The organism is Streptomyces amritsarensis (assembly GCF_001953875.1).
Lineage (GTDB): Bacteria > Actinomycetota > Actinomycetes > Streptomycetales > Streptomycetaceae > Streptomyces > Streptomyces amritsarensis.
Genome location: NZ_MQUR01000037.1, coordinates 1 through 57671 on the forward strand (window position 1 = coordinate 1; position 57671 = coordinate 57671).

The window sequence follows — 57671 nt, forward strand, 5'->3', positions numbered from 1 at the left end:
GGGCGCGCCGGCCGGCGCGAGGGGCGGGCCCGCCGGCCGGCGCGAGGGCGGGGGCGGGCCGCGGAGCAGAGGGCGGCCGGGGGCGGCACCCGGAAGGCCGACTCACGGCACGCACACGGCATTGGGGTCGATTGTGAGAACGGACACGTCCCGCCCTCGGAACCCGGGCCGCGCTCTCCCCATCGAACCGAGAGTCGGACGCGTACGCGGGGCGGGAGGGCCACATGTCCAGCAGGGCCGAAGGGCAGGAGCGGGGCCGGACCGCGGCGCGGGGCGGCGTGGCCGTCGGCCTCGTGTGCACCCTGGTCCTGGCCGGCGCCGGGTACGTCGCCTGGGAGCTGCGCGGCATCGCCGCCAACCGGGCGGACGGCGATCCGGCGCGGGGCGTCTACCAGCAGGACCCCGAACGTGCCGACCGGACGGCGTCGGCCGTGCTCGACGGGATCGTCCGCGAGGATCCGGAACCCGCCACGGACGGCAAGGACTTCGCCGGGGGCGGTGCGGTGAACTGGCGTTCCGCCGGCTGGGAGCCCTCCGATCCGCTGCAGGCCCGGCCCGCCCCGGCCGAACCCGCGATCGGCGCGCTCTTCTCCCCCGGCAACGACGGCGACCCCGACCACCACTGCTCCGGCGTCGTGGTCCACTCCCCCGGCGGCGACCTCGTCGCCACCGCCGCCCACTGCGTCCACGGCGGCGGCTTCCGCACCAACCTCGCCTTCGTCCCCGGCTACCGGGACGGCATCGCACCGTACGGCGTCTGGGTGCCCACCCGCATCGACGTGGACCCGCGCTGGACCGCGGACCAGGACCCCGACCACGACATCGCCTTCCTCCGGCTGCGCCGGCCCGGATATCCCGGCCAGCGGCTGGAGGACGTCACCGGCGCCGAGACGATCGCCTTCGGGTCCGAACTGCCCGTGCCCGCACGGCTCGTGGGCTATCCGAACTTCTCCGAACAGCCGCTGGACTGCCGGACCACCGCCCGCCCCGCCGGTGCGACACAGCTGCGGCTGGACTGCGCGGACGTACCCAACGGGACCAGCGGCGGCCCGGTGCTGACCGACGGGCACACCCTCATCGGGGTGATCGGCGGACGCGACGGGGGCGGCGACGACGAGACCTCGTACAGCATCCGGTTCGGCGACGGCATACGCGCCCTCTACGAGCGCTCCACCCGCCCCTGACCCGCCGACTCGCCAGGGTGGGCGCGGGCGGCGCGGCCGCAGGCCAGTAGGCTGCGGGTCCGTCCCCTTTCCCCCTCCCGCCCCGAGGTACAGCGCAGTGAGCCCCGCACCGCCCCCCATACCCGTGACGGTCGTCGGCCTCGGCGCCGACGGGTGGGCCGGGCTCACCGCCGCCGCGCGGTCGTCGCTGTCCTCGGCCGAGGTCCTGATCGGCGGCCCGCGCCAGCTGGACCTGCTGCCCGCCGCCGAGTGCCCCGGCCGCCGGGTGGCGTGGCCGAGCCCGCTGCGGCCGGCCGTGCCGAAGCTGACGGCCGAGCACGCGGGTCGCCGGATCGCGGTTCTGGCCAGCGGCGATCCCATGTTCTACGGGATCGGCCGCGCCCTCGCCGAGGAGCTCGGGCCGCACGCCCTGCTCGTCCACCCGCACCCCTCGTCCGTCTCCTACGCCTGCGCCCGCCTGGGCTGGCCGGTGGAGGACACCGAGGTCGTCACCGTGGTGGGCCGCCCGGTGGCCCGGCTCGCGGCCGCGCTGTACGAGGGGCGCCGGGTGCTCGTGCTCAGCGCCGGGGCCGCCTCCCCGGGCGAGATCGCCGCCCTGCTGCGCGAGCGGGGCTTCGGCCCGAGCCGGATGCGGGTGCTGGAGCAGCTCGGCTCCGAGCGCGAGGACGCGTACGAGGGCACGGCCGACGGCTGGGACCACGCGCCCGGCGACCCCTTGAACGTGGTGGCCGTCGACTGCCGCCGGGACCCGGCCCACGACGGCCCGCGCCTCGGCGCGACCCCCGGCCTGCCGGACGCCGCCTACGAGCACGACGGGCAGCTCACCAAGCGCCACGTGCGCGCCGCGACCCTGTGCGCGCTCGCCCCGGCCCCCGGTGAGCTGCTGTGGGACATCGGCGGCGGCTCCGGCTCCATCGGCATCGAGTGGATGCGTACCCACCCCTCCTGCCGGGCGGTGGCCGTGGAGCGCGTCCCGGAGCGGGCCGCGCGGATCACCCGCAACGCGGCGGCGCTCGGCGTGCCCGGCCTGCGGGTGGTCGTCGGGGCCGCGCCGCAGGCGCTGACCGGGCTGCCGGCCCCCGACGCGGTGTTCATCGGCGGCGGGCTGACCGCTGCGGGCCTGCTCGACGCGGTCTGGGCGGCGCTGGCGCCGGGCGGCCGGCTGGTGGTCAACACCGTCACCCTGGAGTCGGAGGCGGTCCTCGCCGAACGCCACCGGCGCCACGGCGGCGACCTGGTGAAGCTGGCCGTCGCGCACGCCGTGCCGGTGGGCGGCTTCACCGGCTGGCGGCAGGCCATGGCGGTCACCCAGTGGTCGGTGACGAAGCCGGCGACGGAAACCCGGACGGACCCGGAACCGGGCACGGCCAGGGGCACGGGCACGGCCCCGGACACGGACACCAAGGAGAAGGATCAGACATGACCGTGTACTTCATCGGTGCGGGCCCCGGCGCCGCCGACCTGATCACGGTGCGCGGTGCCCGGACCCTCGCCGCCGCCCCGGTCTGCCTGTACGCGGGCAGCCTCGTCCCGCGCGAGCTGCTCGCCGAGTGCCCGGCGGACGCGCGACTCGTCGACACCTCGCAGCTGAACCTGGACGAGATCGTCGCCGAGTGCGTACGGGCCCACGAGGCCGGCCAGGACGTGGCGCGGCTGCACTCCGGCGACCCGTCGATCTTCAGCGCGGTCGCCGAGCAGATGCGCCGCCTGGACGCCGCCGGCATTCCGTACGAGGTCGTCCCAGGCGTCCCGGCCTTCGCCGCCGCGGCGGCCGCCCTCAAGCGGGAGCTGACGGTGCCCACCGTCGGCCAGACCGTGATCCTCACCCGGATCGCCCAGCAGGCGACTCCCATGCCGCCCGGCGAGGACCTGGCCACCCTGGGCCGCAGCGGCGCTCTGCTCGTCCTGCACCTGGCCACCCGCTACGTGGACCGGGTGGTCGACGAGCTGCTGCCGCACTACGGGGCCGCGTGCCCGGTCGCGGTGGTGGCGATGGCCAGCCGCCCCGACGAGCTGATCCTGCGCGGCACCCTCGCCGACATCGCCGGCCAGGTGAAGGGGGCCGGGCTGGTCCGCACCGCCGTCATCGTGGTGGGCCGCACGCTCGGCGCGGAGCAGTTCCGCGACAGCCACCTGTACTCCCCCGAGCGCGACCGGCATGTCTGCTGACGGGGCTGCGCGGCACGTCCTGATCCTGGGCGGCACCACGGAGGCCCGCCGCCTCGCGCAGGCGCTGGCACAGGACCCGTCGTACCGGGTGACGACCTCGCTGGCGGGGCGGGTCGCCTCGCCCGTGCTCCCGCCCGGCGAGACGCGGATCGGCGGCTTCGGCGGGCCCGGCGGGCTGGCGGCCTGGATCGGCGCGCACGGCGTCACCCGGGTCGTCGACGCCACCCATCCCTTCGCGGAGCGCATGAGCTTCAACGCGGCCGCGGCGGCGGCGCTTTCGCGCGTACCGCTGCTGGCGCTGCGCCGCCCCGGCTGGCGGCCCGGCCCCGGGGATGCGTGGACGTTCGCGGACTCCCTGGCCGGGGCGGCGGGCCTGCTGCCGGGCCTGGGCAGCCGGGTGTTCCTGACCACCGGCCGGATGGGCCTGCACACCTTCGCGGATCTCGACGGCTGCTGGTTCCTGGTGCGTTCGGTGGACCCGCCGGCCGGGCCGGTCCCCAAGCAACTCGAAGTCCTGCTGGCGCGGGGCCCGTTCACCCTGGACGACGAACGGGAGCTGCTGGCCCGCCACCACATCGACGTCCTGGTGACGAAGGACAGCGGCGGCTCGGCCACCTCCCCCAAGCTGGCGGCCGCCCGCGAGGCCGGCATCCCGGTCCTCGTGGTACGCCGCCCCCCGGTCCCGGAAGGCGTGGCGCAGACCGACTCGGTCGACGCCGTCCTGGACTGGCTGGGCACGATCGGCTAGGCCCCCGCCCGGGCCGGCCCGTCCCGGGGCCTACGGCGTCCGGACGGCCCGTTCCCGCGGACGGGCGAAGGCCCGGTGCGCGTGGCGCTCCGGGCCTTCCCCGCGTGCCGCTCCGCCTCGGCCCGTCACGGGTAGCGGCGCGGCGTCCACGTGATCCGCGACCCGTCGGGCCGCTCGGTGACCTGCGTCTGCGAGGAGCCGATCAGCAGGATCGTGCGCATGTCGACCTCGGACGGCTGCAGTTCGGCGAGCGTGACGATCCGCACCGACTCCTCGGGGCCGCCCACGTCGCGGGCGACGACCACCGGGGTCTGCGGCGGACGCAGTTCCAGCAGCAGCTCGCGGGCCTGGGCCACCTGCCAGGTCCGGCTGCGCGAGCCGGGGTTGTAGAGGGCGAGCACCAGGTCGGCCGCGGCGGCGGCGCGCAGCCGCTCCGCGATGACCTCCCACGGCTTGAGCCGGTCGGACAGCGAGATCGTCGCGTAGTCGTGGCCGAGCGGGGCGCCGGCCGCGGCGGCCGCCGCGTTGGCCGCGGTCACGCCCGGCAGGACGCGTACGGGCACGTCCTTGTACTCCGGCTGCCCGGCGACCTCCAGGACTGCCGTCGCCATGGCGAAGACGCCCGGGTCGCCGCCGGAGACCACGGCCACCCGCTTGCCGCGGCGCGCGAGGTCGAGGGCGAACTCGGCGCGCTCCGACTCCACCTTGTTGTCGGAGCCGTGCCGGACCTGGCCCGGCTTGACGGGCACCCGGTCCAGATACGTCGTGTACCCGACCAGCACCTCGGCGTCCGCGAGGGCCCGCCGGGTCTGCGGGGTGAGCCACAGCGGGCCGGCCGGGCCGGTGCCGACGACGACGACCCCGCCGGGGCCGGACGGCACGCTCCCCGGGTTGCCGATCCGGCTGGGCACGACGGCGACGGCGAAGTACGGCACGCTGTCGGCGTCGGTGTCGGCGAGGACACCGGTGCGCTCGCCCTCCATCGTGGCGCGTTCGACGTAGCGGGCCTCGGCGAGCCGGCCGCTGTTCTCCATCGCGCCGCGCACGGCGGGGAAGGTCCGGCCGAGCTTCATCACGACCGCCGAGTCGGTGGCGGCGAGGCGGGCGGTCAGCTCCTCCTCGGGCAGCGTGCCGGGCAGGATCGTCAGGACCTCCTCGCCCTCCACGAGCGGGGTGCCGAGCCGGGCTGCGGCGGCGCTGACCGAGGTGACACCGGGAACGACCTCGGTGTCGTACCGGTCGGCGAGCCGCTTGTGCATGTGCATGTACGAGCTGTAGAAGAGCGGGTCGCCCTCCGCGAGCACGGCGACGGTGCGGCCGGCGTCCAGGTGGGCTGCCAGCCGTGCGGCGGCGGCCTCGTAGAACTCCTCCATCGCGCCCTGGTAGCCGCCGGGGTGGTCGGTGGTCTCGGTGGTGACGGGGTAGACCAGGGGCTCCTCGATGTGGCCGGCACGCAGGTGCTTCGCGGCGATCGAGCGGGCGATGGACCGGCCGTGGCGGGCGCTGTGGTAGGCGACGACGTCCGCCTCGCCGATCACCTCGACGGCCCGCAGGGTCATCAGGTTCGGGTCGCCGGGGCCGAGCCCGACCCCGTAGAGGCGGCCCTTGGGCTGCGCGCCGCTCATTCGGCCACGCTCGCAATGGCGTTGAGGGCGGCCGCGGCGATGGCGCTGCCGCCCCGGCGGCCGCGCACGACGAGGTGGTCGAGGCCGGACGGGTGGGCGGCGAGGGCGTCCTTGGACTCGGCCGCGCCGATGAAGCCGACGGGCACGCCGATGACGGCGGCCGGGCGGGGGGCGCCCTCCTCGATCATCTCCAGCAGCCGGAACAGCGCGGTCGGCGCGTTGCCGACGGCGACCACCGAGCCCTCCAACAGGCCCCGGTCACGCCACACTTCGAGGGCGGCGGCGCTGCGCGTGGTGCCCATCTTCGCGGCGAGCTCCGGGACCGCCGGGTCGGAGAGGGTGCAGACCACGTCGTTGTCGGCGGGCAGCCGCTTGCGGGTGACCCCGCTGGCGACCATCTGGACGTCGCACAGGATCGGTGCGCCCGCCTCCAGCGCGGCGCGGGCGCGCAGCACCACCTCGGGGGTGTACCCCAGGTCCTGCGGGAGGTCGGTCATCCCGCAGGCGTGAATCATGCGCACCGCGACCTGGGCGACCGAGGCGGGCAGCCCGGAGAGATCCGCCTCGGCGCGGATCGTGGCAAAGGACTGGCGGTAGATCGCGGCGCCGTCCTTCTCGTACTCAAACACGGTGTACTCGCTCATTTCTTCACTGCGTCTTCGGACTCTGGGGTGATGAGGTGGTCTCTCGTGCGGCCGTGAGGGCGGCCGCGAGGTCCGGCCGGGGCGGCAGGGTGTGTCCGCCCACGGAGAGTCGGTATCCGTCCTGCGTGGCGAGCGCGTCCACCCACTGCGTGCCCCGCGGGTGGCCGCACCGGCGCTCGCAGCCGGACCAGTGCACGGGCAGCGGCCCCCGCGCCCGTTCCACGAGGGCGCGCGCGTCGGCGCGTACGTCCGCGAGGGACTTGGCGCAGCCGGGTCGCCCGGTACAGGCGGTGACGGACCGCCAGGGGCTGTCCGCGGAGACGACCAGCCCCGCGGCCTCCAGGGGGGCCGGGTCCGCAGCGCCCGGGAGGACGACGGTGCGCCACGGGGTGATCCGCATGCCGCCACCGCTCCCGGCCGCCTGCACCAGGACCCTCCACTGGTCGGTGCTCAGTCGGCCGAACGGGGGCAGGACGCACAGGGGATCGTGCGGGCCGGGCGGCGGTGGGGCGCAGTACGGCCAGTCCACGGCGGGTACTTGCACGGCGTCGATGCCGGCGGCGGTCAGCCGGGCCGCGAACTCCCCGTCGTCCAGGACGTGTCCGGTGGGGAGCTCCGCCACGCGCCAGGCGCGGGTGCCGGCCGCGTCCGCGGCGTCGAGGAAGTACTCGGCGGCGAGCAGCGCGGCACGCGGGGCGTCCCGCGCGGCGACGGCCACGGCGCCGGCGGCGGCGCCGAGGCGTACCAGCGCCCGGCCGCCGGGCCGCCCGAGCACGGTGACGTCGGGTTCCAGGGCGGCCACGTCCCCGCGGCCGTCGTCGAGGGCGAACAGGAACCGGCCGGACAGGGCGGTGACGCGGGCGTTCGCGCACAGCAGCCGGTCCAGCTCGTACACCAGGGGCAGGACGTCCTGCGAGGCCGGGGTGGCCACGATGTTGCGTACGCGTTCGTGGCCGGGCGCGGGCAGCAGTCCGGCGGCGTCCAGCAGTGCGGCGAGTCCGGCGCCGCAGCCGTCGGCGAGGCCGCGCAGCTGCACGTTGCCGCGGGAGGTGAGTTCCAGGTGCCCGTCGCCGAACCGGTCGGCGGCGGACGCGAGGAGCGCGGCCTGGTGCGCGGTCAGCGCCCCGCCGGGGATCCGGACGCGCGCGAGGTGCCCGTCGTCCGCCGCGTGGAGCCTGAGCGCGCCGGGGCAGGCGTCACCGCGGTCCCGTATGACGGGTTCGTCCCGCGATACGGCGGAGGGGGGCTGGGGCATGGCGGCGAGCATACCCACGTTTCCCCTCACGGGAACTGTGTCCACCGCCACCCTCCGTCACCCGCCCCCTCCCGACACCACCCCAGCCCCGCCGCGGGGACCCGGGGGCAGAGCCCCACACAATCCAGCCCCGCCGGCGTTTGAGGCGCGGGGGCCTGGGGGCAGAGCCCCCGCAACGGCGCCGCACCGGCACGACCACCCCGCCCCAGCCGGCGGAGCCCACCGCACCCGACACGACCACCCCGCCCCAGCCGGCGGAGCCACCGGCGGAGCCACCGGCCACCCCCACTCCCGACCACCGCAAACGCCACCTAGGATGACCTTCCGGCGGCCCATACGGTCCGCCGTCGCCGAGGACGGCGACATGGGAGGAAGCCCGGTGCGAATCCGGCGCGGTCCCGCCACTGTGAACCCGGCAGCGCCACACGGCCGGGTGAGTCAGGAACTCCCGCTGTCCTCACTGCCCGGGGCGCGGAAACCCCGAGGAAGGCCTGCCGCCGCATGATCCTGCTGCTGTCGACGTCCGACACCGATCTGCTCAGCGCTCGCGCAGCGAACACGGCGGACGCCCCCGTCCCGTACCGGTTCGCGAACCCCTCCCGCCTCCCCCTCGACGACCTTCCCGGCCTCCTGGAGGGCGCCGACCTGGTCGTCGTACGCCTCCTCGGCGGCCTGCGGGCCTGGCAGGACGGCCTGGACCTGCTGCTGGCCCCGGGCCAGACCCGCCCGGTCGTGGTCCTGACCGGCGAACAGGCGCCGGACGCCCAGCTGATGGAGGCCTCCACGGTTCCGATCGGCATCGCGGCCGAGGCGCACGCCTACCTCGCGCACGGCGGACCCGCCAACCTCGGGCAGCTGGCCCGGTTCCTCTCCGACACCGTCCTGCTCACCGGCCACGGCTTCGAGCCGCCGGCCGCCGCCCCCACCTGGGGCCCCCTGGAGCGCACGGCGCAGCGGACGGACGGCCCCGAGGTCGCCGTGCTCTACTACCGCGCCCATCAGATGAGCGGCAACACCGGCTTCGTGCACACGCTCTGCGAGGCCATCGAGGCCCACGGCGCCCGGCCGGTCCCGCTGTACGTCTCCTCCCTGCGCAGCCCGGAGCCGGAGCTCGTGGCCGCCCTGGGCTCCGCGGACGCGGTCGTCACCACCGTCCTCGCGGCGGGCGGCACCAAGCCCGCCACCGCCTCGGCGGGCGGCGACGACGAGTCCTGGGACGCGGGCGCGCTCGCCGCGCTCGGCGTGCCGATCCTCCAGGCGCTGTGCCTGACCGGCTCACGCGCCGCGTGGGAGGAGAACGACGAGGGCCTGTCCCCGCTGGACGCGGCGACGCAGGTCGCCGTGCCCGAGTTCGACGGCCGTCTGATCACCGTCCCGTTCTCCTTCAAGGAGTTCGACGAGGACGGCCTGCCCGCCTATGTGGCCGACCCCGAGCGGGCCGCCCGGGTCGCCGGCATCGCCGTGCGCCACGCCCGGCTGCGCCACATCGAGCGCCGCGACAAGAAGATCGCCCTCGTCCTCTCGGCGTACCCGACCAAGCACTCCCGCATCGGCAACGCGGTGGGCCTGGACACCCCGGCCAGCGCGGTGGAACTGCTGCGCACCCTGATCGCCGAGGGCTACGACTTCGGCCCGGTCACCGAGATCCCCGGTCTGGTGTCGGGCGACGGCGACGAGCTGATCCGCGCCCTGATCGAGGCGGGCGGCCACGACCAGGACTGGCTGACCGAGGAGCAGCTGGCCCGCAACCCGGTCCGTATCCCGGCCGCCGACTACAGGCGCTGGTTCGCCGAGCTCCCCGCCGAGCTGCGCGAGAGCGTCGAGGAGCACTGGGGCGAGGCCCCCGGCACCATGTTCGTGGACCGCTCGGCGAACCCCGAGGGCGACATCGTCCTGGCCGCCCTGCGCCGCGGGAACCTCCTGATCCTCATCCAGCCGCCGCGCGGCTTCGGCGAGAACCCGATCGCGATCTACCACGACCCCGATCTGCCGCCCTCGCACCACTACCTGGCCGCGTACCGCTGGATCCAGGCGCGCGCGGAGGACGGCGGCTTCGGCGCCGACGCGATGATCCACCTGGGCAAGCACGGCAACCTGGAGTGGCTGCCCGGCAAGAACGCGGGCCTGTCCGCGGCGTGCGCGCCGGACGCCGCGCTCGGCGACCTCCCCCTCATCTACCCGTTCCTGGTCAACGACCCGGGCGAGGGCACCCAGGCCAAGCGCCGTGTGCACGCCACCCTGGTCGACCACCTGGTGCCGCCGATGGCGCGCGCGGAGTCGTACGGCGACATCGCGCGCCTGGAGCAGCACCTGGACGAGTACGCCCAGATCTCCGCGATGGACCCGGCGAAGCTGCCGGCCATCCGCGCGCAGATCTGGACGCTGATCCAGGCGGCGAAGCTCGACCACGACCTGGGTCTGCAGGAGAGGCCGGACGACGACGGCTTCGACGACTTCCTGCTGCACGTCGACGGCTGGCTGTGCGAGGTCAAGGACGCCCAGATCCGCGACGGCCTGCACGTCCTGGGCGGCGCCCCGACGGGCGAGGCCCGGGTCAACCTGGTCCTCGCGATCCTGCGCGCCCGCCAGATCTGGGGCGGTACGACGGCCCTTCCGGGCCTGCGCGAGGCGCTCGGCCTCGACGAGTCCAAGGCCACCCGTACGTCCGCCGACGCCATCGAGGAGCAGGCCCGCGCTCTGGTCCAGGCGATGGAGGACGCCGGCTGGTCCGCGGACGCAGTGGCCTCGGTCGCGGCCGACCACCCGGCGGACGTCGCGGAGGTGCTGTCCTTCGCCGCCCGCGAGGTGGTCCCGCGGCTGGCCGGCACGACGGACGAGATCGCGCACGTGGTCGCGGCCCTGGACGGCCGGTTCGTACCGGCGGGGCCGTCGGGCTCGCCGCTGCGCGGCCTGGTCAACGTCCTGCCGACGGGCCGCAACTTCTACTCGGTCGACCCGAAGGCCGTCCCGTCCCGCCTCGCGTGGGAGACGGGCCAGGCCCTGGCCGACTCCCTGCTCACGCGCTACCGCACCGACAACGGCGAGTGGCCGGCGTCGGTCGGCCTGTCCCTGTGGGGCACGAGCGCGATGCGCACGGCCGGCGACGACGTCGCCGAGGCCCTGGCGCTGCTCGGCATCCGGCCGGTCTGGGACGAGGCCTCGCGCCGCGTGACCGGGCTGGAGCCGATCCCGCTCGCGGAGCTGGGCCGGCCCCGCATCGACGTGACGCTGCGCATTTCGGGCTTCTTCCGTGACGCGTTCCCGCACGTGATCGGCCTGCTGGACGACGCGGTCCGGCTCGCCGCCTCGCTGGAGGAGCCGGAGTCGGAGAACTACGTGCGCGCGCACGCCCAGGCGGACCTGGCCCTGCACGGTGACGAGCGCCGCGCGACGACCCGTATCTTCGGCTCGCGGCCCGGCACGTACGGGGCGGGCATCCTCCAGCTGATCGACTCCCGCGACTGGCGTACGGACGCCGACCTGGCGGAGGTCTACACGGTGTGGGGCGGCTACGCCTACGGCCGCGGCCTCGAAGGACGGCCCGCCCGGGACGAGATGGAGACGGCCTACAAGCGGATCACGGTCGCGGCGAAGAACACGGACACCCGCGAGCACGACATCGCGGACTCGGACGACTACTTCCAGTACCACGGCGGCATGGTGGCCACGGTCCGCGCCCTGCGCGGCACGGCCCCGGAGGCGTACATCGGCGACTCCACCCGCCCGGAGACGGTCAAGACCCGCACCCTGGTCGAGGAGACCTCGCGCGTCTTCCGGGCCCGCGTCGTGAACCCGAAGTGGATCGAGGCGATGCGCCGCCACGGCTACAAGGGCGCGTTCGAGCTCGCGGCCACGGTGGACTACCTCTTCGGCTACGACGCCACGACGGGCGTGGTGGCGGACTGGATGTACGACAAGCTCACCGAGACGTACGTCCTGGACCCGGTCAACCGCGCCTTCCTGGAGGAGGCCAACCCGTGGGCCCTGCACGGCATCGCGGAGCGCCTCCTCGAAGCGGAGTCCCGCGGCATGTGGGAGAAGCCGGACCCGCAGGTACTGGAGTCCCTGCGCCAGGTGTACCTGGACACGGAGGGCAACCTGGAGGGTGAGGCGGAGTAGCCCGCCGGGCCGCCCCCTCGACGACGAAGGCCGTCCTCCCCGCCCGGCAGCGGGCGGGGGAAGGACGGCCTTCGCACGGCCGGATCGCGATCCGCGTACCCCGAGTGCGCGGACCGCCGGCCGGCTACACCTTGACGGTCTGGTTCAGTGCGACGAGCGCCTGCGCCCACCGTACGTACTTCAGCTGCCCGAAGTCGGCGACGGTCCTGACGCCGAACGCCTCGTGCAGCAGCTCGCCGTCCTTCTCGCTGACGCCCTTCAGCGCGGCCACGGGAGCGGCGAGCACGTCGGCCAGCGGCTTGTCGGCCCATGCCTTGTCGAGCACCTTGTCCAGATCGATCGCCATGAGTGTCCCTCCGGGAACATCGGCACCACATACGCGTGCAAACCTAACCCAATCGGACAATCAGCTCGCGTTGCGGCACGCCTCGGCGTGTCAGGAGATGTCCTCGACGCGCTTGCCGTCGACGAGGTACCTCGGCAGGTGCGGCAGCCCATCCGGGTCGATGGGGAAGCCCTGGTCGTGGGCGAGGCAGGCCATGGCGAGCGGGCCGAGCGCCACCCGGGCGCGCGGGGCCGCCGACTGCGCCCAGTAGCCGCCGTGTTCGGCGAGGGCTTCGGTGAGCGCCCCGCGGAAGGCCTCGTGGTCCCCGGTGAAGAGGCGGTGGAAGAGCGCGACCGGCTGGTAGTCGACGCGGTTGACGAACTCGTCCGGGGAATGCGTCAGCGTCTCGGGCAGGGACGCCTGCATGGTGGCGAGCAGCTTCTCCACGACCGCGTCGCCGGTGCCGCCCGAGAGGTACGTCCGCAGGGTGTCGACCCAGTGCAGGACGTAGGCGTCGACGGTGTCGTCCTGCCGCAGCGTCTCCAACGGGACCCGGCACAGCCGGTCGACCCGGTCGTGCGCGCGGCAGGCGAGCGCGAGGTAGAGGGCGTCGAGCCAGGCCCGGGCGTCCGCGGGCGGGGCGGCGGCCGCGGCGGGCAGCCGGAAGGTGTTCTCCTCGCCGAGGTACCACTGCTCCGACTCGGATCCGGCGAACAGCGCGGAGCCGAGCCGTACGGCCGTCGCCCACGCGTCCCATGTGACGAGCTCGGACGCCTCGGGATCGGCGGTGCAGCGGACGTGGGCCAGCGCCAGGGCCGACGCGAAGGCGTCGCCGAGCCCCGCCGGATCCTCCGCGAGCCGCGCCACGGACCCGATGGTCGTACGGGTCAGCTCGGCCGGATCCGGTGCGGGCCGGCCCGCGGCGGGGGTGGCGATCCGGCCGGCGCGGTCGAGGCGTACCAGCCCCTTCATCAGGGCGAGCAGCTCCTGCGGCGGCCTGAGCGACAGCGTGCGCGTCTCCTCGTCGACGACCGTGAGCGAGGTCAGACCGCCCCGGCGCCACCAGTACACCCGCGGCGACAGGCGCCCGGGCCCGTCCTCATAGGCACCCAGGGCGTACATGGCCAGGTCGTTGAGGGCTTCCACCACCGAGCCGTCGGCTATCGGATGGAAGGCGCACAGATGCCGGGTGGGGACGACGACGAGGGCGCCGGCGGACGGCAGCGACTCGCCGGTGACCTGCCGCGCGAGTTCCCCGAGGTACAGCGCCTTGGAGGCCACGAAGTGCGAGTCCCCGAAGACGGACTGCAGCGTCGCATGCCCTTCGAGGGATATCTCCTCGTGCTGGACGGGCACCCGCATCAGGTTGGCGCGCCCCGCCCGCCCCACCTCCTCGGCCCCGGCGCGCTCCACGTCCGCGTCGGTGAGCGAACGCACCCTGGTGGGCTCGTCGAGGGCGTAGGCGAAGACCAGCTCGTCGGCCACGACCCGGGCGTACCGCATGCCGCCGGCGACCTCCGGCGTGACCAACCCGACGGGCAGCAGCCGCGCGTGCACCCCGCGCAGCAGCTCCTCGACGCTCTCTCCGCCACGACCGCCACTGGATTCAGCTGAGTTGTCTCGATTCACCCCCCGAACCCTACGAGAAACCGCCGACATCGCCGCGCCCAGGCCTCAGGAGGCCCCGTTCCCGTCCCGGATCCCCCGTCAGGCTCGGAGCGGTAGGCGCTGACGGGTAACCCAGTAGGGGGCCCGCCAGCCCTTTGTCGGCGGCAGCCGTTGTCGCCGAGCTACCGAGCCAGGAACCCCTCGATATCGTGTTTCAGAGCAGGCGGCACCTCAGCCAACTCCGAGACGATCAACCGGACATCCCGCCCGAGTTCGGGGATCTCCCTCCAGACCTCCGCACTCCTGGTGAGTACGGCGGCCAGCAGGTCACCCTCGTACATGTCGCCTTCCGCCAGCGGGTCGTTCTGGAGGACCTCCACCGCCAAGGGCGGGAGATAGGCAAGGCCCACGTCCTGCCTGATCAGCAACCGCATGTCCTCGACCGTCAGGCCGCCGATCGGCTTGCGCCGAAGCTCGCGCACAGCCGCCATCAGCCGAGTTTCGCCGCCCGACGGCGCCGACCAGCGGTCACGCTCAAGCTCCTCCAGGGAGCGGTCACGGTTCACGAGTCGAGTCACCGACCGATCGTCGCATGTCAGATCTCAAACGCGGTCTGAGTCCCCCGCCGATGCAGTCGTTTTGCTGACGTTGCCGTCAAACGCCACCGGAGCCTTGCTGAGCTCGTCCTTCAGAAAGGCTCCGGCGGCGATCGACGGAGTCACGGGCAGTGACAGCTACCCGGTTTCTGAGGTTGCCCGCGGCACCCTCAGCGCGACCTTAAATTACGCTTGCAGGGAGGCTTCGGAAGGCTGCAATCGCGCTCTTCAGTTCGATGGAAAGCGCCGCTCTATTGTCTCCCAGGAGTCGACGAGTCTCTTCGGCAGATTTAGCCTGCTCGGCTCCAATCCTAAACCTCTCCCAAGCCTCGAACGTGAGCCGGGTATGTCGCGTGAGCACATCAGAGATCAGGGCTTGTTCCCGGAAACTTAGCGCCTTTCTGGGTGGCCGGAGATAGAACAGAGAATGCTCGGCAACGAGTTGCCCCACAAGCACCCGAATCTCATGACCCAGGAAGTCGCAAGAGAGCATAGAAATTGCGAGATTAGCGAGGGTTGATTTAGCCGGCCCCTGCAGCGAATCCGGTACCTCCCACCGTTCGCGCGGCTCGTCCAACCACTCCCAACCGTCGGGTCGAGACATGCCACCGCCTCCTAATCATCCGAACCGCGACAGCAACCAGCTTTGCGCCTCGTCGTTATTCTTGGGTACTCCAGTGATACCACCCGCCTCCAAGACTTGCGCGCAATAGGTCACACAGGCCTGATCTGGCATATCGTAGTCGGGATACAATCCTCGGCGTGTTCTATCCATCGCGACCTCCGCGTACATCATCGCGCCCTGAGGGTTGGGGAGAGGAATCCTCACGTTAATCGTGATGGCTGGCAACTCGTCGGGAGTGAAGTGAGTAACCCCGTTATCAGGGTTGCCGAGACTGCCATACTGGTGGGTTCTGAGCACTTCGTCACCGTCCCGGATCGTGATCAAGGCGTGCTGCCTACCATCCGGGTAATTGGCCAGGTGAACGGTTGCTTCGCCGCCACAGTTATGAACGAGGACCGGTGTGGCGCCTGCCAGCACATAGTACGTGTGGAAGTCGTCGACCGTGAGGTTGTGCGTGGTGACGGCGAACGGGTAGTCGTGGGTGCTCTGAACCGTGAGGGTGGTGCCGTCGGGCTTGCGGAGCTGCTCGCCCGGGAGGAAGTCGCCGGCGTCGAGCCACTGGCGGCGGGTTTCGTTCCAGTGCGGGTGGTGGGAGGTGGAGGTGAGGGTGGCCGGCGGGCCGCGGGGGTTGGCGTCGTCGGTGAGGGTGAGGTCGGTGAACTCCTTGTCGTCCGGCGTGATGATGGTCGCGGTGACCGTCTTGGCTGCGGTGTCGCCGGTCTGGGGGTCCGTGGCGAGGACCTTGTCGCCCACCTTGACGTCCTCGATGGCCTTGCTCGTTCCATCGGCCATGCGGACGCGGGTGCCCGTGGGGAAGCTGTTCGTCTTGACATTGACGGAGCATGAGGATCCGGATGAGGACTCGGCGGAGCGTGCGTCCGCTCCACCCCCGGCCGATTCGGCGCCGGCGTCGCCTCTGTCCGCCTTGGACTGCGTGCCCGCGCTGTTCACTTGGCGGTATCCGTAGATGCTTTCTCGTCCGCCGACTTGCGTGCTTGAGCTGCAGCAGCGGTTGCTTCGTCCTCGGCCTTCTTGGCCTGGGTCACCGCCAACATCGCCCTGGATACCTTGCTCTCCGCGGCGTCGACGGCTGCGTAGGCCTTGTTCAGCTCCTTGTAAATCTTGAAGGCTTGAATGCCGATCTTGAGGGCGAAGCCACCTCCGGCCTCGTCGGCGGCGTCAGCAATCCGGCGGTCTACCCCTACGCCGCCTCCGTGACCGCCGCGGAAGCCGTCGGCCCCATCAGGCTGACCGCGGCCGCCGGCAACTGCGTCGACAACGACGGGAACAGCGCCGACGACGGCAACAGGATCCAGATCGCCGGCTGCAACGGCACCGACGCCCAGAAGTTCCAGATCCGCGACGACGGCACCATCCGGACGAACGGAGCATGCCTCAACGCCTCCGCAGCCGGTACCGCCAACACCACGCCCATCGAACTCCGCGCGTGTGACGGCAGCGCGCCGAGCCAGAAGTTCCTTCCCCGCGCCGACGGAACCATCCACAACCCCGTCTCGGGCCGCTGCCTCGACCTCGGCAACGCCGACACCACGCCCGGCCGGCAGCTCTGGCTCTGGGACTGCACCGGTTCCGCCGCGCAGCGCTGGAGCGTCCCGATCCTCGGCACCGCGCCGCTCCCCGTTCCCGCCCCCGTCCCCGCCCCTGTCCCGTAACGCCGACGGCGATCACCGCACGGAGGCCGTCTTCCCATCCCGGGGAGGCGGCCTTCGGCGCTGTGGCGGAGGCGGGCGCAATCCCTCGAAGGGGGGCATCGACACCTCCGGGTGGTTCGAACGCCCGGTCACCGCGCGGCGCCTGGGGTCGGGGCGGGCATCGCAACTGTGTGCGGGCGTTCGTTCCCCGCGGGCCGTGACGCCGCTCTGAACAGCCACGTTCTTCCGGCGTCAGTTCGCAGCCGCAGCGCCTCGGGAGGAATCTTGCGATCCGTGCACGTTCATGTGGTGTTCGACCCGGCACCGGGCGGAGGTGGCCGCGCATGAGGCTCCTCAAGCGGCCCACGGCCCTCCAGCCCGCCGTCTCGGCGAGCGAGCGACGGCTGTTCGGCGGGCCCCTGCGCTACGACGCCGGCTGGTCCAACCACGACTACGCACGCCTGGAGGGGCGGCTGCTGTCCACCCTGCGCTCCATGCCCCGCATGGTCGCCGGGACCCTGCGCCTGGCGTGGGACACCGACCGGCCCGCCCTGCTCACCGTCGCCGCCGCCGAGGCCGGGCAGGGGGTCACCTCCGCCGTCGGGCTGCTCGTCCTCAGCGAGGTGCTGCGTACGCTCCTCGGCGCGGGCACGCCCGCCGAGGGGCTGCACGCCGCCGTGCCGGCCCTGGCCGCGGGTGCGCTGGTCGCCGTACTGGGCGCCGTACTGGCCTCCCGGTCCACGGCGGCCGCCGGCCGGCTGGAGCCGAAGGTCGAACGGGCCGCGTACGAGCAGTACTTGAAGGCCGCCGTGGAGGTGGAGCTCGAAGCCATCGAGGACGGCGAGTTCCGCCGGCTGCTGGACAGCGCCCAGTGGGGTCCGCCCTCGGCCCGCCGTACCGTCGGCGCCTGCGTCGCCACCCTCGGCGGGATCATCTCCCTCGTCGCCACCGCCGGGGTGCTGACCGTGCTGCACCCGCTGCTCCTGCCCATGCTGCTGCTGATCGCCGCCCCGCGCGGCTGGGGCGCGATGCGCGTGGCGCAGCGCCGCTACCTGTCCGTCATCACCTGGGTCGAGCACGTCCGCGCCGCCCGGCTCATCGGCCAGCTGCTGATCTCCCGTACGTCGGCCCCCGAGGTGCGGGTCCACGGCGTCGGCCGCTACCTGCTGGGCCACTACCGCAACATGGCCGAGGTCGCCGAGACCGAAGCCACCCGCCTGGCCAAGGACAAGGCGGCCACCGAGCTGCTCGCCGCCGCGCTGTCCGGCGCCGCGGCGCTGGTCACGTACGGGGCGATGGTCGCGCTCATCGTCACCGGCCGGATGGACCTCGCCGTCGCCGGTACCGCCGTGATCGCGGTGCGCACCGGGTCGGCGAGCCTCGGCGCGCTGGTGGCCACCACCAACACCCTGCACGAGGAGTCGCTCTACGTACGGGACCTGGAACGCTTCGTCGCCGAGGCCGGGCGGCGGGCCATCCCGGACGGCGGACTGCCGCTGCCCGAGCGCCTGGGCACGGTACGGCTGGAGGACGTCCGCTTCAGCTATCCGGACCGCGACGAGCCCGCGCTCGACGGGGTCTCCCTCACCATCGAGGCGGGCACCGTGGTGGCGCTGGTCGGCGAGAACGGGTCCGGCAAGAGCACACTGGTCAAACTGCTGGCCGGCCTGCACCTGCCCGACTCCGGGTCGTTGACCTGGGACGGCGTCGAGGTGCGGGACGCGGACCGGGAGCAGGTCTTCGACCGGGTCGCGCTCCTCACCCAGGACTTCGAGCGGTGGCCGGTGACGGCCCGTACCAACATCGCCATCGGCCGGCCCGGTGCGGAGGGGGACGAGGAGTCGGTCGAGCGGGCGGCGGAGGTGGTCGCCGCGGCCCGGTACGCGGGGGCCGACCGCGTCGTCGAGAAGCTTCCCCACGGCTACGAGACCCTGCTGGCCCGGGTGTTCAGGGGCGCCTCGGAACTCTCCGGGGGCCAGTGGCAGAAGTTCGGGCTGGCCAGGACGCGCTTCCGGGACGCCCGCGTCATCGTCGTCGACGAGCCCACCTCGGCGCTGGACCCGGAGGCGGAGATCGCCGCCTTCGACAGCATCCGGGGGCTCACGGGGCCGCAGCGCGCCGTCGTCCTCGTCACGCACCGGATGTCCGGGGTGCGGTACGCCGACGTCATCTACGTGCTCCACGAGGGGCGGCTCGTCGAACAGGGCGGCCATGAGGAGCTGTTGGCGCTCGGCGGCCGGTACGCGTCGATGTTCCGCATGCAGGCCGAGCAGTTCGCCCAGCAGCCCCCCACGCTGTCTCCGTCCCCCTCCCCTTCCCCGTCCCCGTCCGGGGCCTCTCCTATCCCCCGGCAGGCGGGCGCGTCGCCCAATGGCACGTCCGTCACCTGATGCGGTGAACTCCCCCTTGCTCCGCGGGCACCACGGGTAGGGCACTGCTGATCTCTTGTGGGGGCCGGGCCACCGGCCCCCACACCTTTGGACGAAGGGCCGACCACGCCGTGACGCAGCCGTTCCGACTGCCGGATTTCTACGTGCCGTATCCGGCACGACTGAACCCCCACCTGGAGGAGGCGAGGGTCCACAGCAAGCAGTGGGCGCGCGACTTCGCGATGCTGGAGGGTTCCGGCGTCTGGGAGGAGGGCGACCTCGACTCGCACGACTACGCTCTGCTCTGCTCGTACACCCACCCCGACTGCGACGCCGACGCGCTGTCGCTGGTCACCGACTGGTACGTGTGGGTGTTCTTCTTCGACGACCACTTCCTGGAGACCTTCAAGCGCTCGCAGGACCGCGCCGGCGCCAAGGCGTACCTCGACCGGCTGGCCGCCTTCATGCCGATGGACCTGGCCGACGGCTTCCCCGAGCCCACCAACCCGGTGGAGGCGGGCCTCGCCGACCTGTGGCGGCGAACCGTTCCCTCGATGTCGGCGGACTGGCGGGAGCGGTTCTCCCTGTCCACGAAGAACCTCCTCGACGAGTCGATGTGGGAGCTCGCCAACATCAACATGGGCCGTGTGGCCAACCCCCTCGAATACATCGAGATGCGCCGCAAGGTGGGCGGCGCCCCCTGGTCGGCCGGCCTGATCGAGTACGTCGCCGCCGAGGTCCCGGCGCGCGTCGCGCACACGCGCCCGCTCGGCGTGCTGCGGGACGCCTTCTCCGACGCGGTCCACATCAGGAACGACCTCTTCTCCTACGAGCGCGAGGTCACCGACGAGGGCGAACTGTCCAACGCCGTCCTGGTCCTGGAGACGTTCCTCGGCTGCACCACGCAGGAGGCCGCGGACGTCTCGGGCGACCTGCTCACCTCCCGCCTCCAGCAGTTCGAGCAGACCGCCCTGCACGAGCTCCCCCAGCTCTTCGCCGACTTCTCGCTCGAACCGGCCGAGATCGCAGCCGTCCTCGCCTACACCAAGGGCCTTCAGGACTGGCAGTCCGGCGGCCACGAGTGGCACATGGTCTCCAGCCGCTACATGAACGAGGAGGCCAGGGCGACCGCCCCGGTCACCCTCCCCTTCATGCCGTCCGGGCTCGGCACCAGCGCCCTGGACCTGCGGTCCGTCTTCAACCGGCGCTCGATGGAACTGCGCCGCCGCTCCTTCACCCACGTCCCCTTCGAACGCACCGGGCCGTCCGTGATCCCCGAGATCCACATGCCCCACCCGCTCTCCCTGAGCCCCCATCTGGCCCATGCCCGTCAGGAGTCGGTGGCCTGGGCCCGGCGGACGGGTCTGCTGGATCCGCAGCCGGGCGATCCCGGCTCGGCGATCTGGACCGAGGAGAAGCTGCGCGGCTACGACTTCGCGGTCTGCTCGGCCGGGATCGACCCGGACGCCACACCGGACGAACTCGCCCTCAACGCCTGCTGGCTGACCTGGGGCACCTACGCGGACGACTACTACCCGGTGGTGTTCGCGCAGACGAAGAACCTGGCGGCGGCCAAGGCGGCCACGGCCAGGCTGATCTCCATGCTCCCCGTCGACGACGCGGCGAGCACCGGGCAGCCGCAGCCGCAGCCGTCGACCGCGCTGGAGCGGGGGCTCGCCGACCTGTGGGTGCGCACCAGCGCCGGCATGCCGGTGGAGCAGCGCGCCGAGTTCCGGGCGACGGTGGTGGACATGCTGGAGAGCTGGCTGTGGGAGGTGGACAACGCCGTCCAGAACCGCATCCCGGACCCGGTGGACTACGCGGAGATGCGGCGGCGGACCTTCGGCAGCCGGCTGACGATGTACCTGTGCCGGCTCGGCCACCGGGGCCGGGGCATCCCGGAGGAGATCTACGCCTCGGGGACCATCCGCTCGCTGGAGAACGCCGTCGCCGACGCGGCCTGCCTGATCAACGACATCTACTCCTACCAGAAGGAGGTGGAGTTCGAGGGCGAGGTCCACAACCACATCCTGGTGACGCAGAACTTCTTCGACATCGGCTACCCGGAGGCCCTGCACATCTGCCATGCGCTGATGACCCGGCGCACCGAGGAGTTCGAGCACATCGTGGCCGACCAGCTGCCGGTGCTCTACGACGACTTCCAGCTCGGCGCCGCGGCCCGGGCGGCCCTGGACGCGTACGTGCGCGAGCTGCAGGACTGGCACGCCGGTGTCCTCAACTGGCATGCGACGGTGCGCCGTTACCGGCCGGAGGACCTGCGGCGGCCCGACGGGGGCCTGGCCGGCGCGGTCCTGGGCTCCGGCTTCGGCATGGCCGCCGCGAGGCTGGGTGTGCCCGCGTGAGTCCGGCGGCGGGGGCGGTCCGCGCCGGCCCCCGCCACCGCCGTTCTCAGAACTCGTCGCCGGTGTGCGGCAGTACGGGCGTGCGCAGGGCGTCGTCCAGGGCCGCCGCCGCGCCGGGCGTGTGCTCCTGCACCAGTCCGGCCGCGACGAGTTCGGTGATCCTGGTGCCGCCCAGGTAGCACGCCGCGAGCTCGCGCACGTCGAGGGCCAGGTCGGCGGGGCCGTCCGCGTGGCCGTACGTCGCGCCGTGCGGCCCGGCCTTGAGCCGGAAGCGCCCGGCGTTGTCGGGCAGGCGTGCGTCGTGCACCTCCAGCACCAGTTCCACGGGGGCGGCCCAGGACCTCGCGGTCAGCGCCGCGCGTACGTCGAGCAGGCGCAGCCAGAGCGCCGGGAACTGGGCGGTGACCCGCACCTGGTCCCGGTCGGCGGCGAAGTGCAGCAGCGGGTCGTCGGCGGGGCGGCCCCAGGCGGAGACCTTGCCCGTGAGGTCCAGGGCGGCCACGCACTCCCAGAGGGCGGCGGCCACCGCGGGGGTGTCCGCCTCCAGCTCGTCGACCCGGACCAGGCCCGGTGAGCGGGCGGCGCCCCCGTCGTCCGCCGGCTTGGTGCGGTAGATGACGTACCCGGCGATGGGCTCGCCCGGGTCGCCCAGGACGATGATCCGGGGCGGGCTCAGCTCCTCGTCCTCCTCGTCCTGTTCGGTGAGCCACTCGTCGCGCCAGCGCTCGGGGCTGCGGCCGGGGCGACCGGGCCGGCCGGCGCGGGCGGCCTCGTGGAAGGGGCCGATCACGTCGACGGCGTCCTCGGGGTCGACGAGGCGCAGCGGGCGCCGGTCCGGGTCGATGCGCAGCGCCAGCGGCCGGGTGGAGTCGATCTCGACGGTGGCGCCGGTGGTCGCGCCGCCGTAGCCGAAGCGGCCGTAGATCGCGGCCTCGGAGGCCCAGAGGGCGGCGATCGGGCGGCCGGCCTCGCCGGCGCGCCGCATCATCCGCGTCATCATGCCGGTGAGCACGCCGCGGCGCCGGTGGGTGGGCGCCACGCAGACGAAGGTGAGCCCGGGGCAGGGCAGGTCCGCCCCGGGCACCGAGAGCCGGAGGTCGTGTGCGGCCATGAAGCCGACCAGGACGTCCCCGTCGTAGGCGCCGATCCGGTCGCAGCGCAGGAGCAGCGCGTGGTGCCGCTCGCGGGCCGCCTTCTCGGGCCGGTCGTGGAAGACCAGGTAGGCGAGCTCCAGGGCGCGGTCGATGTCGGCCTCGGGTACCTCACGGATGTCCACCATGATCGCGAGACTAATCGGTCATCGTGGACCAGTCATCCCATATTGGCTTGATCTGCAGGTTCGGCCGATTCCAGCCCCTTCGTCCGCCGGACAATCCGCTCAGCGGCCGGCCGGACCGGTCCAGGCCGCCGGGACGTGGCCGAGGCGGATGCGCTGGGGGTGGTCGCCGACGGGGACGGAGACCCGCTTGGCGCCGGTGGCGAAGTCGATGGCCGTCACCCGGTCGGTGCCGCTCTCGGAGATCACGCAGGCCGTACCGTCGCCGGAGACCGTGGCCCAGTACGGCTTGGAGGCGGGCACAAGCGGCCCCTCGGCGAGGGTGGTGCGGTCCACGACGGTCGCGTAGTCGTCCATCGTGCCCGCGATGCAGAGCTTCGCCCCGTCGGGGCTCATCGACATGCCGTGGTGGCGGGAGTCGTTGACCCAGCCGGTGCGGTCGGTGCCGGTGGCCGGGTTGGCGGGGAGTTCCTTGAGGCGGGTGATCCGGTCGGTGGCCACGTCGTACTCCAGGAAGCCGCCGAAGAACGAGACCTGGAAGTAGAGCTTCGACTCGTCGGGGCTGAAGGACACCGGGCGCACGGAGTCGGACAGGTCCTTGCGGCCGAAGGCGTCCAGCCGCTCCCGCATGTCGATCACCCGGACGGTGCGGAAGGTCTGCGCGTCGACCACGGTGATCTTCCGGTCGCCCTTCGTCCAGTCCAGCCAGGGGGCGTCGAGGGCCGTGTTCACCTCGCCGATGGAGCTGTTCCACAGGTGGCGGCCGTCGCGGGTGAAGGTGTTCTCGTGCGGCTTGTCGCCGGTGCGGAAGGAGCCGGTCTGGCGGCCGGTGGCGATGTCCAGGACGTGCACGGTGTTGGAGGTGGAGGCCGAGACGGCGATGCGGGTCCCGTCCGGGGAGACCGCCATGTGGTCGGAGCGGAATCCGGAGACCGGGAAGCGCCAGTTGATCCGTCCGGACGCCAGGTCGATGGAGACGACGTCGGCGAAGCTGGGGCGGGAGGCGACGACCGCGGTGCCGTCCGGGGTGGTGAACATGTCGTCGACGAACTGGTCGTGGCCCTCGCCGGCGCTCTCCCGGATGCCGAGGAAGAAGGCGAGCTTCACGGGGTTGAGGTAGATCTCGCGGAGCCGCTCCGCCTTGTCGGGGATCATGTTGATGCGCCCGACCTTGGCGAGATCGCCGGTGGAGGCGAGGACGTCGGCCGTCCCCTCCCAGTTGTTCCCCACGAAGAGCACCTCGCGCAGGCCGCCGGCCGGAGCGGCCGGGGCCGCCGGGGCGGGCGTGAAGGCGGTCAGCAGGGTGGCCGCGGCCAGCACGCCCAGGGTTCGCACGGTACGCAACATCCGCTCAACTCCGTTGTGAGGAAGGGCAGGAGAGGGCTCCTCCGATTACCGGCGGGTAAAATAGGGGGAACGCCACAAGGGCGCAACCCCCACGGGGTGCGCCCTTTTCTCACCTTCCGCCGTCACTCCTCAAGCGACGGAGCCGATCCTGCCGATCACGGTGTTCGCGACGTCCGGGTGGATCGGGATGTGTGCGCCGGTCAGGGCCGCGCCGCTGCCGCCGCGGCGGTTCGCGACGATCTCGGCGGCGATGGACAGCGCAGTCTCCTCCGGGGAGCGGGCGCCGAGGTCCAGGCCGATCGGGGAGCGCAGCCGGGCCAGCTCGAGTTCGGTGACGCCGACATCGCGCAGCCGCTTGTTGCGGTCCTCGTGGGTACGGCGGGAGCCCATCGCGCCGACGTAGGCGACGGGCAGCCTGAGGGCCAGCTCCAGGAGCGGGACGTCGAACTTGGCATCGTGGGTGAGCACGCACAGGACGGTCCGGCCGTCCACCGAGCCCTCCGAGGACTGCGCCTCCAGGTAGCGGTGCGGCCAGTCCACGACGATCTCGTCGGCCTCGGGGAAACGGTTCCTCGTCGCGAAGACGGGCCGCGCGTCGCAGACGGTCACCCGGTAGCCGAGGAACTTGCCGATCCGCACGAGCGCGGAGGCGAAGTCGATGGCACCGAAGACGATCATCCGCGGCGGCGGGACGCTGGACTCGACGAGCACCTTCAGCGGCTCTCCGCAGAGCCTGCCGTCGGCGCCGATCTCCAGCACCCCGGTCCGGCCGGCGTCCAGCATGGCGCGGGCCTCCTCGGCGACGGTGCGGTCCAGCTCCGGGTGTCCGCCGAGGCCGCCCGCGAAGGGCCCCTCCGTACGGACGAGCACGGCGCGGCCCATCAGCTCGGCCGGCCCCTCGGCGACCCGGGCCAGCGCGGCGGCCTCGCCGCAGGAGGCGGCGGCAAGCGCCGCCTCGAACACCGCTCGGGCGGGCGAGCCCACGGGCACCGGGGTGACGAGGATGTCGATGATTCCGCCGCAGGTCAGCCCCACCGCGAAGGCATCGTCGTCGCTGTAGCCGAAGCGCTCCCGGACGGTCTCCCCGTCCTCCAGCGCCTGCCGGCACAGCTCGTAGACCGCACCCTCCACGCATCCGCCGGAGACCGAGCCGATGGCCGTGCCCTCGCTGTCGACGGCGAGGGCCGCGCCGGGCTGCCGGGGTGCGCTGCCGCCCACCGCCACGACCGTGGCGACGGCGAAGTCACGTCCCTGCTGTACCCACCGGTTCAGCTCTTCGGCGATGTCCAGCATGTGCGGCCTCCTCGGAGGATTGGGTTCCAGTATCGGGTACGAGCAGGTGCGGACCGGCCGGTCCGGGTCGGGCGACCCGGACCGGCGGTGCTCCGGGTCAGCCGACCCCGAGCCAGCCCTCGATCGGGTGCAGGGCGAAGAAGACCACGAAGATCCCGGTCAGCGCCCACATGAAGCCGCCGATCTCCCGGGCCTTGCCCTGAGCGATCTTGATGGCGACGTAGGAGAGCACACCGGCGGCGACGCCGGCCGTGATCGAGTACGTGAACGGCATGATCACGACGGTCAGGAAGACCGGGATGGCCGTCGCGCTGTCGGCCCAGTCCACGTGGCGGGCGTTCTGCATCATCATCGCGCCGATGACCACCAGGGCCGCGGAGGCGACCTCGCCGGGGACGATCTGCGTGATCGGGGTGAAGAAGAGGCAGGCGGCGAAGAACAGGCCGGTCACGACGGAGGCGAGACCCGTGCGGGCGCCCTCGCCGACGCCGGTCGCGGACTCGACGAACACGGTCTGGCCGGAGCCGCCGGAGACGCCGCCGATGGCGCCGCCGGCGCCGTCGATGAAGAGCGCCTTGGACAGGCCAGGCATGCGGCCCTTGTCGTCGGCCAGCTTGGCCTCGGTGCCGACACCGATGATGGTGGCCATCGCGTCGAAGAAGCCGGCCAGGACCAGGGTGAAGACGATCATGCCGACCGTCATGTAGCCGACGTCGCCCCAGCCGCCGAACGAGACGTCGCCGAAGAGCGAGAAGTCGGGCATCGAGACCGCGGAGCCGGAGAGCTCCGGCGGGCCGCTGCGCCAGGCCTTGGGGTCGATGTTCGCGATGGCGTTGACGATGGCCGCGACGACGGTGCCGCCGACGATGCCGATCAGGATGGCACCGGGGATCTTGCGGGCCTGCAGCATGAAGATCGCGAGCAGGGTGAGGCAGAAGATCAGGACGGGCCAGCCGGCGAGCTCACCGACCGAGCCGAGCTGGAGCGGGGGCCCCTGCTCGGGGCCGCGGCCGACGAAGCCGGCCTTCACGAGACCGATCAGGGCGACGAACATGCCGATGCCCATGGTGATCGCGTGCTTGAGCGCGAGGGGGATCGCGTTCATGATCATCTCTCGGAGGCCGGTGACGACCAGGAGACAGATCACGACACCGTAGACCACACACATGCCCATGGCCTGCGGCCAGGTCATCTGGGGGGCCACCTGCGAGGCGAGCACACCGGAGACGGAGAGCCCGGCGGCCAGAGCCAGCGGGACCTTGCCGACGAAGCCCATGAGGAGCGTGGTGACGGCCGCCGCGAACGCCGTGGCCGTGATGATGGCCGAGGCCTCCATCGAGGTGCCGGCGACGTCCTTGCCCGACAGCAGCAGCGGGTTGAGCAGGAGGATGTACGCCATGGCCATGAAGGTCGTGATACCGCCACGGACCTCGTTGCCGACGTTGGATCCTCTATGGGTTATATGAAAGTAGCGGTCGAGCCAAGAACGCCCGGCGGGGGTGGGGGAGCCGTCTCCGGCTTCCTCCGCGGTGGTCCTGGACTCCACTGACGACTGGGTCATGGTGCCTAACTCCCAAGGTTCAAAGGGGCACCCGCTTGGGGATTGGAGAATGCGGGATTTGGGATGGTGCGTTTGGCTGCACGACCCGGGGTGACGGCCCGAGGCGACGCGAATGTTCACTGCGTGTACTGCGGGTAGTGCGGGGTGACCGCTGGTACTACATGGGGGTTTTCGCAGGGGTACTGCCGGCTGAAGGGACCGCGAGCGGTGCGGTGCTTCGTATGTACTCCGGGCGGTGCGGCGGTGAAGTGTGACGTTCCCGAGTCACACCGCCCGGAGAGTCCGAGGGGGTCCGGGGGCCTCGCGGCCCCCGGACCGGGCCCGTCCTAGAGGGTCCCGGTGAGGGCTTCCGGACGGATCGGGGTCTTGTTGAGCTCCAGCCCGGTCGCCTGCCGGATCGCCGCGAGGACGGCCGGGGTGGACGACAGGGTCGGGGCCTCGCCCAGACCGCGAAGGCCGTAGGGGGCGTTCGGGTCGGCGAGCTCCAGGACGTCGACCGGGATGGTCGGGGTGTCGAGGATGGTCGGGATCAGGTAGTCCGTGAAGGAGGGGTTGCGCACCTTCGCGGTCTTCGGGTCCACGATGATCTCCTCCATGACCGCCACACCGAGACCCTGGGTGGTACCACCCTGGATCTGGCCGACCACGGAGAGCATGTTGAGGGCCTTGCCCACGTCCTGGGCGGTCGCCAGCTCGACGACCTTGACCAGGCCGAGCTCGGTGTCCACCTCGACGACCGCGCGGTGCGCGGCGAAGGTGTACTGGACGTGGCCGTCGCCCTGGCCGGTCTTCAGGTCGAAGGCGACCGTCGGACGGTGGCGGAACTCGAGCTCGAGGTCGATCGCCTCGTCCTCCAGGATGTCGGCGATGTCCGCGAGGACCTCGCCGCCGTCGGTGACGACCTTGCCGCCCTCGAGGAGCAGCTCGGCCTGGGCCCACGCCGGGTGGTAGGAGCCGTTCTTGCGGCGGCCCATCTCCAGCAGTGCCTCACGGACGTGCTCACAGGTGTTCTTCACGGCGCCACCGGTCATGTACGTCTGCCGCGAGGCGGACGTGGAACCGGCGGAGCCGACCTGCGTGTCGGCCGGGTGGATGGTCACCTGCGTGACGCCCAGCTCGGTACGGGCGATCTGCGCGTGGACGGTGACGCCGCCCTGGCCGACCTCCGCCATGGCCGTGTGGACCATCGCGACGGGCTCGCCGTTGATGACCTCCAGGCGCACACGGGCGGTGGAGTAGTCGTCGAAGCCCTCGGAGAAGCCGACGTTCTTGATGCCGACCGCGTAGCCGACGCCGCGGACGACGCCCTCGCCGTGGGTGGTGTTCGACAGACCGCCCGGCAGCGCGCGGACGTCCGCGCCCTCGCCGGCCGTCTCCCACTGGCGCTCCGGCGGCAGCGGGCGGGCCTTGACCCGGCGCAGCAGCTCGGCGACGGGCGCCGGGGAGTCCACGACCTGGCCGGTGGGCATGATCGTGCCCATCTCCATGGCGTTCAGCTGGCGGAACTCGACCGGGTCCATGCCCAGCTTCGCCGCGAGCTTGTCCATCTGGGCCTCGTACGCGAAGCAGGCCTGGACGGCGCCGAAGCCGCGCATCGCGCCGCAGGGCGGGTTGTTCGTGTAGAGCGCGATCGCCTCGATGTCGACGTCGTCCACGACGTACGGGCCGACGGAGAGGGAGGACGCGTTGCCGACGACGGCCGGGGAGGCCGAGGCGTACGCACCGCCGTCGAGCACGATCCTGCACTTCATGTGCGTGATCTTGCCGTCCTTGGTGGCGCCGTGCTCGTACCAGAGCTTCGCCGGGTGGCGGTGCACGTGGCCGAAGAAGGACTCGAACCGGTTGTAGACGATCTTGACCGGCTTGTTGGTGGCGAGGGCCAGCAGGCAGGCGTGGATCTGCATCGAGATGTCCTCGCGGCCGCCGAAGGCGCCGCCGACGCCGGAGAGCGTCATGCGGACCTTCTCCTCGGGCAGGCCGAGGACGGGGGCGATCTGCTTGAGGTCCGAGTGCAGCCACTGGGTGGCGACGTAGAGGTCGACGCCGCCGTCCTCGGAGGGTACGGCGAGACCGGACTCCGGGCCGAGGAAGGCCTGGTCCTGCATGCCGAAGGTGTACTCGCCCTCGACGATGACGTCGGCGCGCTTGCGGGCCTCCTCCACGTTGCCGCGGATGATCGGCTGGCGGTGCACGATGTTCGGGTGCGGGACGTGGCCGGCGTGGTGGTCGTCACGGCCCTCGTGGATCAGCGGCGCGTCGGCGGCCAGGGCCGAGGCCTCGTCCGTGACGAGCGGCAGCTCCCGGTAGTCGATCTTGATCTTGGCGGCCGCGCGGCGGGCGGTCTCCGGGTGGTCGGCGGCCACGAGGGCGACCGGCTCGCCGTGGTGGCGTACCCGGCCGTTGGCGAGCACGGGGGTGTCCTGGATCTCCAGGCCGTAGTTCTTCATCTCGGCCGGCAGGTCGTCGTACGTCAGCACCGAGTAGACGCCCGGCATGGCCAGCGCCTCGGAGATGTCGATGGAGACGATCTCGGCGTGGGCGACGGTGCTGCGCAGGGTCTGGCCCCACAGCATGTCCTCGTGCCACATGTCCGAGGAGTACGCGAACTCGCCGGTGACCTTGAGGGTGCCGTCCGGGCGCAGCGTGGACTCGCCGATGCCGCCCTTGTTGTGCTTCTGGGTGACGTTCGTCGGCGTACCGACGGTGCGGGTGTCCTGAGCCATGATCAGACCGCCTCTCCCTGACGGGCGGCCGCGAGGCGGACCGCGTCGAGGATCTTCTCGTAGCCCGTGCAGCGGCAGAGGTTGCCGGACAGGGCCTCACGGATGTCCTGGTCGGACGGGTCGGCGTTCTGCTCCAGGAGAGCGTCGGCCTGGACCAGCAGACCCGGGGTGCAGAAACCGCACTGGACCGCGCCGGCGTCGATGAACGCCTGCTGGATGTCGGAGAGCTCCACTCCCTCGCCGGTCTGCGAGTCGGTGCCCTTGGCGGACCACTGCTGGGCCTCGTCCGTGGACACGCCCTTGCCGCCGCCGCACGCGCCGGTGCCGCAGCCGTGGCCGTGCTCCTCGCGCTTCTTGGCGAAGTCGGCCAGGCCCTCGACGGTCACGACGTCGCGGCCCTCGACCTGGCCGGCGGCCACCAGACAGGAGCAGACCGGCACGCCGTCGAGGCGGACGGTGCAGGATCCGCACTCGCCCTGCTCGCAGGCGTTCTTGGAGCCGGGCAGGCCCAGGCGCTCACGCAGCACGTAGAGGAGGGACTCGCCCTCCCAGACGTCGTCGGCTTCCTGCGGACGACCGTTGACGGTGAAATTGACGCGCATGATTACGCAGCCCCTTCAAGCGAGCGGCCGTTCGTGCCGCGGTACTGCTCCCAGGTCCAGACGAGCTGGCGGCGAGCGAGGATGCCAACCGCGTGACGGCGGTACTTCGCCGTGCCACGGACGTCGTCGATCGGGTTGCACGCCGCGGAGGCGAGCTCGCCGAACTGCTTGGCGATCGACGGGGTGATGACCTTGCCGTTGTCCCAGAAGCCGCCCTCGTCGAGCGCGGCGTTCAGGAACTCCTCGGCGGCCTTGGCCCGGACCGGGGTCGGGGCGGCCGAACCGATGCCCGTACGCACGGTGCGGGTGTCGGGGTGCAGGGCGAGGCCGAAGCCGCACACCGCGATGACCATGGCGTTGCGGGTGCCGACCTTCGAGTACTGCTGGGGGCCCGTGGCGTTCTTGATGTGGACCGACTTGATGAGCTCGTCGGCGGCCAGTGCGTTGCGCTTCACACCGGTGTAGAACGCGTCGATCGGGATCATGCGCGAGCCGCGGACGGACTCGACCTCCACCTCGCAGCCGGCGGCCAGCAGGGCGGGGTGGGAGTCACCGGCGGGTGAGGCGCAACCGAGGTTGCCGCCGACACCGCCGCGGTTGCGGATCTGGGGGGACGCGACCGTGTGCGAGGCGAGCGCGAGACCCGGCAGGGTGGTCCGCAGGTTCTCCATGATCTGGGTGTACGGGACGGAGGCGCCGAGCTTGGTGACCTCCTCGCCTACCTCCCACTCCCGCAGCAGCTCGATGCGGCCCAGGTCGAGGAGGTACTCCGGACGGCGGTGGTCGAAGTTGATCTCGACCATGATGTCGGTGCCACCCGCAATCGGCACAGCTGTGGGGAACTCGGCCTTAGCGGCGAGCGCCTCCTCCCAGCTGGCGGGGCGAAGGAAGTCCATGTCGGCTCTCTTCTTCTTAATCGGGTCGTTCACTTCAAGCCAGGAGGCCCAATGGCCCTCGACTGGTCGTTCACGTGCTGTTAACGCGGTGTGGACTCAGTACACAAGCCGCGCGTCCCCCGGGTGCAGTCACCGAAACCATGAAGGAGTTGGCTGACGGCCTCCCTCGTCTTGTAGATTCGTATGAAAGGCAGGATGCGACGACCTGCCCGATTTCCAACGGCAACATTCGAGACAGATCGGCGGCGACATCATGCGGCTGCGCGCACTGCTGGAGACCGAGGCGCTGGGGCTGCGGCTGCTCGGCGGCGAGGACGAACTCGACCGTACGGTCCGCGGGGTCATGACGACCGACCTGCGCGATCCCAGCCGGTACCTGTCCGGGGGTGAACTCGTCCTCACCGGCCTGGCATGGAGGCGAAATTCAGCCGACTCCGAGCCGTTCGTACGAATCCTCGCGAGCGCCGGCGTCGCGGGGCTCGCGGCGGGCGAGGCGGAGCTGGGAGACATCCCGGACGATCTCGTTTCGGCCTGCGTGCGCAACCGGCTGCCGCTGTTCGCCGTGAACGAGGACGTTGCATTCGCCACCATCACGGAGTACGTCGTACGGCAGGTCTCGGGCGAGCGCGCCGGGGACCTGGCGGCCGTCGTGGACCGGCACCGCCGCCTGATGACCTCGGGTCCGGCGGGGGGCGGCCCCGACGTGGTGCTGGATCTCCTCACCACCGACCTCGACCTCCGGGCCTGGGTGCTGTCCCCCACCGGACGGCAGATCGCCGGGGCGGGTGAGCCGCTGGCGCCGGGCATCTGCGCAGCGCTGGCGGGCGAGCACCTCGCGGCGGTCCGGACGGGCCGCAGGGGGCCGCACCGGATCTCCATCCAGGGTATTACCTACTCGCTCTTCCCGATCAGGGGACACGGCCGCGGTGCCGCCGGACCGGCCGCCCGCGACGTGCGCGAGACCGTGCTGTCGGACTGGCTCCTGGCCGTCGAGGCGGACGCCGGCGACTGGCCGGCCGAGCGGCTGGACCTGCTCCAGGGCGTCACCCAGCTGATCGCCGTGGAGCGCGACCGGCGCGACGCCGCCCGCACCGTGCGCCGCCGCCTCGCACAGGAGGTCCTGGAGCTGGTCCAGACGGGCGCCGCGCCCGCCGAGATCGCCGCCCGTCTGCGGGTGGCGGCCCCGGTGCTGCTGCCCGGGCTGGGCGCCGCCCCGCACTGGCAGGTCGTGGTGGCGCGCGTGGACTGGGACAGCGGGGACATCCCCGGCGGCCCGGTCGCCCAGTCGCTGCTGGAGGAGATCCTCGTCGACCCGTCCGTCTCGGGCCCGGAGCCGTCCGACCGGATCGCGGTGGCCCATGCGGGTGACGAGGCCATCGCACTGGTGCCGCTGCCCTCGCTGTCCGGGGACGCCGGGGAGGACAAGGGCCCGGACTCGGCCCTTCACGCCGACGAGCTGCTGGCGACCGTACGGGACCCCCTGGCGGCCGGCCTGGCCGACGACGGCCGGCTCACGCTCGGCGTCAGTGCGGCCGTGCACTCCGCCGAAGGGCTGCGCGGGGCACTGGAGGAGGCCCGGCACGCCCGCCGGGTCGCGGCGGCCCGCCCGGGCCGGGTCTGCGCGGCCGGCCATCACGAGCTGGCGTCGCACGTGCTGCTGCTGCCGTTCGTCCCGGACGACGTGCGCCGCGCGTTCACCGCCCGGCTGCTGGACCCGCTGCGGGACTACGACCGGCGCCACCGGGCGGAGCTCATCCCGACCCTGGAGGCCTTCCTGGACTGCGACGGCTCCTGGACCCGCTGCGCGACCCGCCTGCACCTGCACGTCAACACACTGCGCTACCGGGTCGGGCGAATCGAGCAGTTGACGGGTCGGGACCTTTCCCGGCTGGAGGACAAGCTCGACTTCTTCCTGGCACTGCGCATGAGCTGAGGAGATCCGCTCCCCCGCCGACCGCGGGCCGGCCGGCGGCGCTGATGATCCGTCCGGACTTTGTGAAAGAGTTCACCCGACCCCTTGGCCGGAGCCCGCGATCCGTGCTCTCATTTCGCCCCAGGGCTCAACCATGTGCTGCTTGATTGCTTCGGGGAGGGCAATGTGGCGGATACCGCCATGTCGGGAGCCGGTTCCACCGGGGGAGACGACCCCCTCCAGCGGGCGATATGGCGGCTGCGCTCGCGCGGCTGTTGGACCGACGCGGCGGCTCTGCTGACGCCCCATGTGGGCAAGGCCGGCCAGGCGGCCGCCGCCGTGCAGCGCACGGCGCTGCTCGTCGAACGGTGCCTGTTCACGGGCCAGGGCTGGTCCGAGGCCGAGGACGCGCTGCGGATCGCCGAGGCGGTCGCCCAGGACGACGACGACCGGGGCGCGGCCGCGTGCGAGCGGGGCCAGCTGGCCTACGCCGCGACGGTGCTGGGCGTACGCGACCGGGCCGACGAGGCCCGCTCCGCGCTGGGCCGGGCGGCGGCCCTGCTGTCACCGGGATCCCGGACCCGCCCGCTGCTGGACTTCCGCCGCGGCCTGGTCGCCGAGCACCTCGCGGACGCCCCGCAGTCCGCCCGGCCCGCCTACCGCCGCGCCCACGCGGGGGCCGAGGCGCACGGGGACACCCTGCTGCTGTCGTTCACGTTCCGGCATCTGGCGGCCCTCGCCCTGCGCGACGGCGAGGTGGCCGAGGCCCGCAAGGGGTTCGCGGAGTCGCTGCGGATCCGGGAGGACCTGGGCTTCCTGATCGGCACCGCCCCGGCGCTGGCGGCGCTGGCCGAGGCCGAACCGGAGCCCGAGGCCACCCGGCTGCGCGCGGAGGCCCGCCGGCTGTTCCACCTGCTGGGCGGCATCCCCACCTGGCTGGCGGACCAGCTCCACCCCGCACCTGCCGTCCAGTAGGGCTGGGGCCGGACGCCGGGGCGCGGCGTCCGGTGCGGTGCAGCGCAAGGCGGCGGGCCGCGGCGCGTGCCGGACGTACGTGCGCGGTCCGACAACGCGGCGAGGTGCCGTTGCCGTGCCGGTCACACCACTGGCCCGGCCGACCCCGGCGCCCCACGGACCGATCTGCGGTGCGGCCCGCCCGTACGGCACTCCGCGCCCACGCCGCAGGCCCCGGCGCGGCGGGATCGTCCGCGGGCAGGCCCGGGCCGGCGGGGCGGACCGGGCCGCCGGGGGGAGACCCGGGCGCGGCCGGGGCTGCGCGGGGTCCCGGGGCCGAGTCCCGGCAGACCGGGCCGCCCGGCATGCCAGGGGCCGCTCCGGGCGGGGTCGCGTCCGGGTCAGGAGCCGGCGAAGTGCTCCCGTACCAGGGACTCCACGACCGTGAGGTCACGGGCGATCAGCGCCTCCAGCAGCGCCGAGTGCTCGGCCGCGTCGGCGACGAGATCGGCCCGCCGAACCCGCGGAGCGCCCGGCAGGGGCCACTGGGCGCGGCGGTGGAGCTCCTCCGCCACCTGCACCAGTTGCTCGTTGCCGGCCAGCCGCAGCACCGCCCGGTGGAAGGCCCGGTCCGCCTCCGCGTAGCCGGGCAGGTCGCCCGCGGCGGCCGCCTCGGCCGTGGCGGTCACGGCCGGACGCAGGGCCTGCCAGGCGGCTTCGGGCACGGTGCGGGCCAGTCGCAGCATGACGGGGACTTCGAGGAGCGCGCGGACCTCGGCCAGCTCGGCGAGCTCCCGGGGGGTCCGGGACAGGACACGGAAGCCCCGGTTCGGAAGGCATTCCACCGCTCCCTCGACGGCCAGCTGCTGCATCGCCTCGCGCACGGGGGTCGCGGAGACCCCGAAGCGCTCCCCCAGCGCCGGGCCGGAGTAGATCTCCCCGGGGACGAGCTCGCCGTCGACCAGGGCCGCGCGCAGGGCGTCGAGGACCTGCCCGCGCACCGAATGGCGCAACACCTTCCGCTTTTGTGCCGGTACCCGGGCCTGGGCCGCCTCGTGCACTCGGTCCTCCTCCGGGTCTCGGCCTGCTGACCTCCGAGAATAGGTGACGCGCCGCGCGACGGGTGGATACGGATACGCGAGAGTCGGGTAAGGTAAGGCTAACCTGTTAACGATCGTGTGATCGGTGGTCCGTCATGGCCGTCTCGACCCTCCCGGCGCTCACCCCCGCCCCGCCCGGCTCCGCGGTGGCGGGCGCGTACGCCCGGCTGGCCGACGTGTACGGCGGACTGCGGGTCGTCGAGCGGGCCGCGCACGAACCCTCCCCTCGCGGTGCGGGGTGGGTCGGCGCGGACGAGCTCGCGGCCGGCGGGGCCGCCCTGGACGCCTTCCTCGCCTGGGACAACGCCCAGGTCCTGAGGGACTACGGGACCCAGGCGCGGCCCGATGTGATCGCGAGCTTCGGGCTGCACCGGTACGCGTGGCCCGCCTGCCTGCTGATCACGCTCCCGTGGTTCCTCCACCGGCGGGTCCCCCGGCTCCCGGTCGCCGAGGTCGCCTTCCACCGGACCCTCGGCCGGATGAGCGTGCACGTCGAGAGCTTCGCCTGCCTGCCGGACGACCCGGCGGCCGGCCTCCCCGGGGCCCGGGTCGTGCCCGACGGGGAGGCGCTGCGCGAAGAGGTGCGGGCCGCGGTGGCCCAGCACCTCGAACCCGTGCTGGAAGGTTTCGCCCCGCGCATGCGGCGCGGCCGCCGCGCCCTGTGGGGCATGGTGACCGACGAGGTCGTCGAAAGCCTCTGGTACGTGGGCGAGCTGCTCGGCGAGGAACAGCGGACGATGGCCGAACTGGAGGCGCTCCTGCCCGGCTCCACGGCCCCGTACACCGCAGCCGCCGGGTTCCGTACGCTCCCGGCCCCCGACGGCCGCGAACTGCCCACCCGGGACCGGGCCAGCTGCTGCTTCTTCTACACGATCCGCCCGCAGGACACCTGCGTCACCTGCCCCCGCACCTGCGACGCGGACCGCGTCACCCGCCTCACGGCACAAGCCGCCTGACGCCCCCAGGGCGGGCAGGGGGCCAACCCACCCGTAGAGGTGGACATAATCGAACGCAACTCTGGCCGCGCGAGCGCCAGTTCGAGATACAACACCCTATCCGGCGGGCCCCGCCCCCCGATGGCGTCCACTTGCCCCGAAACCCGCGTGCACCACGCACCCGCTGCGCCACTATGGCGCCCGGAAAGCCGCACAGCCGCATACGCGAGGCAAGGGACATCCGCATGAGACTGACCGACATATCGCTGGACTGGCTGCTGCCCGGCAGTCTGCTGATCCTGGGCGTACTTGCGGCGGTTGCGGTGCTGGCACGGGGCAAGCGCGAGAGCGAGAAGGCCGCGGCCGAGGACAGCTGGGAGCGCAGCGAGGAGCGGCGGCGGCGCAAGGAGGCCGTCTACGGGACGGCCTCCTACGTCCTGCTCTTCTGCTGCGCGGCGGTGGCCGCCGCGCTCTCCTTCCACGGGCTGGTCGGCTTCGGCCGGCAGAACCTCAACCTCTCCGGAGGCTGGGAGTACCTGGTCCCCTTCGGCCTCGACGGCGCCGCCATGTTCTGCTCGGTGCTCGCCGTCCGCGAGGCCAGCCACGGTGACGCGGCCCTCGGCTCGCGCATGCTGGTCTGGCTGTTCGCGGGGGCGGCCGCCTGGTTCAACTGGGTGCACGCCCCGCGCGGTCTGGGGCACGACGGCGCTCCGCAGTTCTTCGCGGGGATGTCGCTGTCTGCGGCCGTCCTCTTCGACCGCGCCCTCAAGCAGACCCGCCGGGCGGCGCTGCGCGAACAGGGCCTGATCCCGCGGCCGTTGCCGCAGATCCGGATGGTCCGCTGGCTGCGGGCCCCCCGGGAGACCTTCGGCGCGTGGTCACTCATGCTGCTGGAGGGGGTGCGCACCCTCGACGAGGCCGTGGACGAGGTGCGCGAGGACAAGAAGGAGCGGGAGCAGGACCGGCTCCGCAGGCGCGACCAGAACAGGCTCGACCGGGCGCGCATCAAGGCGCTGGGCCGGCAGAACCGGGCGTTCGGGCGGTCCCGCGGCCGCCAGGTCGAGCTCCCGGAGCTGACGCAGGGAGCGGGCTCCGCGCCGGTCGGCGCGGAGCCGGCCATACCGGAATCGGGACAGCTGCCGCTACGCCTCCGGCCCTCCCTGCAGGCCGTGGGCCGCACCGAATCCACTGACGTGACCGGCACCCGGACGGTGGACCTCACCGCCGAGGACGACACCCAGACCATTCCCCGGCTGGACTCGCTGGAGCGCAAACTGAAGGACCTGGAGCAGCAGTTCGGCTGACAGGTCCGCACCAGGGGACACCCCGCGGGGCCCGCCGTTCAGGCGGGCCCCGCGGCGTACGGGGCCTCGCGGCGCCCGTCGAGCTCGAACCACACCACCTTGCCGCCGCCCAGGGCGAGCGCGTCCACCCCCCACTCGTCGGCCAGCGCCTCCACCAGCACCAGGCCCCGGCCGTGCGTACCGTCGTCGGCGGTCGGTACGTACGGCCGGGGCCTGCGTGCCGCGTGGTCGCGGACCTCCACCCGTAACCGTGCGGCCGTGAGGCTCACGGACACCTCCGCGCCCCGGTCGGTGTGGACGAGGGCGTTCGTGACGAGTTCCGTGATCAGCAGCTCGGCCGCATCCGCGGCCTCGGTCCGGCACCGGTGGCGCATCAGCTCCCTGAGTGCCCGGCGCACCTCGCCCACCGCCTTCAGGTCCGCGCGGCGCACGCTGCGGCTGATGCGCAGCGTGTCCACCGCTTCCCCGTTCTCCGCGGTGGACGGTTCGCGCGGTACCGGCGCCCCTCTCTTCCACAGCTTCCCCGTCTTCGCCCCCACCCGCACGCCGGTGTCCCTCCCGTGTCCGTTGCTCTCGAACAGGCCTACGGGATGCATGCCCCCCGGGTGGATCCGCACTCCTGCGGGCTTACGGGCGGGGCACGTTGCGAAGGTTGGATCGAGCCATCTGGATCATGCGTCCCACGCCTCCGTCGAGCACGATCTTGCTGGCCGACAGTGCGAATCCGGTCACCATTTCGGCGCTGATCTTCGGCGGAATCGACAGGGCGTCGGGGTCGGTCACCACGTCGACCAGAGCGGGGCCCCGGTGCCGGAAGGCGTCCTTCAAAGCCCCGCTGAGCTGCTTGGGCTTCTCCACCCGCGCGCCGTAGGCGCCGGCCGCGCGGGCGATCGCGGCGAAGTCCGGGTTCTTGTTCTGCGTCCCGTAGGAGGGGAGGCCGGAAACCAGCATCTCCAACTGGACCATTCCGAGGGATGAGTTGTTGAAGAGGACCACTTTGACGGGCAGGTCGTACTGCACCAGGGTGAGGAAATCTCCCATCAGCATGGAGAAACCGCCGTCGCCCGACATGGACACCACTTGACGGCCGCGATCGGTGAACTGTGCGCCGATGGCCTGCGGGAGGGCGTTGGCCATCGAGCCGTGGCTGAAGGAGCCGATGATGCGCCGCTTGCCGTTCGGGGAAAGATAGCGTGCCGCCCACACATTGCACATGCCCGTGTCGACCGTGAACACCGCGTCCTCGTCGGCCAGTTCGTCGAGGACAGAGGCCACGTACTCGGGGTGGATCGGCGTGCGCTTCTCCACCTTGCGGGTGTAGGCCTTCACCACGCCCTCCAGGGCGTCCGCATGCTTCTTCAGCATCCGGTCGAGGAAGCGGCGGTCCGTCTTGGCCTTCACCCGTGTGTTCAGGGCGCGCAGGGTCTCCCGTACGTCTCCCCACACGGCGAGGTCCAACTGGGAGCGCCGTCCGAGGTGTTCGGGACGGATGTCCACCTGGACGATCTTCACGTCGTCGGGGAGGAAGGCGTTGTACGGGAAGTCCGTGCCGAGCAGGATCAGCAGGTCGCACTCGTGGGTGGCCTCGTAGGCCGCGCCGTAGCCGAGGAGCCCGCTCATGCCGACGTCGTAGGGGTTGTCGTACTGGATCCATTCCTTGCCGCGCAGGGCGTGCCCGACCGGGGCCTTGACCCGGCCGGCGAACTCCATCACCTCGGCGTGCGCCCCGGCGGTGCCGCTGCCGCAGAAGAGCGTGATGCGTTCCGCTTCGTCGACGAGCCGGACCAGCTTCTCGATCTCCCCGCCCGGCCGCACGGTGGGCCGGGCGGTGACGAGGGCGTGCTCCACCGCCTTCTCGGGGGCGGGCCGGTCGGCGATGTCCCCGGGTAGGGCGACCACGCTGACGCCGCTGCGGCCGACGGCGTGCTGTACGGCGCTCTGGAGCAGCCGGGGCATCTGCTGCGGGTTGGAGATCAGCTCGCTGTAGTGGCTGCACTCGCGGAACAGCTGGTCGGGGTGGGTCTCCTGGAAGTAGCCCAGGCCGATCTCACCGGAGGGGATGTGCGAGGCCAGCGCGAGGACCGGGGCCATCGAGCGCTGTGCGTCGTACAGCCCGTTGATCAGGTGGAGGTTCCCGGGGCCGCAGGAGCCCGCGCAGGCGGCGAGGCGCCCGGTGATCTGGGCCTCGGCGCCCGCCGCGAAGGCCGCGGTCTCCTCGTGGCGGACCTGGATCCACTCGATGCCGTCCGTCCGCCGGATCGCGTCCACCACCGGATTGAGGCTGTCGCCCACCACTCCGTACATCCGCCGCACACCGGCCCGCACGAGGATGTCGACGAACTGCTCCGCCACGTTCTGCTTCGCCATGCCTCCATCCAGCCATGCCCGGGCCCGTCACGCCTCCCAGACTGCGGCGGCCGTGCGGTCGTCGGCGTAGCCCTTGAGGCGCAGCTGCGTGTCCGCGAGGAACGCGGCGAGGCCGGGCGGCTCCGGCTCGGACCAGCGCACGGCGAGCTCGGCCCGGAGGGCGGCCTCCTCCCGCATGGGCTCCGCCAGGCCGCCCGAGCACAGGAGCAGGGTGTCGCCCGGCCTGGCCACGGAGGCCCGGAACCGGAAGACGCTGCCGGGCTCGCCGACCGCGTCGGCCGGCTCGGCGGCGTCGGCCGCGGGGGCCGGCGCGGGTCCGGCCGGGCCGGTGGGCTCCAGGTCCTGCCATTGACCCGAACGGAGTCGGAACAGCCCGCCGGCGCCGGCGCCGAAGCACACCCGGGTACGGCATTCGGGGTCCACCGGGAGCAGCAGGCCGCGCAGTCCCGCCGTGTACTCCTCGTCCGCGAGCCCCAGCTCGGCGGCGCGGGCCCGCAGGCGTCCGTAGCCGCGGTCGGTCAGCCGCTGGAGGCCCGAGCGCAGGGCGTCGCGCCGGCCGGCGCGGATGTCGTCGGCGAGCCTGCCCTGGCTGCGGCCGACGGCCGCGGCGACCGTCCGGCACAGTTCGGCGGCGGCTTCGGCGGCGCCGGGGGCGGCCCGGTCCCCGCCGGCGAGGGCCACCAGGACCAGGGCGTCGTCGCCGCTGCCGAAGCGGGCGGTGAGCAGGAAGTCCCGGCGGGTCTCGCCGCGGTAGCGGGCGGAGTCGCCACGCAGCGAGGCGGCCCGCAGGGTGTGGGCGCCGTAGCGGGCGCCTTCCAGGACGGTGTCCGGGACCAGCGCGTCGAGGGCGGCGGGGTCCGCGGGCGGCAGCGGGCCCGGTTCGGCGGCGTAGGTGGGGGCGCGGTCGCCGAGGTGCCGTACTTCGGGCCGCTGCTGCGGCGCGGCGGCTGCCGGGGCGGGTGGGCCGAGCGGGGCGGGTTCCGGTGCGGGCGGGGCTGCGGGCTGCGGCACCTCCTCGGTGCGGTCCTCCCGGCGCGGTGCCTGGGCGCGCGGGGCGGGCAGTTCGGGGCCTGGTGCCGGGGGCACCTGGACGCCCCCGAGGACGTAGCCGGTCGCGCCGCCGGTGCGCGGATCGCGCGGCTGGGCGCCGTGCCAGGGCGGGGCCGGGGGCGGTGGCGGGCCGTACCGCTCGCCGGGCGGCGCGGCGGCCTCCGCGGCGGGAGGCGCAGCCGGAGCCTGGGCCGGCGGCGGCCCGTACGGTGGCGCGGCGGGCGCGCCGGAAGCGGCCCCCTGGGCAGGCGGCGGTGCGAGCGGCCCGAATCCCGGCCCGGTCGTTCTTCCCTCCGCGGCGGACGGCGCAGGCGGCGGACCGGGCCGTTCAGCGGGCGACACCGCCCGCGGTGGCCCTGCCGGGGCGCCGGGCGCCGCAGCCGGAGCCGGCGGCGGGCCGTACGTCTCGCCGGGCAACGGCACCTGCACCGCCGGCTGGTCGAGCGAAAGGCCCGGCGGCTGCGCCGGGGCGTACGGTCCGCCGGGCGGAGCGTCCGCGGCGGGCCCCGGCGGCGGAACGCGCCGCGCGCCGGGCGCGGACCCTTCCGCCGTGGGCGGCGCGGCCGGCGGTGCGGTCGGCGGTGCGTATCGCTGGTCGGGTGCCGCGGGGAGCGCGTCGGGGGCCGGGCGCGGTGGCGGGACCGGACCCGCCACCGGGGGCCGGGCCGGCTCCCGCCGGACCGCGTCCGGCAGCGGCGGCCGCGCGGGCAGGCCGGCGTCCGGCTCCGGGCGGGGGGCCGGCAGCGGCCCGCGCCCCGGCCCGGGTCCGCGCTCGGCTTCCCGTACCGGCTCCGGCGGCGCGGGGGGCCGCGTCCCGGCCGGGTCCCCCGTCACGCCGGCCGCCGAACGGAACCGGTTGTCGAGGGTGTCCCCCGGGTCGGGTGCCGGTCCCGCGTCCGGGTCGGGGTCCTCGTAGAGCTTCTGCCACCAGTCGTCCGCGCCCTGCTGACTCATGCCCTCATTCTCGGCCCCCGGTGGGGGGCGAAAACGCCGAATGCGCGAAAAGGGTCCACCGGGCCGCCGCCGGGTGAACCCCTTCCGTCCTGCCCGTACGGATCAGCGGAGGTCGTACGCCCGCACGACCGTCCACGTGACCATGGCGCCCTTCGCTTCGGCCGGTTGGGCCCGCGGTGAGTCCGGCTTGCCGCAGGCCCCGGCATGGTCGACGACCGCCGTCCGCGCGCCGCGCGTGGCCGGTGGCGCCCTGCCCGATCGTCCTGCCCGATCGTCCGGCCGTCGGCCGACGCGACGGTCTCCATGCCGTCCAGCGAGGCCGCGTACCTCGGGAAGAGGACCGACGCGGCGGGCTTCGAGGTGAGGCCCAGGCCGTACGACCGAGGTGGACCGCTGCCCGGTGCGCGGGCGCGCCCCGATCGCCGTGCGCGAGATCGGGCGCATCGCTCTCGCCGGGCGAATTCCGGCCAACTGCTGCATTGCACGGCAAAGCTGCCGCACATATGGCTTCCGGCCGCCGGAAGTTGGTGCTGCGGGGGCGCAACCTTGGCAGAGGGGCGGGGGATGCGGCGATGATGGCGGCGGCGGGTGTGCACCGCGGCCGCTTCCCGCCACGAGCCGTGTCGAAAGGTGGTGGAGGGGTTGCTGGGTGCCATAGGCCTGGACGAGGGCCAGGAGTCGGCGTACCGCGTGCTGGTGGCGCTGGGCGCTGCCGAGGTCCCCGACCTCGCGCACCGGCTGACCCTGCCGGTGCCGCAGACCGAACGGGCCCTGCGCCACCTGGAGCGGCACGGCCTGGCGGCGCAGTCCTCGGCCCGGCCGGGGCGCTGGGTGGCGGCCCCGCCGGGGGTCGCGCTCGAAGCCCTGCTGACCCGGCAGCGGCACGGACTGGAGCAGGCGGAGTTGGCGGCGTCCCTGCTGGCGCAGGAGTACCGGGCGGAGGCCGTCGAACCGGCGGTGCACGACCTCGTGGAGGTGGTGCAGGGCGCGAGTGCGGTCGCGCACCGCTTCCACCAGATCCGGCTGGGTGCGCAGAAGGAGGTGTGCGCGCTGGTCAGCGGTCGCCCCCAGGGGGTGACGCGGACGGACGACGAGGCGGAGGACCGGGCCCCGGTGCGCGGGGTCGACCACCGGGTGGTGATCGAGCGGGAGGTGCTGACCCTGCCGAGCGGGATCCGGGAGGTGTCCACGGCCCTGGCCCGGGGCGAGCAGGTCCGCGTGACGGCGCAGGTCCCGGCGGCGCTGGTGATCGCGGACCGGACCCTCGCCATGGTCCCGCTGACGGCGCGCGGCGCGGAGCCGGCTGCGCTGGTGGTGCACGCGTCCGGGCTGCTGGAGTCCCTGGCGGGCCTGTTCGAGGCGGTGTGGCGCGAATCGCTGCCGCTGCGGCTGGGCGCTGGGGGTTCGCCCGAGGAGTCCGGTGCCGTCCCGGACGGCACGGATCTGGAGATCCTCTCGCTGCTGCTGGCGGGCATGACCGACGCGAGCGTCGCCAAGCACCTGGAACTCGGCCTGCGGACGGTGCAGCGGCGGGTCAAGGGGCTGATGGAGGCGGCCGGGGTGACGACCCGGCTGCAGCTGGGCTGGCACGCGTACGAGCGCGGCTGGGTGGCCCGGTAGCCGACCGTCGGGCACGCTGGGCGGGTGGACGTGCCGCAGCTGCTCCTGGTGGGTCTGGTGCTGCTGTTCGGGCTGGTCGGCGTACTGGTTCCCGGTGTGCCGGGGACCTGGCTGGTGTGGGCGGGGCTGCTGTGGTGGTCCCTGCTGGAGCGGTCGGCGCTGTCGTGGTCCCTGCTGGTTGCGGCGACGGCCCTGCTGCTGCTGGTACAGGCGGTGAAGTGGCAGCTGCCGGCCAGGCGGCCGCACGAGGTGCCGGCCACCCCCCGGACGGCGGTCTTCGCCGGCGCGGGCGCACTGCTGGGCTTCGTACTGGTCCCCGTGGTGGGGGCGGTCCCGGGCTTCGTGGGCGGTGTCTACCTCTGCGAACGGCTGCGGCTGGGCGGGCACGGCGAGGCCTGGGCGTCGACGCGGGCGGTGATGCGGGCGGTGGGCACGAGCGTGCTGGTGGAGCTGTTCGGGTGCCTGCTGGTGGTGGGGGCGTGGGTGGGTGCGGTGGCCGCGGGCTAGTGGTGTGGCCGGAAGGGTGTGCCGGGCGTCGCGACCCGGTGAACCGTGCCGGTCACAGCACCAGGTCCGGCCCTTGCGGACCGACGTCGGACCCGGCACGCAGGACAAGATCATCTAGGGTGCAGAATGACCCGTATGCCCATGACGAACGCTCCGAAGACGGCAACGGTCGACGATGCCCGCATGGTCGGCCGCACCCTGGCCGCCGCCTTCGACGACGACCCGATGATGCGCTGGTTCTTCCCCGACGGCGCCTCCCGCGAGGCGGGGCTGAACCGGTACTTCACCACGCTGTTCACCCGCCAGTACGTCCACCACGGCGTCTGCGAGCGCACCGACGCCGCGGCCTCCTTCTGGGTGGCGCCGGAGGGGCAGGCGAAGGCGGTGCCCGACGCGGAGACCGTCCGGGAGCTCCAGGACATACTCGGCGACCGGGCCGCGCTGTTCCGGGAGGCCGTCGAGTCGGCCGCCGAGCACGCTCCGACCGAGCCGCACTGGTACCTCGCGGTGGTCGGAGCCGACCCCGCAGCCCGGGGCCTGGGCCACGGGGCGGCCCTGCTCCGCTCGGGCCTGGCCCAGGCCGACGCGGCGGGCCTGCCGGTCTACCTGGAGTCCTCCAAGCCCGACAACCTGCCCTTCTACGAGCACTTCGGCTTCACCGTGCTCGGGGAGGCCCGGCTGCCGGGAGGCGGCCCGGTGCTGTGGGCGATGCGCCGCGCCCCGCGCCCCGCGGCCGACGCCTGACGCGGCGCCGCGTTCCCCGAACGGCACCAGGCCGCCCCCTCGGCCGCGGCGCGGAACCGGCGGCGCCCCGGCAGCGGACCGAGGGGGTCCGGCTCGCGGGGCGCCGTGGCGTTGCGGGTCTGCCTGCGCGTCAGTTCGTCTGGTAGACGCCGAAGATGTCGACCACGAGGTCGATGTCGTCCCAGCCCCGGTTCCAGAAGTCGACGATGCCGTTGCTCCCCATGCCGGCCTGGACCAGGTTCGGGACGGTGTCGTTGCGCTTCCAGTTCAGGTTGGAGGAGTTGGGCGGGGTGGGCCAGGTGGCCCAGTCGCCCTTGTAGGCGCTCAGCGAGTTCGGGTCCGGGGAGACGGTGAGGTACCCCTCGCCCCTGGTGTTGGTGACCGTGGTGTTCAGCACGTAGGCCGTGTTGGACGGGTACTGCGTGGACAGCGGCATGTAGATGTAGCCCTGGCCCTCCAGCGGCCCCCACGCCCAGTCCGAGCTGTCACGGGTATCGAGCAGGCGCTCCGGGACGAAGGGCAGGTAGGCGCCCCAACTGGCGGGGTGGTAGTAGCCGACGACGTCGACGATGACGTCGGTGCCGCTCCACGCGCCGTTGCGGAAGTTGACGGTGCCGTCGGGGCCGACGGGCACGATCACCGAGTTGGCGACGGTCTGGCCGGCGCGGAAGTTCACGTTGGACGTGCTCGGGGCGGTGCTCCCGCCGGGGAACACCGTCAGGTGGCCGTCCTCGCGCGGGTTGGTGACGGTCACGTTCAGCGCGACCGCGGTGGTGCCGAACGGGATGCCGTCCCGGCCGGTGAACCTGACGTTGAAGGTGCTCTGCCCGCGGACCTGGCCCTGGGCGGTGCCGGTGCCGTTGCGGGTGTCGACGAAGCGCGTCGGGTTCAGCGCGGTGTAGCCGCTGGACGAGGTCCGGGTGAAGTAGCCGGTGACGTCGGCGATCAGGTCGACCGACTCCCAGCCGCCGTTGTAGAGGTTGACGAAGCCGTTCCTGTCGACCGGCACGATCACCAGGTTCGGGACGGTCTGCCCCTTGGTGAAGTTGACGTTCGACGTGATCGGACGCTCGCTGCCCGCCGGCCAGACCGTGACGTGCCCGCCGCTGGTGGTGTTGGTGGCGGTGACGTTGAGCACCACGGCCGTGACCCCCGTGGGGATGTTGCCGTTGCCGGAGATCTGCACCCGGGTGGTGCCGTACGCCGGGACCTTGGCCTTCGGCCCGCCCGTGCCGTTACGGGTGTCCAGCAGGCGGGTGGGCGCGTACGGCGTGAAGTCGGAACCCGGCGTGACGACGGCCAGCGTGTTGGTGCCCCGGTCGCCGGTGGCGTCCTTCAGGGTGACCTTGATCGTGTAGGCGCCGATCTCCGCGTAGGAGTGGGCCACGGTGCGGTCGGTGGGACCGTAGGTGTCGAAGACGTCGGTGCTGCCGTCGCCCCACTCGATGTAGGCCGAGATCTGGGCGTCGGGGTCGATACCGACGGCGAGGCCCAGGCTGATTCCGCGGGCGCTGGTGCCCTTGGCGGTCAGGCCGACCGTCGGCTCCGTGGCGGCGGCCCCCTGCGCCTTGCCCTTGCCGGCGGGACGGACCGTACGCTCGGCGGCGCTCGTGAAGGTGTCGAAGTTCGACGCCGCCGCCTTGCCGAGGGCCGCATCCGGAGCGCTCACCCCGTGCGCCTCGGCCTTGCCCGGCTCGTCGGCCTGGGCCGTGCCCGGTACGAGTCCTGCACCGGCCGCGATGACGGCGGCGGAAACTATGAGTCGGCGAGTGCGCACCGGCCCCCCATTTTCTCTCAAGGCTTGAACAGGTTCGAAAGCTCGCCCAGAGTACACACGCAACGGCCACTTGATCACCGGAGTATTCCCATCGGACGGCGGCGTGGCCGCACGGGGGCTCTGCCCGTCCGGCCCCGGGCCGGTCGGCCCGGGGCGGGACGGGCGGGTCAGACCCGGCCGCCGCGCTTGGCGGAGTAATTGGCCCGGCCCTCGGCCGACTTCAGCCGCCAGTCACGGCGGATCTCCGACCGCAGCCGGGCATCGGTCTTGGCCACGATCCGCTGGTTCTCCCGCAGGAGCTTGCGGTAGCTCTCCAGACGCCGCTCAGGCAGCGCCCCCGACTCCAGCGCGGCGAGCACCGCGCACCCCGGCTCCGCCTCGTGGGCGCAGTCGTGGAAGCGGCATTCGGCGGCGTAGTCCTCGATCTCGGAGAAGACCTGCCCGACCCCCGCCTCCGCGTCGAAGAGCCCGACGCCGCGCAGGCCCGGGGTGTCGATGAGGACCCCTCCGCCCGGCAGGACGAGGAGGTTGCGGGTGGTCGTGGTGTGGCGTCCCTTGCCGTCGACGTCACGGATGGCCTGAACCTCCATGGCGTCCGTGCCGAGCAGCGCGTTCGCCAGGGTGGACTTGCCCGCGCCGGAGACGCCCAGCAGGACACTGGTGCCGGAGGCGACGATCGCACCGAGGACGTCGGTGCCCTCCCCCGTGTGGGAGGAGGCCGTCAGGACCTGGACGCCCGGGGCGGTGGTCTCCACGTCCTGGACCAGGTGCCCGAGCGTGACCGGGTCCGGGACCAGATCCGCCTTGGTGAGGACGACCAGGGGCTGCGCCCCCGACGCCCAGGAGTCGGCCGACGTGCGCAGCAGCGCGTCACCGCTCGAACTGGCCATCGCGAGCGCGAGGAACCGTTCGATCCGCCCGAGGTCGAGTTCGACCGCGAGCGACACACAGATGACGATGTGATCGATGTTGGTGGCCAGCACCTGGCCTTCGGAACGCTTGGACGAGGTCGACCGCACGAAGGCGGTCCGCCGAGGCAGGATCGTCTGCGCGTACCGGGGATCGCTGCCCTCGGGGTCGACGGCGACCCAGTCCCCCGTGCACACGACCTTCATCGGGTCGTGGGGAACGACGAACGCGGTGTCGGCACGGACGACGCCGTCAGGGGTGGCCACGTCGCACTGACCGCGGTCGACCCGGACGACCCGGCCCGGGACCAGGCCCTGGGCGGCGTACGGGGTGAACTCGGCCTCCCAGCCCTCGTCCCAGCCGTAGACGGCGAGCGGGTGCTGGACGGCGGAAGAGGAAAACGGGTGGAGCGAAGCGTCGGACAAGGGGAACCCTTCGAAGGGTGGCCCCGGCGGCGCGCTTTTGAGCGCGGATCGAGTGGGTGTCAGCCGGAGACCACAGAGGTGGGAACGATGAACTCCTGAATGCGGGCAGAGCCCGTCACCGTGACAGTCATCAATGTCCTCACCTCCTGCTTCTTCTCGACGAACCAACACCGCGCCCTCGGCAACGACACAACCGCGCCGCGGAACGAGCAGAACCATAGCCGCACCCCAGGACACGGCACCACCGATAAATTCGGGGCCCCACCGGCACGACGCCGACGGCCGCTCCGGACCTCCGACGCGGCGCGCAAGCTCCGGGCCGGTGGCGCGCCGAGCCCGCCCTCACGCTCCCGCATTCGGTAAGGACTCCGTAAGGTCGGCTCTCCACACAGAGGCCGGCGCCGCCGGTAGCTTCACCGGTAGTGAACGGCGGCCCCTGCAATCTGGTGGAGAGCAGGGGCAGTTGAGACGCCGCGGACTATGGGAGATGGCGAAGGGGGCGGCTGTGGCGTGGTCGAGAACCATGAGAACGGCGGTGCTGGCCCTGGTGGCGGCACTACTCATATCGATAGGCGCGGCGCTGCCGACAGCTCGCGCAGCTGACCGGCCGGTGACCTTTTGCGGCAGCGTCATCAACGTCATCAACTGCCGATGGGGTACCGACCGCGCCGCCTACAACATCGTGGGCAACGCCTACAGCTTCTTCAACGGCAGCACCGTACGGGTTGAGGGAGGGAACCTGTATCTGGGAAATGCGGGCATCTACCGCAACAACACCTTCGTCGCTGACCGAATCATCATCCACGAGAACGCCGTTGAGGGGCTGACCGCCCCGGGCAACGGCAACGTGTTCATCGGCAACGTCGAGATCGCCCGCGTCAACCAGATCTACCGCGAGGTGGTCGAGCTGCGGGAATGCACCACCAACCTGGTACGCACCACCACCACCGGCTGGAACTTCGAAGAGTTCGATGAGGCGGGCGACGCCCGCCCCGACGGCCTGCTGGGACCGGCCGACCTGCAAGCGGTGCTGAACGATGATGATTTCACCGACGCCGCGCGGGACTGTGCCCGCCTGCTGTCCCGATTCGACTACGAGCACTTCAGCGCGGTGCAGACCGAGCGGGGCGCGCAGGACAACCGCATGGCCAACCGGGACGACTTCCAACGGTTCAACGATCACCTTGCCCGCTGCGAGGAGGAGATGGAGCGGCAGGCAGTTGTGGGGGATGCGGGTGGCATGGTGACCGCACTGCTGGACTGCGCCCGCGACGGGAACGAGAACGGGCCCGCGAACACCGGCTCGGACGGTGCGGGCGGAAACGCCACGCAGCCGGACCCCGACCCCGGTACCGACGGCCAGTTTCCCGGTCAGAACACCCAGCCCGGAGACTGGACCATCGGTTCCGGGCTCGGCGTGGGCGCAGTCAAGGACGAGCTGAAAAAGCGGGGCCTGCCCCAACTCCCCACAACAGCCAGCACCACCGACATACGGATGCTCCCCCTGGGAGACTCCATCACCTATGGTGTCGGCGCGCAGGGCGGCTCAAGCTATAGGGGCCGGCTGTGGGACTTCCTCGCACACGATCTGCGCTCTTTGGACTTCGCCGGAACGGTGAAGTCGGGCACCGGCCCTGACCGAGACCACGAAGGGCACAAAGGCTGGAGCATCGGCCAGATCGACGCCATCGCCAACTGCACCATGGCCAGGTACCGGCCGAACGTGGTCACCCTGCACATCGGCACCAACGACATGAACGGCAACGTAGACGTGGACCAGGCGCCCGCCCGGCTGCGCACACTGATCACCAAGATCGTCAGTGCCGCCCCGGAAACCACCGTCCTGGTCGCCACACTGGTGCCGTCCTCCACCCCGGAAGTCAACGAGCGGATCAAGCGGTACAACGCCGCAATCCCCGGCATCGTCAACAGCTTCCGGGCCGCCGGTGACCATGTGCGGCTGGTCGACATGAACGCCCTCACGCCCGAAGACCTCAACGACTGGCTGCACCCCAAGGCCCTCGGCTACGAGAAGATGGCCAACGCCTTCTACAGGGGAATCCACCAGGCCATGAGCGATGGCTGGATAGCTCGCCCGCGTCCGCAGGACCCGTCCCCGTGCGCTACGCAGCGCCCGGCCACAGATGACGGCTGGGACTGGAAGGGCACCGTCGCCTCCGGGGTCGGCGCTCCCCGATCCGACCTGCGGTGGGCCGACCTCAATGGCGATGGCAGGGACGACTACCTCGTCATCGACGGCCAGGGGCGAATCCGCGCCTGGCTCAATGACGGCCCCGCTCCCGGCAGCGGCTGGAAGTGGAAATGGAGCGGCGAAGTCGCCTCCGGTGTGGGCGCGACCCGCGATCAGGTACGCCTCGCTGATCTCAACGGCGACAACCGTGTCGACTATCTGGTGGTCGACGACCAGGGCAAGGCGCGCGCCTGGATGAACAGCGGCCCCGCCGCAGGTGGAGGCTGGGCGTGGAAGTGGACCGGTGAAGTCGCTTCCGGGGTAGGCGCCGCAAGCGACCAGGTGCGCTTCGCCGATCTCAACGGCGACAAGCGTGCCGACTACCTCGTCGTCGACGGCCAAGGCCGCGCCCGGGCCTGGCTGAACAACGGGCCCGCCGACGGCGGGGGCTGGGCGTGGGGGTGGAAGGGTGAGGTCGCCTCCGGTGTGGGCGCGACCCGTGATCAGGTACGGCTCGTCGATCTCAATGGGGACGACCGTGTCGACTATCTCGTTCTAGGCGACCACGGGCAGGTACGCGCCTGGATGAACAGCGGCCCCGCCGCAGGTGGAGGCTGGGCGTGGAAGTGGGCCGGTGAAGTTGCCTCCGGGGTCGGTGCCCTCCGCGACAACATCGACTTCGCCGACCTCGACGGAGACAGGCGCAGCGACTACCTGGTGGTCCGGGACAACGGGGCGGCCACCGGCTGGCTGAACGACCGCCTCCCCCTCGGCTGACGCCAGAGCGCCCACGCCGCGCCCCCTGCCAGAGCGTGAACCGTGCCGGCAGGGGGCGCGGTCGTTCGGTGGCTGCCGGGCGGACCGGCCGCCTCGACGAGATCATCCGGATCTGCGAGCGGCAGGGTGTCCCGATGCTTGCCGACCGCGTCCACCCGGGGGCAGGGCGCAGGTTCCCGAGGGGTTCTCCCTCACGCTCTCCGTGCCGCTTTCCGCATCCTCAGCCGCGTGCTCGACCCGGTGCCCGGCCTGGTGCTCAGCCTGGTGCTCCGTCGAGCCGCCGGGCCAGCACCTGTCCCGGCCAGTCCCCGGACAGGAAGGGTTCGGTGGGTGTGAAGCCGCTGCGCACGTAGAACGCGACCAGTTCACCCCCGCCGCCCGCCCAGCAGTCGACGCGCAGGAGGGCGATGCCGGCCCGCCGGGTCTCTTCGGCGGCGTGCGCCAGCAGGGCCGCGCCGATGCCCCGGCCCGCGTACCGCCGGTCGGAGACCAGCAGCCGCACGTACCGCTCGGGCTCCCCGGCCGGCGCGATCGGCAGCTGCGGGCTGGGCCCGGAGTCCAGCACCAGGGCTCCGACGGGCACTCCGGCCAGCTCCGCGACGTACGGGGTGTTCTCGGTGGTGTAGCGCTCGACCCGCTCGGTGCCGCCGGGCCGCTGCGAGTACGGGATCGTGCCCCACTGCTCGGTGTTGCCGCGGGCGTTCATCCAGGCCACGGCGGAGTCGAGCATCTCCAGCAGGGCCGGTGCGTCCGCCGGGCCGCCCGGTCGGATCCGTATCGCATGGTGCGCGCTTTTCACGCCGGAAGCCTACCGGGGAAAGCGGACCGGCAGGCGTCGCCCGATGCCGGCCGGCGGGCCGGGGACCGAGCCGCCCCCGCGCCCCGGCGGTCCGGCGCCCCGGCGATCCGGCGGTCCCGCGGTCCGCCGACCCGGCTGTCAGTGTTTGCGCAGGCGCGAGGAGTAGTCCTCGGGCGGCAGGAACTTCGACCAGCGTTCCGGGAACTCCGACGGCATGCCCTCGTCCTCGTCGTCCTCCGACTCGCCCTCCGCCATCGCCCGCCACGCGGCGGCCCGCGCGACCAGCTGTGCGGCCTCCGCCTCCCGGATCCGCTCGTTCGCCTCGCGCGCCGCCGCCGTCGCCACCGACGGCCAGACGCGGTCGATGGCGGCGTTGACGGCGGCGCCGACGAGCACCGCGAAGGCCGAGATGCCGATCCAGAGCAGGACGGCGACGGGCGCGGCGAGGGAACCGTAGATGGTCGGACCCTCCACCGTGTTGGTGAGGTAGATCCGCAGCAGGAACGAGCCCAGCACCCACATCGCCAGCGCCACCAGCGCACCCGGCACGTCCTCGATCCACGGTGAGCGCACGGGCACGGACACGTGGTAGAGGGTGGTCAGGAAGGCGATGGACAACAGGGTCACGGTCGGCCAGTACAGGACGGCGATCACCTCGGTGCCCCACGGGACCAGCCGGACGACGGCGTCCGGCCCGACCACCATCAGCGGCAGCACGATCGCGCCGATCAGCAGGGCGATGACGTAGAGGAGGAAGGCCAGCAGCCGGGTCTTGACGATGCCGCGGTGCCCGTCGAGCCCGTACATGACGGTGATGGTGTCGATGAAGACGTTGACGGCCCGGGATCCCGACCACAGGGCGAAGGCGAAGCCGAGCGAGATCAGGTCGGGTCTGCCGCTGCGGGTGACGTCGTCCAGCAGGGGTCTGGCGATGTCGTTGACGCCGCGGTCGGACAGGACCGTGCCGACCGCGCGCAGGATGTTCTCCTCGATGCTCTCGACCGTGCGGGTGTCGGTCCATCCGTCGACGTAGCCGAGCAGGCCCAGCAGGCCCAGGAACAGCGGGGGCAGGGAGAGCAGGGTGAAGAACGCCGCCTCGGCCGCGAGACCGAGGATCCGGTACTCGATGCACGAGTTGACGGTGTCCTTCAACAGCAGCCAGCCCATCTTCCGCTTCGATACGTTGCGGTAGAGGGCGCGGGCCCGGTGGAGCCGTCCTGGGATCCGCTCGGGTGTTTCTTTTGCTGGCTGCACGTCCTTACGGTATCCGCATGGCAGCCACCACCCACACAGTCAGCAACCAGGCCCCGCCCCTGGTGGGCCACGATGTCTACAACGGCGATCGGGCCCTGGCCGAGGGCGTCGAGCGTCACCTGGCGTCCGCGGATCCCGAACTCCTCGGCGAGGTACGGGAGGAGCTCACGGACCTCGGGCGCGCGGCCGGTTCCGCGCAGGCCCAGGAATGGGGTGCGCAGGCGAATGACAACCCTCCGAAACTGCGCACTCACGACCGGTACGGGCACCGGATCGACGAGGTGGAATTCCACCCTGCGTGGCACCGGCTGCTCGGGCAGGCGGTGGGCGCCGGGCTCACCGACGCCTGGGGGCGGCCCGCGGGGCACCTGCGCCGGGCCGCCGGGTTCTTCCTGTGGTCGCAGGCCGAGGCCGGCCACGGCTGCCCGGTGTCGATGACGCACGCGGCTGTGCCGGCGCTGCGGGCCGATCCGGCGATCGCGGCCGAGTGGGAGCCGCGGCTGACCTCCCACGTGTACGAGGAGGGGCTGCGGCCGGCCGCGCAGAAGGCCGGCGTGCTCTTCGGCATGGGGATGACGGAGAAGCAGGGCGGCAGCGACGTACGGGCCAACACGACGTCCGCGGTACCGCTGGACGCGTCCGGCGAGTACCTGCTGACCGGGCACAAGTGGTTCTGCTCGGCGCCGATGTGCGACGGGTTCCTGGTGCTGGCGCAGGCTCCGGGCGGGCTGACCTGCTTCCTGGTGCCGCGGGTGCTGGAGGACGGCACGCGCAACGTCTTCGCGATCCAGCGGCTGAAGGACAAGCTGGGCAACAAGTCGAACGCGTCGAGCGAGGTCGAGTTCGACGGGACCTGGGCGCGGCGGGTCGGCGAGGAGGGCCGCGGGGTGCGGACCATCATCGAGATGGTCGCGGCGACCCGGTTGGACTGCGTCATCGGCTCCGCCGCGCTGATGCGGCAGGCGCTGACGCAGGCCGTGCACCACGCGGAGCACCGCTCTGCTTTCGGAGCGCTGCTCATCGACCAGCCGTTGATGCGCAACGTGCTCGCGGACCTCGCCCTGGAGTCGGAGGCCGCCACCACGCTGACACTGCGCCTGGCCGCCGCCAACGACGCCGGGACCGAGCAGGAGAAGGCCTTCCTGCGCCTGGCCGTGCCCGCCGCGAAGTACTGGGTGACCAAGCGCTGTACGCCGATGGTGGCCGAGGCGCTGGAGTGTCTGGGCGGCAACGGCTACGTCGAGGAGTCCGGGCTGCCGAGACTGCTGCGCGAATCCCCGCTGAACTCCATCTGGGAGGGTTCCGGCAACGTCCAGGCCCTGGACGTACTGCGCGCCCTCCAGCGGGAGCCGCAGGCGCTGAACGCCTTCCTCCAGGAAGTGGGCCTGGCCCGGGGCGCCGACCACCGGCTGGATTCGGCCATCAAGGACCTGCTGACGGATCTCGCCGATCTGGCGGGCATCGAGGCGCGGGCCCGCCGGGTCGTGGAGCGCATGGCCCTGGTGCTCCAGGGATCGCTGCTGGTCCGGTGGGCTCCCCCGGAGGTCGCGGACGCGTTCTGCGCGTCGCGGCTGGGCGGTGACTGGGGTGCGGCCTTCGGCACGCTGCCGCACAGCCTGGACCTGCGCGCGGTCGTGGAACGGGCGCGGATCACAGGCTAGGGAGGAGCCCCCGTCGGGCTCCCCTGCGGTCCCCAAACCGCTCCGAGCCGGGATCCGGGCCCGTCGACCGGGACAGGGGTGGCGCCGCGCCGACTCGGCACCACCCCTGAACCGAAGCCCCGAGGAGGAGCTGTTCACGCCGCTCGGGCGACGTCCGGACATTTTCGGTCGGACGACCGGGACTTGGCGAGAGTTGCATACCGTTGCACCCTTTGAGTCGGCAGCCGCCCGTCGGGGGCGCCGGGGAAGCGCCCCCGACGGGCGGCTGGGGACCGCCGGGCGGCCGGCGTCGTACGTCCTGTTCGCACGGGGAGGTTCCGGTGGCCGACACCACAGGCACGACGGTCGATGTGGCACGCATCTCGGCCATGCACCCTCGGGAGGCCACGCGTCTGCTCAAGGGGGTGCGGGCGGCCGCACTGGCGGGCGACCGCCCGCCGGCCGCACCCCGGCCGGAGATCGCGGAGTCCTGGCGCCGGATGCTGGCCGGCGGTGTGCACCCCGACCGGGACGCGCGCTCGCGGATGCTGTCGGCCGCCGAGACCGAGGAGCGGCGCCACGTCTCCCCGCTGCGGGAGGTGCTTCCCGTCCTGCGCGAGGGCCTGCTGCCCGCGCTCGACGGGGCCCTCCACATCATGGTCGTCGCGGACGCGGACGGGCGGCTGCTGTGGCGGGAGGGCCACAGCTCCATCCTGCGCAAGGCGGACCGGCTCGGCTTCGCGGTCGGCGCGGACTGGGACGAGGCCGTCGTCGGCACGAACGGCGTGGGGACCGCCCTGGTGGCGCGGCGGCCGGTGCAGGTGTTCTCGGCGGAGCACTTCGTCTCCAGCCACCACGACTGGACCTGTGCGGGGGCTCCCGTGCGGGACCCGCGCGACGGGCGGCTGCTGGGCGTGGTCGACGTGAGCGGTCCGCTGGCCACCATGCACCCGGCGACGCTGGCCTGGGTGGGCTCGGTGGCCCGGCTCGCGGAACGGGAGCTGCGGATCCGGCACCTGGAGTCGCTGGAGCGGCTGCGGACGGTGGCGGCCCCGCTGCTGGCCCGGCTGCCGGGGCGGGCGCTGGCCGTGGACCCGCACGGCTGGACGGCCGCGGTGACGGGGCTGGCCCCGGCGGACCGGATCCCGCTGCCGAAGGACTTCGCCCCGGGCCGGGTGTGGGTGCCGCAGCTCGGCGACTGCGTGGCGGAGCCGCTGCCCGGCGGTTGGCTGCTGCGGATCGCGCAGGACCGTGCGGGCACGGCGGCGACCCGGGTCGTCCTGGACGTCAGCCGGGCGGGGTCGTGGTCGGCGACGGTGTACGGGTCCTCCGGGAGCTGGTCGCAGGAGCTGAGCCCGCGCCACGCGGAGCTGCTGTTCCTGCTGGCGGAGAGCCCGCGGGGGCGCTCGGCGGCCGAGCTGGCCGCGGAGGTGTTCGGCGACCCGACGCGCACCGTGACGGTCCGGGCGGAGCTGTCGCGCGTACGCCGCCACCTCGCGGGCGTCCTGGCCCACCGGCCGTACCGGTTCGCGGAGGACGTGGAGGTGGAGCTGATCCGCCCCGAGGACCCGGCCGCGCTGCTCCCCCACTCCACGGCCCCGGCGGTGGTCCGGGCCCGCCTGGGCCGGACGGGACCCGGCATGATTCCCTGAGCTGCATGAGCACCATCACCCTCACCACCTGGTCGCTGGAGATGACCTCTCCGGCGGACCTCGTCCCGGCCGCTCCGGCGGGCCCGGAGATATCCGTCGTGCGGTCGGAGGTCCCCTCCCCCGAGTTCAGCCGCTTCCTCTACGCGTCGGTGGGCGGCGACATCCACTGGACGGACCGGCTGTCCCTGACCCGCGCGCAGTGGGTGGAGCAGCTCGACCGGCCGGGCGTGGAGACGTGGGTGGCGTACGACCGCGGCACGCCGGCGGGATACGTGGAGCTCGACCCGCAGGACGACGGCGTGGTGGAGATCATGTACTTCGGCCTGCTCCCCGACTTCCGCGGCCGCCGCATCGGCGGGCACCTGCTGACCGTCGGCGTCGAACGGGCCTGGGACCTCGCCTCGCGCTGGCCGCAGCGCGAGGCCACCCGCCGGGTGTGGGTGCACACGTGCAGCCAGGACGGGCCGACGGCGATGGCGAACTACCAGCGGCGGGGCTTCAAGGTCTTCAAGACGGAGACGGAGCAGAAGGAAGAGACGCCGACGCCGGGGCCCTGGCCCGGAGCGTAGCCGCTGCGCGGGCTCTGCGGATGGTCCGGCCCCGGCCCAGCTTCGGGCTGCGGGGGCGGTGCGGGGGGTTCCGGGTGCGGGCCGGTGCGGGCCTCTGCCCTGGCCGGGCGGGGCCTTTGGCCTGGCCCGGCGGTGCCCAGCTTTTCCTGGTGCGGGCCGGTGGCCGCGCCTCAAACGCCGGCGGGGCTGGGTGGTGTCCTGGGGCGGAGCGGGACAAGGGGGTGGGGGCGCGGGGCCGCCGGGGGGTGTCTCCTCGGCTCGGCGCGTGCGGCCATGGCTCGAACGTACGGCCCTGGTCGCGCGCTCGTCCTGCGGGGACACCCCCCACCGTCCCCACACCCCCACCGGGCCAGTCCCGCCCACCCCGGACGAGGCTCAATCAGGGCCGTACGTTCGAGCCGGGGCCGCACGCGGCGAGCCGAGGAGAGCCTCCGGAGGGGCACCGCCCCACCCCGAAACCACCGCCGCACCATCCAGCCCCGCCGGCGTTTGAGGCGCGGCCACCGGCCGCACCCGGAAAACCACCGCACCGCCCGGCCAGGGCAGAGGCGGCCACCGGCCGCACCCGGAAAACCCCGCACCGCCCGGCCGGGGCAAGGGTGACCCCCGTCACGCCGTCTCGGCATGCGGGACGAGTTCGTCCGTATCGTGGACAGTAGTGGACTCCTCCAATCGGCCCATGACACGCTTCCGCCATGAATGGAGCTGGAATTGCCTTGGTGAGTCGGCGGCACGTCGACCTCGGCCGCATGTCCAGCGCCATCTGTCCGGCGTGCTGACGGAACCAGCAACCGCCGCACATCGCCGCAATCCCGGCATCGCCGCCGTGGAAGTGTCGATCATCGCAGTCCCCTGAAGGCCGAATTCCGCCCTGTCCGCCGGTCACCCCGGCAAGGCACGGGCCATCAGCCGCACCCGCTCAGCGTCCAGGGGTCACGCCACCCCGCCCGCTTCACCTGCCCCTGCCCTGAGCCGCCCAAGAAGGACGTACCGCCATGGCCGCCACCCCCGAAACGCCCGCGCCCGCCGCCGCAGCCGCCGCGCGCCGCAAGACCGGCCGTCACCGCGGCGAGGGACAGTGGGCCGTCGGACACCACACGCCTCTCAACGGCAACGAGCAGTTCAAGAAGGACGACGACGGTCTCAATGTGCGGACACGCATTGAGACGATCTACGCCCACCGGGGCTTCGACTCGATCGACCCCAACGACCTGCGCGGCCGCATGCGCTGGTGGGGCCTCTACACCCAGC

Annotated in this window: 43 protein-coding genes, 1 pseudogene and 1 riboswitch (1 of these 45 running past the window's edge); of the genes and pseudogenes, 22 read left to right on the top strand and 22 right to left on the bottom strand. The window is 72.8% G+C overall.

Translation table 11 applies throughout. The features are described 5' to 3' along the window. Positions 1–224: 224 nt before the first annotated feature. The 4 genes from AVW11_RS35875 to AVW11_RS17365 all read left to right on the top strand — a co-directional run bounded on the left by AVW11_RS35875 (position 225) and on the right by AVW11_RS17365 (position 4101). On the top strand, positions 225–1184 hold the full coding sequence (locus AVW11_RS35875; protein WP_079250660.1) for a trypsin-like serine peptidase: 960 nt from the start codon (positions 225–227) through the stop codon (positions 1182–1184). A gap of 97 nt (positions 1185–1281) precedes the next feature. Further along, positions 1282–2607: a precorrin-6y C5,15-methyltransferase (decarboxylating) subunit CbiE gene (cbiE, locus tag AVW11_RS17355; RefSeq protein ID WP_079070477.1), complete on the top strand. Its 1326-nt coding sequence runs from the start codon at positions 1282–1284 to the stop codon at positions 2605–2607. After that, positions 2604–3353 carry a precorrin-4 C(11)-methyltransferase gene (cobM, locus tag AVW11_RS17360; protein ID WP_060177609.1) on the top strand — a complete coding sequence of 250 codons (750 nt, stop codon included), beginning with the start codon at positions 2604–2606 and terminating at the stop codon, positions 3351–3353. The genes cbiE and cobM overlap by 4 nt, the downstream gene beginning before the upstream one ends. Continuing rightward, on the top strand, positions 3343–4101 hold the full coding sequence (locus tag AVW11_RS17365; protein WP_076044600.1) for a cobalt-precorrin-6A reductase: 759 nt from the start codon (positions 3343–3345) through the stop codon (positions 4099–4101). Before cobM ends, AVW11_RS17365 begins: the two co-directional genes overlap by 11 nt. Before the next feature lie 125 nt (positions 4102–4226). On the opposite strand, the gene AVW11_RS17370 is transcribed toward AVW11_RS17365, so the two are convergent. From AVW11_RS17370 to AVW11_RS17380, 3 genes are read right to left on the bottom strand one after another with little or no spacing between them, the layout of a single operon-like run. After that, positions 4227–5726 (bottom strand): precorrin-2 C(20)-methyltransferase, encoded by a 1500-nt coding sequence (locus AVW11_RS17370; RefSeq protein ID WP_076044602.1) that lies wholly within the window; start codon positions 5724–5726, stop codon positions 4227–4229. Continuing rightward, on the bottom strand, positions 5723–6370 hold the full coding sequence (locus AVW11_RS17375; protein WP_060177606.1) for a precorrin-8X methylmutase: 648 nt from the start codon (positions 6368–6370) through the stop codon (positions 5723–5725). Before AVW11_RS17375 ends, AVW11_RS17370 begins: the two co-directional genes overlap by 4 nt. 4 nt (positions 6371–6374) lie before the next feature. Beyond that, complete coding sequence (locus AVW11_RS17380) at positions 6375–7625, bottom strand: cobalamin biosynthesis protein CobG (protein WP_324616145.1); 1251 nt, start codon at positions 7623–7625, stop codon at positions 6375–6377. 333 nt (positions 7626–7958) lie between these two features. After that, a riboswitch (cobalamin riboswitch) is annotated at positions 7959–8086 on the top strand. A 40-nt stretch (positions 8087–8126) separates the two neighbouring features. On the opposite strand from AVW11_RS17380, the gene cobN reads away from it, so the two are divergent. After that, positions 8127–11744, top strand: coding sequence for a cobaltochelatase subunit CobN (gene cobN / locus AVW11_RS17385; protein ID WP_076044604.1), 3618 nt, complete (start codon positions 8127–8129; stop codon positions 11742–11744). A 124-nt stretch (positions 11745–11868) separates the two neighbouring features. Here cobN and AVW11_RS17390 read toward each other — a convergent pair whose 3' ends face one another. The 4 genes from AVW11_RS17390 to AVW11_RS17405 form a co-directional block, all read right to left on the bottom strand. After that, positions 11869–12090 carry a hypothetical protein gene (locus AVW11_RS17390; RefSeq protein WP_030853833.1) on the bottom strand — a complete coding sequence of 74 codons (222 nt, stop codon included), beginning with the start codon at positions 12088–12090 and terminating at the stop codon, positions 11869–11871. A gap of 90 nt (positions 12091–12180) precedes the next feature. After that, complete coding sequence (locus AVW11_RS17395; protein WP_076044606.1) at positions 12181–13698, bottom strand: immunity 49 family protein; 1518 nt, start codon at positions 13696–13698, stop codon at positions 12181–12183. Positions 13699–13859: 161 nt separating this feature from the next. Beyond that, entirely contained in the window at positions 13860–14255 is a 396-nt protein-coding gene (locus tag AVW11_RS17400; protein WP_076044608.1) for a contact-dependent growth inhibition system immunity protein, read from the bottom strand. A gap of 637 nt (positions 14256–14892) precedes the next feature. Then, positions 14893–15849, bottom strand: coding sequence for a polymorphic toxin-type HINT domain-containing protein (locus tag AVW11_RS17405; RefSeq protein WP_158076140.1), 957 nt, complete (start codon positions 15847–15849; stop codon positions 14893–14895). 179 nt (positions 15850–16028) lie between these two features. Here AVW11_RS17405 and AVW11_RS17410 point away from each other — a divergent pair, with 179 nt between their 5' ends. The 3 genes from AVW11_RS17410 (at position 16029) to AVW11_RS17420 (ending at position 21282) form a co-directional block, all read left to right on the top strand. Then, a complete protein-coding gene (locus AVW11_RS17410; RefSeq protein WP_076044612.1) occupies positions 16029–16571 on the top strand; it encodes an RICIN domain-containing protein in 543 nt (180 codons plus the stop codon). A gap of 323 nt (positions 16572–16894) precedes the next feature. After that, positions 16895–18940: an ABC transporter ATP-binding protein gene (locus AVW11_RS17415; protein ID WP_060180922.1), complete on the top strand. Its 2046-nt coding sequence runs from the start codon at positions 16895–16897 to the stop codon at positions 18938–18940. Positions 18941–19050: 110 nt separating this feature from the next. Next, on the top strand, positions 19051–21282 hold the full coding sequence (locus AVW11_RS17420; protein ID WP_076044614.1) for a terpene synthase family protein: 2232 nt from the start codon (positions 19051–19053) through the stop codon (positions 21280–21282). Between the two features lie 46 nt (positions 21283–21328). Here the strand turns inward: AVW11_RS17420 and AVW11_RS17425 are convergent, their stop codons facing one another. The 7 genes from AVW11_RS17425 to AVW11_RS17455 all read right to left on the bottom strand — a co-directional run bounded on the left by AVW11_RS17425 (position 21329) and on the right by AVW11_RS17455 (position 30980). After that, positions 21329–22561 carry a GNAT family N-acetyltransferase gene (locus tag AVW11_RS17425; RefSeq protein WP_030853824.1) on the bottom strand — a complete coding sequence of 411 codons (1233 nt, stop codon included), beginning with the start codon at positions 22559–22561 and terminating at the stop codon, positions 21329–21331. A gap of 99 nt (positions 22562–22660) precedes the next feature. Further along, positions 22661–23905, bottom strand: a complete 1245-nt coding sequence (locus AVW11_RS17430; RefSeq protein WP_076044616.1) for a YncE family protein — start codon at positions 23903–23905, stop codon at positions 22661–22663. A 129-nt stretch (positions 23906–24034) separates the two neighbouring features. Next, on the bottom strand, positions 24035–25198 hold the full coding sequence (locus AVW11_RS17435) for an XdhC family protein (RefSeq protein ID WP_076044618.1): 1164 nt from the start codon (positions 25196–25198) through the stop codon (positions 24035–24037). A 97-nt stretch (positions 25199–25295) separates the two neighbouring features. Continuing rightward, complete coding sequence (locus AVW11_RS17440) at positions 25296–26759, bottom strand: NCS2 family permease (protein WP_030853815.1); 1464 nt, start codon at positions 26757–26759, stop codon at positions 25296–25298. Positions 26760–27085: 326 nt separating this feature from the next. Next, entirely contained in the window at positions 27086–29482 is a 2397-nt protein-coding gene (gene pucD, locus AVW11_RS17445) for a xanthine dehydrogenase subunit D (RefSeq protein WP_030853812.1), read from the bottom strand. A 2-nt stretch (positions 29483–29484) separates the two neighbouring features. After that, positions 29485–30084 carry a (2Fe-2S)-binding protein gene (locus AVW11_RS17450; protein ID WP_030853809.1) on the bottom strand — a complete coding sequence of 200 codons (600 nt, stop codon included), beginning with the start codon at positions 30082–30084 and terminating at the stop codon, positions 29485–29487. A gap of 2 nt (positions 30085–30086) precedes the next feature. Then, positions 30087–30980, bottom strand: coding sequence for an FAD binding domain-containing protein (locus AVW11_RS17455; RefSeq protein ID WP_060180912.1), 894 nt, complete (start codon positions 30978–30980; stop codon positions 30087–30089). Positions 30981–31233: 253 nt separating this feature from the next. Here AVW11_RS17455 and AVW11_RS17460 point away from each other — a divergent pair, with 253 nt between their 5' ends. Together AVW11_RS17460 and AVW11_RS17465 are read left to right on the top strand one after the other, a co-directional pair. After that, positions 31234–32913 (top strand): PucR family transcriptional regulator, encoded by a 1680-nt coding sequence (locus tag AVW11_RS17460; protein WP_030853803.1) that lies wholly within the window; start codon positions 31234–31236, stop codon positions 32911–32913. Between the two features lie 165 nt (positions 32914–33078). Continuing rightward, positions 33079–33867, top strand: a complete 789-nt coding sequence (locus AVW11_RS17465) for a hypothetical protein (RefSeq protein ID WP_037834291.1) — start codon at positions 33079–33081, stop codon at positions 33865–33867. Positions 33868–34247: 380 nt separating this feature from the next. Here the strand turns inward: AVW11_RS17465 and AVW11_RS17470 are convergent, their stop codons facing one another. After that, positions 34248–34907, bottom strand: coding sequence for a GntR family transcriptional regulator (locus AVW11_RS17470; protein ID WP_076044620.1), 660 nt, complete (start codon positions 34905–34907; stop codon positions 34248–34250). Between the two features lie 134 nt (positions 34908–35041). Between AVW11_RS17470 and AVW11_RS17475 the strand changes: the two genes are divergently transcribed. Further along, on the top strand, positions 35042–35902 hold the full coding sequence (locus AVW11_RS17475) for a (2Fe-2S)-binding protein (protein WP_076044622.1): 861 nt from the start codon (positions 35042–35044) through the stop codon (positions 35900–35902). A gap of 224 nt (positions 35903–36126) precedes the next feature. Then, the gene (locus AVW11_RS17480) at positions 36127–37185 is read left to right on the top strand and encodes a DUF2637 domain-containing protein (protein ID WP_076044624.1); all 1059 of its coding nucleotides are present in this window, start codon (positions 36127–36129) and stop codon (positions 37183–37185) included. A gap of 38 nt (positions 37186–37223) precedes the next feature. Here AVW11_RS17480 and AVW11_RS17485 read toward each other — a convergent pair whose 3' ends face one another. The 3 genes from AVW11_RS17485 to AVW11_RS17495 all read right to left on the bottom strand — a co-directional run bounded on the left by AVW11_RS17485 (position 37224) and on the right by AVW11_RS17495 (position 41556). After that, positions 37224–37616, bottom strand: coding sequence for an ATP-binding protein (locus tag AVW11_RS17485; RefSeq protein WP_030853787.1), 393 nt, complete (start codon positions 37614–37616; stop codon positions 37224–37226). Between the two features lie 196 nt (positions 37617–37812). Further along, the gene (locus tag AVW11_RS17490) at positions 37813–39552 is read right to left on the bottom strand and encodes a pyruvate dehydrogenase (RefSeq protein ID WP_076044626.1); all 1740 of its coding nucleotides are present in this window, start codon (positions 39550–39552) and stop codon (positions 37813–37815) included. A gap of 27 nt (positions 39553–39579) precedes the next feature. Continuing rightward, on the bottom strand, positions 39580–41556 hold the full coding sequence (locus AVW11_RS17495) for a protein phosphatase 2C domain-containing protein (protein WP_060180900.1): 1977 nt from the start codon (positions 41554–41556) through the stop codon (positions 39580–39582). 642 nt (positions 41557–42198) lie between these two features. Here AVW11_RS17495 and AVW11_RS17500 point away from each other — a divergent pair. The 3 genes from AVW11_RS17500 to AVW11_RS17510 all read left to right on the top strand — a co-directional run bounded on the left by AVW11_RS17500 (position 42199) and on the right by AVW11_RS17510 (position 44427). Then, positions 42199–43176 carry a helix-turn-helix domain-containing protein gene (locus AVW11_RS17500; protein WP_060180898.1) on the top strand — a complete coding sequence of 326 codons (978 nt, stop codon included), beginning with the start codon at positions 42199–42201 and terminating at the stop codon, positions 43174–43176. A 24-nt stretch (positions 43177–43200) separates the two neighbouring features. Next, on the top strand, positions 43201–43683 hold the full coding sequence (locus AVW11_RS17505) for a DUF456 domain-containing protein (protein WP_030853780.1): 483 nt from the start codon (positions 43201–43203) through the stop codon (positions 43681–43683). Positions 43684–43809: 126 nt separating this feature from the next. Continuing rightward, positions 43810–44427 carry a GNAT family N-acetyltransferase gene (locus AVW11_RS17510; RefSeq protein ID WP_060180896.1) on the top strand — a complete coding sequence of 206 codons (618 nt, stop codon included), beginning with the start codon at positions 43810–43812 and terminating at the stop codon, positions 44425–44427. 130 nt (positions 44428–44557) lie between these two features. Here the strand turns inward: AVW11_RS17510 and AVW11_RS17515 are convergent, their stop codons facing one another. Both AVW11_RS17515 and rsgA read right to left on the bottom strand, forming a co-directional pair. Next, positions 44558–46204, bottom strand: a complete 1647-nt coding sequence (locus AVW11_RS17515; RefSeq protein ID WP_063898619.1) for a hypothetical protein — start codon at positions 46202–46204, stop codon at positions 44558–44560. Positions 46205–46371: 167 nt separating this feature from the next. Beyond that, positions 46372–47538, bottom strand: coding sequence for a ribosome small subunit-dependent GTPase A (rsgA, locus tag AVW11_RS17520; protein WP_030853776.1), 1167 nt, complete (start codon positions 47536–47538; stop codon positions 46372–46374). A 535-nt stretch (positions 47539–48073) separates the two neighbouring features. On the opposite strand from rsgA, the gene AVW11_RS17525 reads away from it, so the two are divergent. Beyond that, a complete protein-coding gene (locus AVW11_RS17525; RefSeq protein ID WP_158076141.1) occupies positions 48074–50506 on the top strand; it encodes an FG-GAP-like repeat-containing protein in 2433 nt (810 codons plus the stop codon). A gap of 74 nt (positions 50507–50580) precedes the next feature. Further along, positions 50581–50673: pseudogene (locus tag AVW11_RS39290) on the top strand (IS5/IS1182 family transposase); the annotation flags it as partial. Positions 50674–50762: 89 nt separating this feature from the next. Here the strand turns inward: AVW11_RS39290 and AVW11_RS17530 are convergent. Together AVW11_RS17530 and AVW11_RS17535 are read right to left on the bottom strand one after the other, a co-directional pair. Further along, positions 50763–51236 carry a GNAT family N-acetyltransferase gene (locus AVW11_RS17530; RefSeq protein WP_078095369.1) on the bottom strand — a complete coding sequence of 158 codons (474 nt, stop codon included), beginning with the start codon at positions 51234–51236 and terminating at the stop codon, positions 50763–50765. A gap of 207 nt (positions 51237–51443) precedes the next feature. Then, a complete protein-coding gene (locus AVW11_RS17535; protein WP_030856072.1) occupies positions 51444–52559 on the bottom strand; it encodes a YihY/virulence factor BrkB family protein in 1116 nt (371 codons plus the stop codon). Between the two features lie 17 nt (positions 52560–52576). Between AVW11_RS17535 and AVW11_RS17540 the strand changes: the two genes are divergently transcribed. The 5 genes from AVW11_RS17540 to AVW11_RS17555 all read left to right on the top strand — a co-directional run. Further along, positions 52577–54220: an acyl-CoA dehydrogenase family protein gene (locus AVW11_RS17540; RefSeq protein ID WP_030856069.1), complete on the top strand. Its 1644-nt coding sequence runs from the start codon at positions 52577–52579 to the stop codon at positions 54218–54220. Positions 54221–54588: 368 nt separating this feature from the next. Next, positions 54589–55851 (top strand): GAF domain-containing protein, encoded by a 1263-nt coding sequence (locus tag AVW11_RS17545; protein ID WP_051700853.1) that lies wholly within the window; start codon positions 54589–54591, stop codon positions 55849–55851. A 5-nt stretch (positions 55852–55856) separates the two neighbouring features. Continuing rightward, positions 55857–56420, top strand: coding sequence for a GNAT family N-acetyltransferase (locus AVW11_RS17550; RefSeq protein ID WP_030856062.1), 564 nt, complete (start codon positions 55857–55859; stop codon positions 56418–56420). Between the two features lie 679 nt (positions 56421–57099). Beyond that, entirely contained in the window at positions 57100–57276 is a 177-nt protein-coding gene (locus tag AVW11_RS39430) for a hypothetical protein (RefSeq protein WP_158076142.1), read from the top strand. Between the two features lie 139 nt (positions 57277–57415). Next, positions 57416–57671: the 5' end (the start) of a nitrite/sulfite reductase gene (locus AVW11_RS17555; RefSeq protein ID WP_060180890.1), read on the top strand. It continues 1451 nt past the right edge of the window; only the first 256 of its 1707 coding nucleotides appear in the window; its start codon is at positions 57416–57418; its stop codon lies beyond the right edge, outside the window.

Bases quoted from the DNA above. Each gene is read 5' to 3' on its own strand.
- AVW11_RS35875 (WP_079250660.1), top strand. From the start codon at position 225: ATGTCCAGCAGGGCCGAAGGGCAGGAGCGGGGCCGGACCGCGGCGCGG.
- cobM (WP_060177609.1), top strand. From the start codon at position 2,604: ATGACCGTGTACTTCATCGGTGCGGGCCCCGGCGCCGCCGACCTGATC.
- AVW11_RS17365 (WP_076044600.1), top strand. From the start codon at position 3,343: ATGTCTGCTGACGGGGCTGCGCGGCACGTCCTGATCCTGGGCGGCACC.
- AVW11_RS17370 (WP_076044602.1), bottom strand. From the start codon at position 5,726: ATGAGCGGCGCGCAGCCCAAGGGCCGCCTCTACGGGGTCGGGCTCGGC.
- AVW11_RS17375 (WP_060177606.1), bottom strand. From the start codon at position 6,370: ATGAGCGAGTACACCGTGTTTGAGTACGAGAAGGACGGCGCCGCGATC.
- AVW11_RS17380 (WP_324616145.1), bottom strand. From the start codon at position 7,625: ATGCCCCAGCCCCCCTCCGCCGTATCGCGGGACGAACCCGTCATACGG.
- cobN (WP_076044604.1), top strand. From the start codon at position 8,127: ATGATCCTGCTGCTGTCGACGTCCGACACCGATCTGCTCAGCGCTCGC.
- AVW11_RS17390 (WP_030853833.1), bottom strand. From the start codon at position 12,090: ATGGCGATCGATCTGGACAAGGTGCTCGACAAGGCATGGGCCGACAAG.
- AVW11_RS17415 (WP_060180922.1), top strand. From the start codon at position 16,895: ATGAGGCTCCTCAAGCGGCCCACGGCCCTCCAGCCCGCCGTCTCGGCG.
- AVW11_RS17425 (WP_030853824.1), bottom strand. From the start codon at position 22,561: ATGGTGGACATCCGTGAGGTACCCGAGGCCGACATCGACCGCGCCCTG.
- AVW11_RS17430 (WP_076044616.1), bottom strand. From the start codon at position 23,905: ATGTTGCGTACCGTGCGAACCCTGGGCGTGCTGGCCGCGGCCACCCTG.
- AVW11_RS17435 (WP_076044618.1), bottom strand. From the start codon at position 25,198: ATGCTGGACATCGCCGAAGAGCTGAACCGGTGGGTACAGCAGGGACGT.
- AVW11_RS17440 (WP_030853815.1), bottom strand. From the start codon at position 26,759: ATGACCCAGTCGTCAGTGGAGTCCAGGACCACCGCGGAGGAAGCCGGA.
- pucD (WP_030853812.1), bottom strand. From the start codon at position 29,482: ATGGCTCAGGACACCCGCACCGTCGGTACGCCGACGAACGTCACCCAG.
- AVW11_RS17450 (WP_030853809.1), bottom strand. From the start codon at position 30,084: ATGCGCGTCAATTTCACCGTCAACGGTCGTCCGCAGGAAGCCGACGAC.
- AVW11_RS17455 (WP_060180912.1), bottom strand. From the start codon at position 30,980: ATGGACTTCCTTCGCCCCGCCAGCTGGGAGGAGGCGCTCGCCGCTAAG.
- AVW11_RS17460 (WP_030853803.1), top strand. From the start codon at position 31,234: ATGCGGCTGCGCGCACTGCTGGAGACCGAGGCGCTGGGGCTGCGGCTG.
- AVW11_RS17475 (WP_076044622.1), top strand. From the start codon at position 35,042: ATGGCCGTCTCGACCCTCCCGGCGCTCACCCCCGCCCCGCCCGGCTCC.
- AVW11_RS17480 (WP_076044624.1), top strand. From the start codon at position 36,127: ATGAGACTGACCGACATATCGCTGGACTGGCTGCTGCCCGGCAGTCTG.
- AVW11_RS17490 (WP_076044626.1), bottom strand. From the start codon at position 39,552: ATGGCGAAGCAGAACGTGGCGGAGCAGTTCGTCGACATCCTCGTGCGG.
- AVW11_RS17495 (WP_060180900.1), bottom strand. From the start codon at position 41,556: ATGAGTCAGCAGGGCGCGGACGACTGGTGGCAGAAGCTCTACGAGGAC.
- AVW11_RS17510 (WP_060180896.1), top strand. From the start codon at position 43,810: ATGACCCGTATGCCCATGACGAACGCTCCGAAGACGGCAACGGTCGAC.
- AVW11_RS17530 (WP_078095369.1), bottom strand. From the start codon at position 51,236: ATGCTCGACTCCGCCGTGGCCTGGATGAACGCCCGCGGCAACACCGAG.
- AVW11_RS17540 (WP_030856069.1), top strand. From the start codon at position 52,577: ATGGCAGCCACCACCCACACAGTCAGCAACCAGGCCCCGCCCCTGGTG.
- AVW11_RS17545 (WP_051700853.1), top strand. From the start codon at position 54,589: ATGCACCCTCGGGAGGCCACGCGTCTGCTCAAGGGGGTGCGGGCGGCC.
- AVW11_RS17550 (WP_030856062.1), top strand. From the start codon at position 55,857: ATGAGCACCATCACCCTCACCACCTGGTCGCTGGAGATGACCTCTCCG.
- AVW11_RS39430 (WP_158076142.1), top strand. From the start codon at position 57,100: ATGACACGCTTCCGCCATGAATGGAGCTGGAATTGCCTTGGTGAGTCG.